The organism is Elusimicrobiota bacterium, from assembly GCA_026388095.1.
GTDB lineage: Bacteria > Elusimicrobiota > Elusimicrobia > UBA1565 > UBA9628 > UBA9628.
Map to the genome: position 1 here is coordinate 1 of JAPLKL010000046.1, position 57,671 is coordinate 57,671.

Below are 57,671 nucleotides of genomic sequence, written 5' to 3' on the forward strand. Positions count from 1 at the left end.
CACCCCGCCGCAACTCGCAGGACCCATCGGGGTTGTCAACGGCCACAGCCGGTATCGCCGGCGCGGGCCAACGCCGGGATGATGTCTCGGGACAGGCTGTAAAACCGCGCAAGCCGATTCAACGAGGCCTGCTGCCGATTTTCCGTCGGACACTCCCGACCGGAGGCTGTTTCATCAGGGCTTATTGCGTCGCGCGACGGATTTTCCCCGGACAGGAGTGGTCCGGACACAGTCCTTTCGGTAGCGGGCAACAGTCCGTCCCCGAACTGGCGAGCCGAAGGCGCCATCCTTCGTGCAACCTATCGGATGGGTTCTGCCGCCCCGCTTCGCGGGTCGGTTGCGCCCGGCAGACGGCCGCCGGGCGCTCGCAGAACGGACTTTATCAGCAGCCTGCTAGCCCTTCTTGGCCGCCTTGTGTATGGCTGCGTCCACCTTCAGGCGCGCGGGGTCCGCGCCCTTGACCATGACTGCGACCTCATCGAGCAGCTGATAGGGCTTGGCCTCTTCCCCGCGCAGAGTGATCTCCACCGGCAGCTCCCGGAGCTGGATCACAGTCTCGGCATTGCGCCCCGGCCGCACCATCTTGACATAGCCCGTGAACTGCCGCCCCTTGTTCTCCGGCTTGGCCAATTCATAGACGGACATGAACTCATCCACCTCGTGGTCCATCTGCCGAGCCGCCTGCTCCCGGCCGTTGAGATGCTGCAGGTACTCCTCCAGGCTCGCGAAGCCCAGGACCTTCATGTCCGCCAGCATGGCCTCGTAGGCCGCCTTGGGATCCGAGCCTTCCAGGTAGGCCTCGAGCAGAGCCCGGTTGTACATGTCCGAGAACCGCCGGATCGGCGTCGAAGGATGGTCGTAGGCCTTGGCTTCCAGAGCCAGCCCCTCATGGCCCTCGGCGTCGTCGGCCGAGTAGAGGGCCGAGCTGCGGCTGCGCAGGGCCAGGATCTGCGCCGTCTCCTTCACCTCGGCGGAGAGGTCCTGGCGCTGGCGCAGGCCGGCCAGATACTGCCATAAAGTCTCGTTCTCCGGCCACGGGACCCCGATGGAGGAGAGTTCCTTGCGCAGGCGCTCGTTGACCCGCTCCTCCTGGGCCGGATGGATGCGGCTGATGTGCGGCACGCCGGCGTCCTTGGCGATGGCCTCCAGGCGCACGGCGATGGCCCGGTTCCCATAGACCTTGAGCTCTTCGATGAGCCGGTGCGACTCCTGCGATGAGCCGGTGCGACTCCTGCACCTGCGGATCGTGCTCGACTACGAACGTGCCCCAGCGGCCGTCGGGCCCCTTGCGATGCTCGGTCTCGGTGAAGCTCAGCTCCAGCTTGCCCCGGGCCTCGTCGGTGCGGTGCAGCTTGGCGGAGAGCTCCCGGGCCAAGGCCACCTGGTCGAAATGGATGATGCCGTGCCCCGCCTGCCCCTTCCAGAGCGCGCCCACTTGGTCGTAGGTGTAGCGGCCCTGCACGCGCACCAGGCCCAAAAACACTTCGGACTCTCCGAGCAGGAACTCGCCGGAGGCGCTGAAGCGCATCTTGGACACCATGGCCAAGGAGTCCTTGCCCGCCAGCAGGCTCGACACGGACTTGGACACCACCGGATGGTTCATGGGGAATTCCGAGACCCCGTCCTTGTCCACCGAGTAGAAGGTGTTGCCGATGCGGGCCGCGGCGCGGAAGGCCGGGGTGCCGGGCTTGACGTACTGGGCCACGTCGGCCGTGGCCAGATACCAGGTGTAGCTGCCGTCGGCCTCCTTGGTCACGTAGTAGGCGTCGTCGAGGTCGCCCGCGCCGACCGGGTCTATGGTGATGAAGGGCAGCTTGCGCAGGTCCTCGCTGCGGCCCTTGGCCGCCTGCATGCGCTTGAAATCAGCCTCCGGGTCCTGCTCCCGGCCCACTGCCTCGGCCTGCCGGATGACCGGCTCCTCGAAGTAGCCCCGCGCGCCGTGGCGCAGGGCGATCTCGCGCGCGGCGATCTCGGGGGTGAGCTGTGAGCCTAGGTCCAGGAGCGGCACGGCTTCATAGCCCGCGGCAGCGGGCTTCACGAAGACCTGCAGGATGGCGCCTTCTTTGGCGGCGCCCGATATGGGCATGGGAGCGTAGAGGGATTTTGCCGAGTCGCCGGAGAAGAGCGGGGCCAGCATCAGGTTCTCACCCACGCGGCTGACCCGGCCGATGATCACGTCGGCCGCGTAGGCCCCGACAGGCTTGATGCCGCGCACGCCCTTCTCGTCGAAAGCCACGTCCACCACCGTCTCGTTCACCACTCCCTGAGCCAGCCGGTCGGGCACGCGCACCGCCTTCTGCACCTCCATGCCTTCCGCGTTCAGGGTTGGGAGCATCACGTAGGCGCGGTCGAAGCGGCGCAGGAGCATGGCGCGGGTCTTTTGGATGTTCGCGTCTTCCGGCAGCTCGGCCGCCACGCGCTGAGCGCCCGCCTCCTCAAGGCCTGCGGGCAGGGCCTTGGCGCCTTGGGCGTAGAGATAGGCGTCGCCGCGCTCGGCCGGTTTGGGGCCGTTGGTGGTGAAGCGCTCCAGCATCTCCAAGGTGAGCTTTCCCGGGGCGGAGGGATCCGCCGCGGCCTGGGTCTTCGCGCCCGGATAAGCCGCGGCGACCACTTCGACGCCGGTGGTCTTCTTGAAGAACTCCAAGGCGGCCTTGGCGAAATCCTCGCGCGACATGCCCCGCAGGGACAAGCCCACCGCATAGGCTCCCTTCTCGTCCGGCCGGGCCGAGACCTCGGGCCGGCCCAGGCCGAGCCTGCGCGAGAGCCGTTGGGCCACGCGCGAGACCGCGTCCGCCGCCTGTGCGCTGTTGCGGGCGCGCAGGTAGAGCCAGGCGTCGACTTGGCGGAGCTGGGGGGACGGCGCGGCCTCGGCGATCTTGAGGGAGGGCTCGGCTCTGAGCAGCGCTTCGCGCAAGGACTTCTCGGCCGCGGCGGCGTCCGCGCCGGGAGCCAGCTGCAAAGTGACCTGATAGGCGTTGGTCCCTTCCGCGCGCTGCCAGGAGACCGCGGTCTTGTCCACGCGCAGGCCTTTGGCCGTCAGGCGCTTGACCGCCTCCGCGACCAGGCTGCGGGCCTTCCATTGGCGCAGGGCGGTCGTGAAGCGCAGGCTGACAGCCGGAGCCGAAGGCGCGTCTATGACGGCCAGGACCGCTTCCTGGGGCTTGGTGAAGACGGGGGCCGCGGGCTTCTCTTTCTTGAGCGCTTCGAGGGCGATGGGCTTTCCTTCCGCCTTGGCCTCGGTGTAGACCTTGGCCGCGTAAGCCAGGCGGTTCCAGGAGCCCTCGCTCATCAGGTCCAGGAAGTTCTTCGGCTCCATGAAAGGGTTGTCCACGGTCCAATGCTGGCGCGCCTTCTTGAGACCGCGGGGCTGGCCGCTGGGCTCAGTGCCGGCATCCAGGACGCGGGCCATGAGCTTGTCGAAGCCGCCTGTCTGCATGACCATCTGCTCGACGCCGACTCCGCTGGGGCCGCCCTTCCAGGGCTTGTAAGAGCCGATGGCGGTGGTGAAGAGCCGCTTGGCCAGGCGGATGTCGCGCAGGACCTGCTCAGCGGCCGCGGGCCCGCCCGAGCGGCGCACCGCGGCGAGCTGGGCGTCGAAATAGCCGGGATAGTCGTTGGCGTACTCGGAGCGGCGCGTGAAGCTCACGTCCGCGTCTATGAGCAGGCCCGCGGGGCCGCTGACGTGCACCGGGATCATGTAAACGCCCTCGGCGTGCTTGCCGTCGGCCGGGTCGTTGAGCGCCACCGGGCCTTCCACCTTCACCGTGGTCTCCACGCCCGGGAACAGGAAAGCGGTCTCGCGCTTGACGCTCTCGGCCAAGGCGGCCTTGAGGGCGGGCAGGTTCGACTTGACCGCCGCGTCAGCCTGCTCGTCGCTCCAGTCCCGCGGCAGGCGGGCCATGAGGTCGTAGTCCGGATTGTCCTCGCTGTGGGTCAGGCGCGCGGAAGAGCCCCGCGAGCGGACATCGATCAGCGCGCCTTTGAAGACCGAGCCCGCGGCCATGGCCACGGCTTTTTCGAGCGCGGAGCTGGTGGCGCTGACGCGGGCGAGCTCGGCGGGTGTGAAATCGATGCCTGAGACCTGGAGTATGCCTTGGTCCGAGGTTCCAGCGGCCTTCTCTCCGGTGAGCTGCTGGAACTGCTTCTCGGCGCTGTCGCGGCCGCCGTCAGCTCCGGGCTTGGCCAGGGCCTTGCCGATTTCGGCGACGTTGTCCGTGAGAGCCTGGACCTTCTGGCTGAAGACCGGCTGTTCCGGAGCGGCCATGGGGATCGGGGCGGCGAGCAGGCTCGGGGGCAATGCCGCAGGAGCGGCGAGCACTTTTGGGACCAGGGAGAGCTTGGGAGAGGCCTGCAGAGAGGGGGCCCGCAGCGAGAGGGAGGGCAAGGAGAGCGCCTGCGGCGGGCCGGACTGGACGAGCACCGCGGGTCCGGTCTGGACCGGGGCCGCGACCACGACGGAGCGGGTCTGCGCGGCGAAAGCGGGAGAGAGGGGGCTGGAAGCGAGCAGGACGGCCAGGAATGTACGCAACGCGCGCATGCGATAGTGTAGATGCCGCATACGTTTCCTTAAAGGGTCATATGGGCCCCTCGGGTTGGGCCTTTTGGCCGGCCTTCAGCCGGTCAGCCATTGAAAGGCGGGGGGGAAATTGATAAACCATCTATGGGCCGTACCAGATCGGGGAATGGAGACACCATGAAAACACTGAATCTTCTGTTGCTGGGCTCGCTCTTGGCGCTGGCGGGCTGCGCGGCTCACAATATCCGGGAAGGCGGCGACTGCAAAGCCGACGGCGACTGCGTCAAGCCGCTGGCTTGCGCCGGCGGGACCTGCGTGCGCGAGCATTTCTCCGCCGGCCACAAGTGCGAGATCGACGCGGACTGCATGGGCACCAACCGCTGCATAGACCGCAAGTGCCAGTAGGCTGATCCCCTTCGAAGTCAAAGCCTGACGCCGGCTCTCGGCGGCAATGTCCAATGTCAAGACCTGACCCCCGAGGGTCAGGCCGCTTCTTCCATCTGCGGCGGGACCGGCAGCGGCTCCTGCAGGGCGGGCGGCAAGGGCACCACGACCTTGGATCTCCAGCGGCCCGTGGCATAATACCCGGCGGAGAGGGCCAATCCCACCGCCCAGGCGATGGGCACGCCCCACCAGATCCCATCGGTCCCGATGCGGCCCGCGAGCCAGGTCGAGATCGGGATGCGGATCAGCCACAAGGACAGGATGGTGATGAACATCGGTATCAGCGTGTCTCCGGCTCCGCGCAGGACTCCCGTGAGCACGAACATGCTCGAGAAGACCACGTAGAAGCCGCCCACGATCAAGAGGTAGCGGGCCCCGATGGCCACCACGTTCGGGTCCGCGTTGAAGAGGGCGATCAAGGGCTTGCCGAACAAGATCACCAGTACCGTGGTGGCCGCCGAGAACGCCCCCGAGATGAGCAGGGCCGCCCTCAAGCCGTGCTTGACCCGGCCCAGCTTGCCCGCCCCCAGGTTCTGGCCCGTGAACGTGGACACCGCCGCGGACAGGTTCATGGCCGGCAGCACCGCGAAAGCGTCGAGGCGGCCCGCGGCCGTGTAAGCCGCGATCGCGTCCGTGCCGAAGGCGTTGACGATGCGCGCCAGCGCCATCATCCCCGTGGCCACCAGGACCTGCTGCACACCCGTGGGCAGGCCGATGGCCAGGCCCTTCTTGAAGATGTCCCAGTCGAAGGCCAGCCCCTTCCACCTCGGCCTGACCACCGTGTGGGAGCGGTTCAAGTGCGCCACGCCCAGCACGCAGGCCACCGCCTGCGCGAGCACCGTGGCCCAGGCCGAGCCCGCGACGCCCCAGTGGCAGACCAGGACGAAGAGCATGACCAGGATGATGTTGAGCACCGTGGAGACGATCATGAAATAGAGCGGGGTCTTGGAGTCGCCCAGGCCGCGCAGGATGCCGCTGATGGTGGCGAAGCCGAAGAGGAAGAGCATGCCCGCGAACAGGATCTGCAGGTACACCGTGGCCTGATCCAGCAGTTCGACGGGAGTCCTGAGCATCATGAGCGCGGGCCGGGAGAGCCGGATGCCGACGGCCGCTATGACCAGCGAAGCGAAGAACACGAACACCAAGGACGTGTCCACGGCGCGCTGGACCTTCTGCATCTGCTTGGCGCCGTAGTACTGGGAGATGAGGATGGAGAAGCCCATGGTCACCCCGATGCTCAGAGCGATGAGCAGGAACAGGATGGGGAAGCTCGCGCCCACGGCCGCCAGGGCGGACTTGCCGATGGCCTGGCCCACGATCACGCTGTCGACGACGCTGTAGGACTGCTGGAACACGTTGCCGATGAGCATGGGCACCGCGAAGTTCAGGATGAGCCTGCCTTCGGGTCCGGTGGTGAGGTCCTTCATGGGGAGTCTTACAGGTTATCAAATTGTAGAATCTCCCCGTGCCCACCATGGACCAGGCGGACCGCGACGCCGCGCGCAGCCGCCTCGACTGCAACGTCGTGGTCGTGGCCGGCGCGGGCACCGGCAAGACCACCTTGCTGACCGACCGGATCCTCTTCAACCTCCTGGGCCGGCAGCTCCCTCTGCCCATCACCGCGCTGGTGGCTCTGACCTTCACCGAGAAAGCCGCGGGCGAGATCCGGCTGCGTTTGGCCGAGAGGCTCCTTGAGCTGGTGACGCTGCTCGGCCGGGGGTCCCTGGGCGAGCAGGCCCGCGCCCGCGCCGAGGCCGTCCTCAAGGAACTGCGCTCCCGGTTCGGCAGGAAGGACGAAGAGGTCCTGAAGCGCGCGCGCGCGGCCCTGGAGGACCTCGACAAGGCCCAGATCGGGACCATCCACGCCTTCGCCGCGCATCTGCTGCGGCTCTATCCCCTGCAGGCCGGGGTGGACCCCGGCTTCCGGGTCGACGAAGGCCCGGGCTTCGAGGAGCTCTTCGAGACCCGCTGGTCCCAGTGGCTCGACGCTGAGCTGGGCGAGCAAGCCCGCGGCCCGAGGAAGCAGGAATGGCTCGCGGTGCTGCGCTGGGCGCCCCTGGAGGACCTCGAGGAGCTCGCGCGCGGGCTGGCCGGCGCGCCCGTGGACCTCGCGCAGATCGGCCGGCCGGACCCCGAGGCGCCGGCCCGCTTGGCGGAGCTGGAGCGCCTGCTGCGCCAGGCGCCGCAGGGCCAGCCTCCGGCGCGCGGCAAGATCCTGGAGGCGCTCTCCGGCTTGGCCGAGCACCTCGACGCTCTGGCCGCGGCCGCGTCCAGCGCGGAGCCGCCTTTGGCCCGGCTGCGGGCGGCGAAGCCGCCGCAAGCCAAGTGGCCCGCCGGCTGGGATGAGGCCTGCGCGCCGGCCTATGAGAGCGCTCAGCGCATCGCGGCCGCGGCCTCGGCGGAGAGCGAGGCCCTGGCGCGCCGCGCCGCCCGTCTGCTCATCCCCTTCGCCGATGCCTTCCGCCAAGCCTACGCGCGCGCGGGCCTGGTCTCCTTCGACGGCCTCCTGCTCAAGGCCCGGGACCTGGTCCGCGACGACCTCGTCGTGCGCGAGGAGCTCAAGGCCAAGTACCAGGCCTTCTTGGTCGACGAGTTCCAGGACACGGACCCTCTGCAGGGAGAACTGCTGCTGTTCTTGGCGGAGGAGCTCGGCGGCCGGGCCCGACGCTGGGGCCGGGTGCGGCCCGGAGCGGGACGCCTCTTCATCGTCGGAGACCCCAAGCAGTCCATCTACCGCTTCCGGGGCGCGGACATCGCGGCCTATCAGGGCATCACGGAGCACCTGCTCCAGGGCGGCGGGGCGCTGCTCTGCGAGCTGCGGACCAATTTTCGCAGCACGGCCGGAGTCCTGGCCCCGGTCAACGCGGTCTTCCCCAAGCTCATGCGGCGCAAGGAAGGCTCCCAGCCCGACTACATCCCCGTGGCGCCCCTGGCCGAGGCTTCGGATCCTTTGCCTGCTGTCGAGATCGTGGCGGTGGGGCCTGCGGGCGAAGGGGGCGAGGAGCCCGACGCTTTGACCGGGCAGAAGACGCAGGCCGCCTGGATCGCGGGCTGGATAGCGGCGGAATGCGCCGGCGGCGGGAAGCGCCGGTTCAAGGACGTGGCCGTGCTCATGCGCACCTCGAGCGCCTTGGCCCCGCTCCTGGAGGCCTTCAAGGCCGCGGACATCCCTTATGTCGTCGAGATGGAGAAGCTCTTCTACAACAGCCAGGAGGTCATCGACCTGTCGAACCTCCTGCGCGTCCTGGACGACCCCGAGGACCGGCTGGCCTTCGCGGGCCTGCTGCGCTCGCCGCTCATGGGCCTGGCCGATGAGGACCTCCGTCTCTGGGCCGCGGCCGGCCAGCCGGGCTACCTGGAGAAGCCGCCGGCGTCCTGGCCCGCCTCCGAGAAGCGGCGTCTGGCCGGGCTCTTCGCCATCCTGCGCGGCCTGCGCGGCCGGGTGGGCCGCGTCCCCCTGGGAGAGTTCGTCTGCGCCGTGCTCGACGAGACGCCCCTGCTCGCGGCCGCGGCCCGGGCCTACCACGGCCAGCAGAGCGTCTCCAACCTGCTCAAGTTCTCCCGCCTGGCGGCCGCGGCCGCCGACGAGCGGGGCCTGACCCTGAAGGAGTTCATCGCCGTGGTGGCCCGGGCCATGGACGAGTCCCGGGCCGAGGGGGAGAGCCCCTTGGCCGACGAGCACCTCGACGCGGTGCGCGTGCTCTCCATCCACAAGGCCAAGGGCCTGGAGTTCCCGGCGGTGCTGGTCTACAACCTGTCCGGCGGCAGCGCCCGCGGGGGCGGCGGCCAAGCCGTGCTGACCGACTGGAGCACGGGCCGCGCCGGGCTGAGCCTGGCGCGCTGCGGGGCTGGCGACGCGGTCCGGGCGCTGCTGGAGGACCGGGAGCGCCAGCGCCGGGAAGACGAGACCGTGCGCCTGCTCTACGTGGCGCTCACGCGCGCCAAGGACAAGCTCATCCTGCTGGGCCACCGGAAAGCGGACCAAGGCACCTTGGCCCGGCTCTTGCGCGATGCCGGGGCTTGGCCGGCATCGGAAGCCGAGACGGTTTTGTCCCTGCCGGTGCATGTCCTGAGGGCCGGCGCGGGCGCGATGCGTTCCGGCCAGGCGCGCCTCTCGGGGCTGCGCTGCGCGCATCGCCTGCCCGAGCCCAAGGCCTTGGCGCGGCTGCGGGCCGAGAGGCTGCGGCGGCGCGATGCGGCCGCGGCGCGCGGCTGGACCCGGACTGCGACCGAGTACTTGAAAGAGGGCGGCCCGGACCTCGGCCGCCAAGCCCGCCCCGCCGGCCCCGGCTTGGGCCCCTTGGTGGGGCAGCTCTGCCACAAGGTCCTGGCCCTCTGGGATTTCCGCAGGCCGGCCGACCTCGGAGCGGCCCTGGCCACGGCGTGCCGCGCCCTGGCTGGAGCTCAGCCCGAGGCCGATTGGGCCGCCGCGCGCGGCGAGGCCGAGGCGGTCCTGCGGATATTCCTGGGCTCCCGGGCCGCCCGGGAGCTGGCCGAAGCCGAGATCCTGGGGCGGGAACTGCCCTTCGTCTACGGCGAGGCGGGTGCCGTGGTGCGGGGGACCATCGACCTGGTCTACCGCCAGGGCGGGCGCGTGGTGGTGGCTGATTTCAAGAGCGAGGCGGCGGCCCCGCGGAGCCTGGGCGCCCTGCGCGAGAGGTACCGGCGCCAGGGCGAGGACTATCGCGCGGCGGTGGAGCGGGCCTGGGGGCTGGCGGACGTCGAGTTCCGCCTCATCTTCTTGAGGAGCCCGGATCTGGCCTGAAGTCCGTCTTCAGCCCTGCTTCGAGAGCCGCCAGCGCAGGTACAGGGCGGCCAGCGCGATGGGGATGAGCGCCAACGAGAAGTAGTAGAACGGAGTCAGCCCGAGCGGGAAGGCCTTGAAGAGGTACTTCAGCGCCAGGATGCCCACCGTGGTGACCGCCAGCGAGGCGGAGCCGAGGAAGCCCATGGCGTCGGCCATGTCCTGCTTGGGCACCCGCGCCTGGAAGTAGCTCTGCAGCTTGAACTGGGCCACGACCTGCGCGATGCCGAACGGGATGAGGGCCAGGGCCGGCAAGGTCACGTTCTTGGCCCACATGAGGAACGAGGGCAAAGACACCAGCGAGCCGAGGACCGGCAGGGGCACGGCGAGGCTCGCGATGAAGGCCAGCGAGCCGGCGGCGATGACGATCCAGCGGAGCATGGACTGGCGCAGGATGACGCGCTCGCCCGCGTCGTCGATCTGGCCGGACTCCTTGGCTTGGTCGAGCTTGCGGCTCTGCAAGGTCATGATGATGCCGCCCACCAGGCCGCCGGCGCTGTAGAGGCCGGTCAGCCAGCCGCTGATGGCCGGCGCGAGCTCGGGGGCCGCCGTGCCGATGAGCCGCAGGGCGTAGCCTGGAGCGAGCATCTGGTACAGGAAGGGGTTGAGCATGAGGAACAGCGTGAAGGCGATGAAGCTGAGCCTCAGGGCCGGGTTGCTCCAGACCACCTTGGCGCCGCGGCCGATCTTCTTGAAGAAATCCTTGAATATCTGGATCACGCCGGCGGGCTTCTGGGACGGGTCCTGGGCCCTCTTGAGCTCCGCCTCGGCCGGCAGCTTCAGGGTCGTCCAGAGGATGAGCGCCGCGGCCAAGGTCATGACCGGGAAGGCGACCAAGGCGGGGATGAAGCCGAAGTGGGCGATCACCAGGCCGGTCACGATGGGCCCCAGGACGCCGAAGATCTCGGAGAGGGTGTGCTGGACGCCCCAGAAGCGGTTGAGCGGCGCGTCCTGCTGTCCGACGAGCAGGGGCGGCACGCTGTTCATGGCCGTGAAGGTCGTGCCCATGATGAAGGCATTGGCCGAATAGAAGAGGAACATGAGCGGCAAGGTCATGTGCCCGGTGGCCAGCAGGGCCACCAAGGCGGTGATGGAGGCCACGCGGATCATGTAGGAGCCGACGTAGGCCTTCTTCAGCCCGACCTTCTCGATGATGACCGGGGCGATCTGGCGGCCGATGATGCCGAAGATGGAGGAGACGACCGCGACCTGCGCGTAGATGGTGAAGTCCCCGAAGGCCTTCTGGATGAGGGCCGGCATGGATGAGCCCAGGGCCTCGACACCCACCTGCTGGGCGAGCAGCGAGCCGATGAACCACCAGGTGGTCCCGTTCATCCCGAAGCCCCAGCCCTTCTTGGGCTTCTCGGGCTTGGCGGGTTCGTCTACGGCCGGCTTGTCCTTCGCGGCCGTCTCGGCGGAGAGCGCGGGCGAGAGCCCCTGGGCCGTCTGTCCCGGCGCGCCGAGCACGTCGGCGGGCTGGCGGGGCTCGCCGAAGAGCTTGCGCAGTTGGCGGAAGCGGACGCCGAGCTGGTTGGACTGCCCCCGGACGGTCTGCAAGGACTCCGCCTCCGCTGCGGCCGCGACGGCGTCCTTCTGCTCCTGCGGGAGCGCGGCCGGAGCCGCCAGCGTCGGCGCAACGACCGCCTCTGACTGTGTGATCGGGACGACGGCAGGGTTGACGGAGAGCACCGTTGCGGTCTGCTGAGCGGAGGCAGGGGCGGCGAAAGCCGGCCCCTGGATGGGAGGCAGGACGCCCTGGATGCCCGCCAGGGCCGGGGTGAGGCCGAGGGACAGTCCGGGGGTCAGGACTGAGAGGGCGCCTTGGCCGGTGCGGTTCTGGAGGCCCGCGCCGACCACTCCGGCGTTGGCGCCGCCGACCGGGACCGCGACGCTGACCTGGTTTACGACCGCTGCCGCGGCCTGGAACGCGCCGAGGCCCGGGGCCGTGACCAGCGTGACGATCGCGATGAAGATGCAGAGCCAGCGCTTCATACCTTGATTATAGACGAAGGAGGGGCTCCGCGCGCGGGTCTATGAGGGAAATCCCGCGCGGCCTTAGGGCCTACGCCGGATAGGCCCCTTAGTCGTAGGGGTTGGAGAACGACTTCTGCATCTGGACCCGAGTGTCGACCTTGCTGAAGGCCGGGGCCTGCCCGTTGGCGGAGCGGGTCTGCTGGCCGATGGTGAAGAGCAGCTGCACGCCGGCGACGTCGTCGGCCCTCCGGAAATAGAAGTCCAGGGCGGGGTCGTTAGGATAGATGTCCTGGGCCACGACGTCGTAGCTCCCGGAGCCGCAGGCGGGAGCCGGGTCGATGGGACAGCTCGTCCCCGTGTAGTGGAGGAGCCAGGGGGTCTTGGTGGGGGTGCTGGCCGCGTCCCAGACGGAGTAGTAGGACGACTTCACGCTCAACGCATTGCCGTCCAGGGGGCCGCCCGCAGGCCCCAGCCCGGCGCCGGGGTTGGGCGTGTAGTCGCTGCAGCCGCTCAGGACGGTCGAGGTCTTTCCCGGGCAGCCGCGGTGGGAGCCGTCCGTGAAAGGGCAGTACAGGACGGTGCCGTTGGAAAGCTCCTTCTGCATCGAGTCCAGGCCCATCAGGGCCCAGGCGGAGTTCGTGGCTTTGGCCGAGCTCTCCATGTGCCCGCGCATCATCTGGGAGACGGCGCCGAAGATGCCCATGATCACGAAGCTGCTCAGGACCAAGGCGATGATCATCTCGAGCAGCGTGAACCCGGCCCGGCGCCGGGGGGCCGTGGTCATTTGCCTTGGTCCAGGTTGAGGATGAGCCCCTGGCTCTGGGGCACCACCATGACCTTGAAGTCCTTCTTCTCCAGCATCTCGATGGTGCGCAGCTGCAGGTAGCTCTTGGCCGAGGCCAAAGCGTCGTTCTTGATCTTGATGGCCATGGCTTCCTGCCGGGCCTGCGCGACCTCGAACTCCTTGCGCTGGATGGCCTGCTGGGCCGCGACCTTCTCCTCGATGGAGTGCTGGTAGGAGGGCGTCAGGTGCACGTCGCGCAGGAAGACCCCGTCGCCGTCGAGCACGAAGAAGGCGTCGTCGTTGAAGGACTTGGCGATGAGCTCCTTGATCCGGTCCTGCACCTCGGTGCGCTTGGGGCCGTAGAGTTCGGGCGCGGTGTACTTGGCCACGGTGAGGCGCACGGCGTTGCGGATGATGGGGCGGATGACCTGCTCCTCGCACCAATCCTGGTCGCCGAGCTTGACGTAGACCTTGCCGGCTAAGTCCAGGGGGATGCGGTACCAGACCGTGATGTCGATGCCCACCATGTTGCCGTCGGCGGTCGGCGACCAGTTGGTGTTGGCTCCCTCCTGGCCGGCGTCGGCGGAGGTCATGGACATGGTGTAGGCCTTGCGGCGGCAGTCGTAGACGATGACGCTGTTGATGATGGGCACGCGCAGCTGCCAGCCTTGCTTCAGAGTCGTCGGGTTGATCTTGCCGGTGAGCTTGTTGAAGAGCACGCCTTCGTGCCCGGCCGGGATGAAGACCACGGCGGACCAGAGCAGCAAGAGGCCCGCCGCCACCACCATGGCGCTGATCACGGTCCGCAAGTGCCGGGCGACCATCTCCTGCGGGTCCACGTCGCCTTCCTGCCAATGAGCCATAGCGCCTCCTGGAAAATAGTCCTGCTGGCGGTATGGTACCAAAGAGGAGGGGGGGAAGGAAGGGCTCTGAATTCGGGGACACAATACTTAATTCCCCGGTCGGCGGCTGAGATAAGTATTGTGTCCCCGAATTAGGCCCCGAATTAGGAGGCTGAACCGCCGCCGCCTTTGCGGTAGCGCGCCTCAAGTTCGCGCAGGCGGACCTCGTACTGCTTCTGCAGGTTGACGCGGTCCTCGGCCAGCTTGCGCAGCTTCTCGTCGTGCGCCGCGGCGTACTCGATCTTGGCCAGGTTGAGCTCGTTGCGCAGCTCGTGCTCGAGCTTCTGGAAGTGCTTGGCCAGCTCCTCCTCCTTCTCCAGCAGGAGCTCGTTGACGCGGCTCTTGTCGGCTTCGAGCTGCTGGAACTTCTCCCGGAAGGTCCCGTCGAGCTCCTGGCTGCGCTTGTCGAAGGCGGCGCGCATGCCGTCGCGCTCAGCCGCCGTGGCGGCGTCGAGCGCCGTCTTGCGGCGGTCGAAGTCCTGCTCCAGTTCGCCCTTGCGCTCGGCCGTGGCGCGCTCCGCCTCCTGGATGCGCAGCTCGAGGGCCGCCTGCTTCTCGGCGAAGTCGGCGCGCAGGGCCGCCACCTCGCGCTCCACCAGGTCGCGCTTCTGCGCCGCGAAGGCGGTCTCCTTGCCCACGGACTCGGCCGTCATCTTCTTCTCGAACTCCATGTACTTGAGCTCCAGGGCCTCCTCGCGGGCGCGGTAGGAGGCGTCGAACTCGGTGCGGGCCTTGTAGATCTGGTCGTCGTAGGCGAGGATGAGGTTCTTCTCCTTCTGCATGAGGAGGTCCTCCATCTCCTTCTGGCGCGCGCGGATGGCCTCCTCGAGCATCTTCTCGCGCTGAGCGACCCCCAGCTCCATCTCGCGGCGGCGTTGGGCGATCTCGCGGTCGCGGGACTCCTCCCATTCCTTGCGCTCGCGGGCCAGGGCCTCGCGCTGGGCGGCCATCCATAGGTTCTCGCGCTCGCTCAGGGTCTCCTGCAGCGCCGCCTCGCGCTTGATCCAGGCCTCCTGGAAGCCGCTCTCGCCCGCGGCCAGCTCGGAGAGCCGCTCGTCGATGGTCTTCTTGAGCGCCGCCTCCTTCTGGCGGAACTTCTCCTGCAGCTCGGCCTCGCGGGTGCGGGACTCGATCATGAGCTGCAGGCGCAGGGCCTCGAGCTCCTCCTGCTGGCGGTGCCAGGCGTCCTCGACCTCCTTGGCCTTGCGGGCGGAGGCGGCCTCCACCTCCTTGACCCGGGAGGCGTATTTCTCCTCCAGCTCCTGGCGCATGGCCGTGAAGGCCGCCTCCTTCTGCCGGAAGCTCTGCTCCAGGCGCTCGCGGTCGGCGTTGAGCAGGCTCTCGCGCTGGCCGATCCACTCGCGCTCGCGCAGGTCCCAGGCGTCCTGCAGGGCCTTCTGCTCCCGGGCGAAGCGGTCGCGCAGCGAGGTCTCCTGGGCGGAGACGCGCTCCTCCAAGGCCGCTTTCTGCGCCGCGAGCTCGGCCTCATAGGCGGCCCGGTGCTGGCCCTCCTTGGCCGCGCCCTCGATCTTGAGCGCCGTCTCCTTGGCGAAATACTCGTCGCGCAGGGCCTTGGCCTGCATCGCGGCCGCCGACTCCGCCTCGGCCTTGAGGGCCGCGGACTGCGCCTGCAGAGCGGCACGCTCCTCGTCGAGAGCGGCGCGCTTGGCGGCGAGCTCGCGCTGCGCCTGCGCCGCCGCCTCCTCGCGCTCGCGGCGGCTCTCCTCCTCCCACTGGACCTGCAGGGCGCGCTGGCGGCCCTCGCAGGATTTCTCCAGCGCCGCGTACCGCGCCTCGAGCTGCCGGCGCTCCTCGGCCAGGCGCCGGCGCATCGCGTCGTCGAGCTCCTGGAGCCTCAGGTCGTACTGGGCCTGCAGGGCCGCGGACTCGGTCAGCGATTTCTCGGCCAGCTCCTTGCGCAGGCCGTCGTAGGCGTCGTCGTGGGCCTTGATGGCCTGGGACTGCTCCGAGGAAAGCGCTTGGCGCAGGGCCGCCTCGCGCGCCGCGGCGGACTGGGCCAGCTCCTTCTGCTCGCGCAGATACAGCTCCTGCAGGCGGCGGCGCTCGGCGTCGATCTCCGCCGAGAACTCCCCGCGGGCCCGGGCCAGGTCCGCGTGGTGCTCGGCCAGCAGGGCTTTCTCGCGCTCGGACCATTCGCCGCGCAGACGGGCCTCCAGGCCGGCCTCCCGGGCGGCCAGGGCCTCATCCTTGCGCCGATAGGAGGCTTCCAGGTCCGCCCGCTCGGCCTCGATGGACTTGCGGCTGGCCGCCAGGCTGTCGGCGAGCCGGCCTTGGTGGGAGGCCCATTGCGCCTTCTCCTTCTCGCTCCAGGCCGTCTGCATGTCCTCGAAGCGCTTGGCCAGCTCCTGCTGCTTGGCCCGGTAGGCGTCCTGGAGCTCGACCTGCTGGCGGAAGATCTCCTCCTCCTTCTTCTGGCAGGCCGCCTGCTGCGCCTCCAGCTTGGCCAGGAGCGCCGCCTCGCGCTCGGAGGTGGCGCGCTGGAGACCGTCGCGCTCCAGCTCGAGTTGCGCCCTCCCCTTGGAGAGGACCGACTCCAGCTCCTTCTGGCGCTGCGCGATGAGCTCCTTCTCCCGGAGCTGCAGGGCCTCCTGCTGGGCCTGGTACTTGGCGGCGAGCTCCTGGGCGCGGCCCTCGTAGTGCCTGAGCACGTCCCGGTGGCGCTCGGCGGTCTCGGCCTCCAGGCGGGTCTCCTTGACGCGGAAGTTCTCCTCTTGGAAGCGGCGCTCGGCCTCGAGCTTCTCCTGCAGGCGCCCCCATTCGGCCTCGTGCTTGCGGCTGTAGGACTGCTCCAGCTCCTCCAGGCGGCGGGAATGCTCGGCCGCGAGCTTGCCCCGCTGCGCCTCGAGCGCGTCCTCCTGGCTCTTGAGGCGGGCCTCGTGGTCGGCGAGCTTGGCCTGGAGCTTGCCTTCCAGGGCCGCCTCCTCGCGGGCCATGACCTCGCGGTCGTGCTTGAGCAGGTCCTCCTCGTATTTCTCGTAGCGGCGCCGGAACTCCATCTCCTTGGCCTTGATCTGCTCGTCGAGGAGCCGCTGCTGGCCCTCCAGGTCGCGCTCCCGGGAGCGGACGAGGTCGGCCTGGATGTTGAGGCGCTCCAGGAGCGACTGCTTGGTCTCCTCCAGCGCCTTCTCCTGGTGCCGCAGGACGGACTGCATCTCGCGCTCGCCGTCGGCGCGGGCGGTCTTGACCGCGTCGATGACCTCGCGGCGCAGCGTCCCGAGCTGGGCCTCCTTGTCGGCCAGCTCGCGCTTGAGGGCGTCGATCTGGAGCTGGAGCTGGTCGCGCTCGTCCTTGACCCGCGCGTCCTCCTCGCGGCGCACCTCCAGGCGCAGCTCCTCGCGCAGCTGGAGCTCCATCTTGCCGTGGTCCTGGACCGCGGCTTCCCAGACATGGATGGTCTCTTTCCAGCGCTTGACCGCCTCCTCCTTCCGGGAGACCTCCTCGGAGAGCTTCCGGACATCCTGGGCGGCCTGCGCTTTGTCGGCGCGCAGCGTGGAGAGCTCCGCCTCCATCTTGCGGATGCGCTCCAGGGCCCAGCGCAGGGCCAGGCGGGCGGTCTCCAGGTCGTTGACCGCGGCGGTATCGAAGAATTCCTTGTCCTGGTCCATGGCGGCTTCAGGATAATGACAGGAGGATGTTACATTTTCAAGAACGGTGCGCGGATGCGGTCGGTTGCCTGCTCAGTTCCTTTTATGGAAGAATGTAGTATCACCGTGACGGCATAAGCCTCCAATTCCGGTCTTCGGCCTGCGACATGGACAACGACACCCAGCAGCGCGACGCGGCGGGAGCCGGTCTCCTGGCCAGCGTCGCCTCCGCCGCCCATACCTTGCTCACCTCGGCCAACTTCGACCAGGCCGTCATGCGCGCGGTCGACTCCGTGGGGCGCGCCCTGGACGTGGACCGCATCTGCGTCTTCGAGATGCATCCGCATCCTCAGACCGAGGAAGCCTTGGTCAGCCGGAGCCATGAGTGGCGCCGGGACCCGGCCCTGTCCGAGCCCACCCCCATCCAGGATATCTCGCTGCAGGGCAACCTCCCGCGCTGGCACGCGGCCCTCTCCGCCGGGAACTCCCTCGAGGGCATGGTGCGGGAGATGCCGCCGGCCGAGCGGGCTTTCCTCGAGCCCTTGGGCAGCAAGTCCATCCTGGTCGTGCCCATCATCATCCAGGAGCGCTGGGCGGGCTTCCTCTGCTTCCACGACTGCCGCCGCGAGCGGGGCTGGAGCGGCGACGAGAAGTCCATCCTGCGCACCATGGCGGCGTGCGTGGGCGGCACCTTGGCGCGCCGCCAGGCCGACCAGGCCACCCGGGCCTCGGTGCGCAAGTACCGCAGCCTCTTCGAGACCAGCCGCGACGGCATCGTCATAGCCGACATGGAGGGCCGCATCGAGGACGCCAACCGGGCCTTCCTGGAGATGACGGGCTACGGCTTCGATGAGCTCTCGGGCCGGACCTACCAGCAGCTGACCCCGGTGCGCTGGGCCAAGCTCGACGGCGACGTGCTCGGCGAGCAGGTGCTCAAGCGGGGCTACTGCGACGAGTACGAGAAGGAGTACATCCGGCGCGACGGGGCGGTCATCCCGGTCACGGTGCGCATCTGGCTGGTGCGCGACGAGCAGGGCCGGCCCTCGCGCATGTGGCGCATCACGCGCGACATCTCCGAGCGCCGCCGGATGGAGGAGTCCCTGCGCGCCAGCGAGCGCCAGCTGCGCACCATGGTCGACAAGCTGCCCGTCGGCGTGTGGCTGACCGACGCCCAGGGCAAGATCGTCCTGTGCAACCAGGCCGGGGAAGGCATCTGGGGCGGGGTCCGCTTCTCCGGCATCGAGCAGTACGGCCAGTACCCGTCCTGGTGGCACGGCACCGGGCGGCGCATGCAGCCGCACGAATGGGCGCCGGTGCGGGCCCTCTCGCGCGGCGAGACCTACGTCAACGAGATCATCGACATCGAGACCTCGGACGGCCGGCGCAAGACCATCTCCCACTCCGCCATCCCGGTGCGCGACGACGCCAACCAGATCACCGGCATCGTGGTCATCAACGAGGACATCACCGAGCGCAAGCGCGCCGAGTCGCGCCTGCGCGACAGCGAGGAGCGCCACCGCCGCATCACCCAGGCGCTCTCCGACTACGTCTACACCGTCCATGTCGAGGACGGCCGGGCCGTGTCCACCGAGCACGGCGCGGCCTGCGAGGCGGTCACCGGCTACACCCGCGACGACTTCGCCTCCAACCCCTACCTCTGGCTGCGCATGGTGGTGGAGGCGGACAAGGCCGCGGTGCTGGAGCAGGGCCGGCGCCTGCTGGCCGGGGAGAAGCCGGGGCCCTTCGAGCACCGCATCGTGCGCAAGGACGGCCAGACCCGCTGGGTGCGCAACACCTCGGTGCCCCACTTCGACCCTCAGGGCAAGCTGCTCTACTACGACGGGGTCATCCAGGACATCACGGACCGCAAGGAGGCCGACGACGCCCTGCGTCTGACCCAGTTCGCCATGGACCACTGCGCCATCCCCGTGTTCTGGATCGGGCCTTCGGGCCGCTTCCTCTACGCCAACGAGGCCGCGGCGCTGTCCTTGGGCTATCCCCGCGAGCAGCTCCTCTATCTGGGCATGCCGGACATCAACCCCGACTTCCCGCTGGACCGCTGGTCCGCGCACTGGGCGGAGCTCAAGCGCGCGAAGGTCCTGCGCTGGGAGGGGCGCGCCTGCAGGCAGGACGGCCGGGTCTTCCCGGTCGAGATCACGGCCAACTACCTGGAGTTCAACGGGCGCGAGTACGACTTCACCTTCGTGCGCGACATCGGCGAGCAGCGGCAGGCCCAGGACTCGGTGCGGGAATCCCGGGAGATGCTCCGCCTGGTCCTCGACCACATCCCCCAGCGGGTGTTCTGGAAGGGGCGCGATTTCCGCTATCTCGGCTGCAACCGGCCCTTCCTCCAGGACGCCGGTCTCAAGGACGCCGGTGATATCCTGGGCAAGGAGGACACGGAGCTGTCGTGGAAGGAGAAGGCGGCGGCCTACCGCGTCGACGACCAGGCCGTGATGGACCAGGACCGGCCCAGGCTCGACTGCGAGGAGTCCCAGCCGGCCGCGGGCCGCGAGCCCCGCTGGATCAAGCTCAGCAAGCTGCCTCTGCACGACAAGGACGGCAAGGTCATCGCCGTGCTGGGCACCTATGAGGACGTGACCGAGCGCCGGCGGGCCGAGGGCGCCCTGCGGGAGTCGGAGACCAAGTACCGCATCGTGGCGGACAACACCCGCGATTGGGAGTTCTGGTTCGCGCCCTCGGGGGAGTTCCTCTACGTCTCGCCTTCCTGTCAGCAAGTCACCGGCCGCGCGCCGCAGGAGTTCCTGTCGGACCCCGGCCTGCTGCTCAGCATCATCCACCCCGAGGATCGGCCGGGGTTCCAGAGCCACCGCAATGAGGCGGTGGAGCACCGGACACCGGGCGAGCTCGAGTTCCGCATCGTCCTGCCCGACGGCACCCAGCGCTGGATCGGCCATGTCTGCCAGCCCGTGTTCGACGCGGAGGGTCGTTTCCTAGGCACGCGCGGCAGCAACCGCGACATCACCGAGCGCAAGACGGACGAGGAATCGCTGCGCTTCAGCCAGTTCGCGGTGGACAACTGCTCCATCCCGGCCCATTGGGTGGATCCCCAGGGGCGCTTCCAGTACGTCAACGACGCGGCCTGCCGGGCCTTGGGCTACACCCGCGCGGAGCTCCTGGCTTTGTCGGTCTGGGACGTGGACGCGGGCATGAAGGCCGAGGCCTGGGACGGTTTCTGGAAGAAGCTGCGCGAGCAGCGCAGCCTGATGCTGGAGACGCGCGAACGCGCCAAGGACGGCCGCGTCTACCCGGTGGAGGTCGCCTGCAGCTATCTGGAGCATGGCGGTCGGGAGCGCTGCTTCGCCTTCGTGCAGGATATCACCGAGCGCAAGCGCTCGGAAGAGAGCCAGGGCAGCTAGGTCCCGGGGGGGGCCTTCGCGGCCGTGACCCGGAGGACGGCTTCCCGGAGCTGCCTCGGGTCGAAAGGCTTCTCGAAGAAGCCCGCCACCGAAGGCACGGACTCGAACGGCAGGCGCATGTCGTCCTTGGCCGTGACCACGAGGATGGGCAAGGACGCCGTGCGCGGGCAGTTCTTGATGGCGATGGCCGCGGTGTAGCCGTCCATGATGGGCATCATCACATCCAGGATCACGACGTCGGGCAGGGCCGCGGCCTCGTCAACGGGGTCCACGCCCAGTGCGCGCAGGGCTTCCTGGCCGTTCTTGGCCGCGGAGACCGCATGCCCGGATTTCTCCAGGATGAACGTCAGCAGGGCCACGATGGGGTCTTCGTCGTCGACGACGAGTATCTTGGCCACGGCGCATAATTTATATCATATTCGCCGGAGCCTATGGACACCAACGCGGCGACAGGCCTAGTGCGGGAGGTGCGCGGCTTCCTGGCCGGTCTGCGCCTGGAACTGCCTGAAGTGTTCCGGAAGCCTCCTGCGGCCCCGGTCCCTCCCCAGGTCCGGCAGCGCCTTGCCGGGCCGGCGGATCCGGTGCGCGAGCTTTTTGAGTCGCGGGTGAGGCACTGGAGCGCGGCGATGTCGGTCGCGCCCAAGCGCGTCTTCCTCAAGAACCAGAGGACGCTCTGGGGCAGTTGCTCCACGCGCGGCAACCTCAACTTCAATCGGGTGCTGGCGCACGCCCCGGCCGAGATCGTGGACTACGTGGTCATCCACGAGCTGGCGCACCTCAAGGAGATGAACCACTCCCGCCGCTTCTGGGCCGTGGTCGAAGCGTGGTGCCCGGAGCAGAAGCAGCGCCGCCGCTGGCTGCGCCGGAACGTCTCATTGCTGAAGCGCCCGGCGTTCCGCTGAGACCCGCAGCGGCGCGCCCTCTCCGCGGGCGGGCCTTGACAGCCAGACAGTCCGAAGTTAACATTTGGGAAGTCCACATTTGTTGATCACTCGCCATGCGCTATGCCCGACTGTTGAGCGCGCTGGACAGGGCAGGCCTCTCCCCGGAGAGAGCCGCGCGAGAGCTCGGGGTGTCAGGCATGACGCTGCGGCGGTGGCGCGACAAGCCTAGAAACGAGCAGCTCCCTGAGATATACCGTTTGGCGATCGCGCCGCTCTTGCGCCGGCTCGTCGGCGAAGGCATCCTGCATCCCGAAGACCCCGATGTGGTCGCGGCTTTTGTCTCCGCGGAAGACCCTTTCCAGAAAACCCTCCGGGATTTCGGGATCACGAACGAGGCCCTGCGGTCCCCCGGCGAGAGCCGGGACGTCGTCGCCAAGGGCTTGGCACGGATCGGCGAGAACGAACACCGTCAGGACCAAGTCCGGAACTCCGGCCGGATGCTCGCGCATTTCAAGGCCATGGGAGAGGAATGGCGCGGCCGCATCGACGATCTCATGCTGGCCCTACGTTCTCACGAAATCGCTATCCTTGATAAGTTCGTCGCTTTCGGCGCCCTATTCTACCTCATCACTCCCTTCGACCAGATCCCGGACTACATCCCCGTCATCGGCCTCAGCGACGATTTCATTGTGCTGGGCATCGCCGTCCTTTATTACCATCGGCGTTTTCCGCATCTTTTTCGTGGTCGAGCGCGGAAACAAGACAAAGGCGATGGCCTAAGCCAATCAAAAAGGATTTGAAGCTTCTATTCCTTCTGTCCATGCTGGCCGCGCCGCCCGCCAGGGCATCCACACCTCCCATCGCTCCCCAGCCGGAGCGGTCTACCCAGGCGGACGAGTTGCCCGCTATGGTCAAATTGGTCATGCGGCCGACCAAGGGCGGCATGTTCCTCTATTTGCCTTCAATAGACACCGATCCCAACAGCGGCGTGACGGCCGGCATCATGCCGGTCTGGGTGGTGATGGCCGCATCGGATACGGTGCGGCGCATCTATGTGACCAATCTGACCTACAATCCTCACTTCGGCGTCACCGCAGGCTGCGAGGTGTTCTCTTTCCTCTCGTCGCGGAGCAATCTCCATACCGACTTATCGTTTTCGCAGTACTGGAACCGCGAAGTGAGCGCCGCTTACAGCACGGTGATCCCCTTCAAAAGGGAGGTGGACTTCCACGGACACGTCGAGTACTCGCGGGACGGGTCCAAGCGCTTCTTCGGATTCGGCCCCAACAGCGCCAAAAGCGGGGAATCCAACTATACTCTCGACACGATCAATTACCGCGTGTCGGGGTCGGTCCCCTTGAGGGAAGGATCCCCGTTCAACGCCGGAGTCATGCATGCATTCATGGCGAACAAGGTGGGCGGGTCGTTCCCGGGAATCCCGGACACCATAGCGCTCTATCCCACGGTGGTTCAGGATGTCGCCCAGCGCCACCACAACGTCTCTTTCCGCGGTTTTCTCAACTATGATACGCGCGACAGCCCCGTCACGACCTCCCGCGGCACCTATGCCGAGACCTTCATCGGCATGGGCGACAAGAGCCTTTTCAGCCAGTACGATTACTATCGCTACGGCATGGAGCTCAAGCACTTCCGGCCCACGATCGGCGAGGACGAGCGGGAGCCCAGATTCATATCGGCCAGCCGCGTCCGTTTCGAGAACTTGGTGGGCACGGTGCCTTTCTGGCTGATGCCGAATCTGGGCGGGAAATACAGCCATCGCGGCTATGGCGAGGGCCGGTATATCGACCAAGGGATGTTCATGATCGAAGGCGAACAGCGCTGCCGGCTCCATGCCATGAGGATATCCGGGGTCATGACCTCCTTCTGGCTGGACCCTTTCTTGGGCGTCGGCACGGTGTTCCCGGAACTCGACCTCATGCAGGCCAAGTACTTCCATCCGGTCGTGGGCGCGGCCCTGCGGGTCGTGGGCCGCCCGCAGATCGTCGGCTCGGCTGATTTCGGCTACGGGCAGGAAGGGCTCAAGGTGTTCTTGGACATTGATTACTCCTTCTAGCTCTCGCGGCCTTCAATTGACAGACAGAAAGGAGGAAAACGATGGGTGACCAGCTTCAAGAGCAAAGGGGTATCAGCGATAAGCACCACGAAAAGGTCGAGGCCGCCAAAGCCTCTCCCCACGTGCACGTCCCGCGGCTGATCACCAGCCAACATGGCCATGCGCACGTGCACGGCACGGGAACCGTCGGGCGATTCAACAACAGGCTCGCCGTGCTGATCACGCAGAGCGTGGGCACCATGTGGGCAGCGTACCTCTTTTTCCTCATCGCTTTGGTGTCGATGCCGCAGGCGTGGGCCGCCTTCATCAAGGGCGACACGGTCACCGGCGTGTCGTGGCTGAGCCAGTCCTTCCTCCAGTTGGTGCTTCTGCCCATCATCATCGTCGGACAGAACGTCATCTCGGCCAGCCAGGACGCCCGCGCGGAGGCCGATCACCTGACCCTGACCGCGCTGCATGCGATCAATATCCGCCAGCTGGCGATTCTGGAGCAGCAGCAGAAGATCCTGGACTTGCTGCACCAAAAGAAGGCCTAGGGAGGATACCGGCGATTGAGCCGCTTTTGATATCATCAGCGGGCATGGGTGAGACGGAGAATGGATATCGCCGGATAGGCCGCCTCGTGGTCCGCATCATCTTGGCGGCCGGCTTCCTCCTTCCCGGCCGGGCCTTCGGGCAGATGATCGCGAAAGCGGCGCCGGTCCCGGAAGCGCCGACCGCTGTCCTGCCTGAGACGGCCTCGCGCTACAGCATCCATTTCCAGACCACGCTCATCGACCAGGGCCACGCCCGTTTCACGGCTCCCTACACCGGCAAGAATAGCCTCCGGCCCGAACCGGAGAGCGCCAACTCGGTCACCGCCACGCTGTTCCTGGGCCTGCGCCTGCTGCCGGGCACGGAACTCTACCTCGATCCGGAGATGTCGGGCGGCCGCGGCATGAGCGGGGCGCGCGGCGTGGCCGGCTCCGGCAACGGGGAGACCTACCGCATCGGCGACGCCCAGCCGGTCATCTCCACCGCCCGCCTCTACCTGCGCCAGACCTTCGGTTTCGGGGCCGAGACCGAGACGCTCGCAGACGGCCCGAACCAGGTCGCGGGACCGGCCGCCGCCCACCGCCTGATGCTGCAGGCGGGCAAGTTCAGCGTGGCCGACAACTTCGACTGCAACGCCTACGCGACCGACCCGCGCACGCAGTTCATGAACTGGTCGCTGATGAGCTCCGGGGCCTGGGACTTCCCGGCCGACACCCGCGGCTACACCTGGGGGCTGCTGGCCGAATACCACGCCCCGGATTGGGCCTTGCGCGGCGCGGCCGTGGCGGAGCCCAAGGAGGCCAACATGCTGGACATGGACCGGCGCATCGGCCGCGCGCACGGTCTGGCCATCGAGGGCCAGCATGCCCTCCGCTTCGGGGAGCGCAAGGGCACGGCGCGCCTGCTCGCCTTCTACAACCAGGCGCATATGGGCAACTACGACGAGTCGCTGGCTCAAGCCGGCACTCCCGACGTGACCCTGACGCGCGCCTACGGCCGCAGCAAGTGGGGGCTGGCCTCCAGCGACGACCTGGAGTTGACCGGCCATCTGGGCGCTTTCATGCGCCTGAGCTGGAACGACGGCCGCAACGAGACCTGGGCCTTCACGGAGATCGACGCCTCTCAGGCGCTCGGCATCGAATTCAAGCCCGCGGATTGGGGACGGCCGCGCGATCGCTGGGGCCTGGGAGCGGTGGTCAACGAGCTTTCGGGACCGCACCGGCGCTACCTGGCCGCGGGCGGCTTGGGCGCCATCATCGGTGATGGGGGGCTTCACTACGGCCCGGAGATGATCCTGGAGACTTATTACAGCTGGCAGGTCCTCAAGGCCCTGGCGGTGAGCCCGGACGCCCAGTTCATGGTCAACCCCGGCTACAACCGCTCCCGCGGCCCGGTGCCGGTCTGGGGATTGCGCGTCCACGCCGAGTTCTAGAAGGGGGCCGGCCGGGAAAATCCGCAGGGCTTCATAATTTTGTAGAACAGTTGGGCCATGTCGGGCTACCCCAGCAACTTCACCTACCTCTCCTACATCATCGGCATCCCGGTGATCGACGCCGCCAGCGGCCGCCAGGTGGGGCGCGTGGTCGACATGGCCGCGGGCCTGCGCGAGATGTTCCCCCGCATCTCCGGCGCCATGATCTCGCGGGGGGGCTGGAACGGAGCGCGGGCCTACCTGCCCTGGAAGAACGTCAAGTCCTTGGAGCTGCGCAAGGCCTTGGTCGCCGAGGGCGCGGCCGAGGCCTTCGCCCAGGAGCCCAAGCTGGGCGAAAACGAGATCCTCATCAAGGAGACCTTCTGGGACAAGCAGATCGTGGACATCCACGGCTGCAAGGTCGTGCGGGTCAACGACCTGCATCTGCTGCGCGAGGACCAGAACCTCTGGGTCGTGCACATGGACGTGGGCATCCCGGGGCTGCTGCGCCGGCTGGGCTGCTTCGGGCCGTGCGACTGGCTCTTCAAGCTGGTCTTCTCGGTCCCGATGCGGGAGAAGTTCATCTCCTGGAAGTTCGTCCAGCCCATCACTTCCACCATCGGCAGCGACGCGTTGGCCCTGAAGGTCCACCACTCCAAGCTCTCCGAGCTGCATCCCGCGGACCTGGCCGAGATCTTCATCGACCTGGGCACCGACGAGCGCCTGCTCATCCTGCAGTCTCTCGACGACGCCACGGCCGCGCAGGCCTTCCAGGAGATGCCGCTGTCGGCGCGCGTGCAGATGGCCGAGACCATCCCGGAGGGGCGCCTGGCCGGACTGGTCGACGGCATGGCCATGGACGAGGTCGTGGACCTCGTGGCCCAACTGCCCAAGAAGAAGAAGGACGCCCTGCTGCGCCGCTTGCCCGCGGAGAAGGTCGCGCAGGTGAAGGGCCTCTTGGAGGTGTCCCGCCGCGTGGCCGGCAGCATCATGAACACCGCATTCCTCTCCGTTCGGCGCGACGCCACCGCGGCCCAGGTCCTGGAGCAGGTCAAGGCTGAGGCCAAGCGCGTGGAGTCGATCTACCACACCTACGTGCTCGACGAGAACGACGAGCTGGTGGGCGTGGTCACCTTGCGCCAGCTCCTGACCGCGCCTGCCGACGCGCCGGTGGCCGGGTTCATGCGCAAGCGCGTGGTGCGGGTCGCGCTGGACACCAACATCAAGGACGTGGCCGACATCTTCCTAAAGTACGACTTCACCGTGCTGCCCGTCGTGGACCGCCGCGGCCGGGTCCAGGGCACCATCACCATGAAGGACTCCGTGGAAGCCGTCTTCCAGCAGGTGCGCAGCGAGGCCGAGGTGGTGAAATGAGCGAGGCCGCGGCGCCCGGCCTGGCCAAGGGCTTCTTCGAGCGGCTCAAGGAGCGGCCGGCCCTGCGCAACCTGTTCATCTTCCTGAGCATACTCGGCCCCGGCATCATCACGGGCAGCGTGGACAACGACGCGGGCGGCATCACCACCTATTCCGTGGCCGGAGCCCTGTACGGCTACAACCTCATCTGGACCCTCATCCCTTCCTTCGTGGCCCTGTTCGTGGTTCAGGAGATGAACGCGCGCATGGGCATCGTGACGGGCAAGGGCCTGGCCGACCTCATCCGCGAGAACTTCGGCGTCAAGATCACCTTCTTCATCTTCATCGGCCTGCTGATCGCGGACATCGGCAACACCGCCACCGAGTTCGCGGGCGTGGCCGGCAGCATGTCCATCTTCGGCATCAGCAAGTACCTCTCCGTGCCCTTGGCCGCGGCGGGGGTCTGGATCATGGTGGTCAAGGGGGATTATAAGGTCGCGGAGCGCATCTTCCTGGTCTTCAGCGTGTGCCTCTTCTCCTACATCGTCTCCGCGGTCCTGGCCAAGCCGGACTGGCACGCGGTGGCGAGGAGTTCCCTCCACCCGCAGATGCATCTCGACAGCGACTACCTGAGCATGACCTTGGGCATCATCGGAACCACCATCGCGCCCTGGATGCAGTTCTACATGCAGTCCTCGGTCATCGAGAAACGGCTCAAGATCGAGGAATACCGCTACGTGATCTGGGACGTCCTGCTGGGCTGCGTGGCCACCGTGGTGGTGGCCTTCTTCATCATCGTGGCCTGCGCGGCCACTTTGCACGTCAACGGGGTCAAGATCAACGAGGCGGCGGACGCGGCCATGTCGCTCAAGCCTTTCGCCGGGCCTTTCGCCTCTGAACTCTTCGCCTTCGGCCTTTTCGTGGCATCGGTCTTCTCCGCCACCATCCTGCCTCTGGCCACGGCCTTCTATGTCTGCGAGGCCTTCGGCTTCGAGGCCGGCATCAACAAGAAGATCCACGAGGCTCCGCAGTTCTACGCCCTGTTCACCTTCATCATGGCCGTGGCCGTGGGCATCATCCTGCTGCCCCACGCGCCCTTGATCGCAATCACCATCTGGACCCAGGTCCTCAACGCCATGCTCCTGCCTGTGGTGCTCATCTCCATGATCCTCATGGTCAACAGCCCGAAGATCATGGGCGAGCATGTGAACAACCGCTTCCAGAACTGGGTGGGCTGGATCACCACCGTGATCCTCCTCGGGTTGACCGTCATGCTGCTCATCCAGCCGGCTCTGCCCATCCTCAAGAAGCTTTTCGGATAACGTCCGAGGGCTCCGGCATGATCTTCAAGCTCATACCTCTGCTGTTCGGGGCCTACTTCACCTACGCGGGCCTGGGCTCCTTGGCTTTGGCCGCGTTCGGCGCGCGCGCAGACGCCCTGGTCGACGAGACCGTGATCAAGACCGTAAAGGAAGTCCCGGCCGCGGACGGCACGGCCCCGACCTATGTGATGCGGACCAAGGTCTCCTACCACTTCGAAGTCTGCCCGAAGCATCCTCAGGCACCCGAAGGCCTCTGCGCCACGGCCGAGGGCTCGGACACCTGGATCCTGCGCACCCCTTACTCGGTCCTGGCGCACGACAAGGGCTACGCCGTGCCCGTGGTCTTCCTGAGCTTCGCTCCGGGGCTCAACGCGGTGCGCCAGCCCAAGCATCTCGTCGTCTACGGCCTGCTGGAGCTCCTGCTGGGCCTGGCCATCGTGGTCTTCGAGGTCCAGGTCCTGCGGCGGGAGCGGCGTGAACGGCTGGCCGGCGCCGGCGACGCGCCCCTCCCGTCGGCCGAGCCCCAGGACTCGTGGCGCGAGCTGGAGAAGCCCATCGTCTCGGGCGGATCAAGACCGCCGGGGCCGGACGAGGACATCCGGCCGTCTTAGGCTCGGCGGGTCAGTGCGGCGGCGGGTAGGGCCGCGGGACCGTGGGCACGGTCTGCCACTGGGAACGGTCCAGCGGCGCGCGGTGGAAGTAGTCCACGACCCCGCCGGCCGCGTCGCGGCCGAACGCGCGGCTCGACGGGATCTGCGGCAGGCGCACCCAGACCACCGCCAGCAGGTCCTCGGCCAGAGACTTCTCGAAGGGGGAAAGCTGCCGGCCGAGAAGCTCCGCGTCATAGGCGCCGGCCAGGCTCAGCACGTCGCCGCCCAGGCTGTCGAAAGCCGCGCGGGGAAAGAGGTGCGTCGGCTCTTGGCGCAGGGACTCGTAGATGGCCTTGCCCGCCTCCTTGTCCTGGAGCCCAACCACCCCGGAGAGCAGCTTCGCCACGAGCACCGGCGTCTTGCCCTGCTCGGGGAAGTTCCAGCCCGCCTGGCGCAGGGGGTCCACGATCATGGCCGTGCAGGGGTTGGTGGTGCGGTCGTACTTGATCTCGTGGGAGTAGTACTTGGCGTAGAGGCCCTTGAAGCCCTCCTGCAGCTGCAGGGGCAGGCGCTGGTCCTTCATGACCAGCACCAGCATATCGGTCGGCCGGTACCAGCTCTGGCCGCTGTTGAGGTCGGTCATGTACTTGTCCATCGGGACCATGCTCGCGATGATGCCCTTCTCGCTGACCGAATCCATGCTGTAGAAATTGTCGAACATCCAATCGGCCATGCTCCCGCCGGCGGGGAAGCGGCCCGTGAACATGCTGAAGTGGCCGGCCAGAGACTCGTCGTCGTCGCCCTGGCCGCCGTTGAGCATGAAGCCCATCACCGGCTGGCCTTCCCAGCCGCGGCCCGCCCCCGGCTTCTCCCAGAGCAGCTTGGTCTGGAACGGCTTGCGCGCGCCGCCATCGTCCGCGCCCACCAAAGCGTCGATGTCGGCCTTGTTCCTGGCGTCGGCCGAGGGCAGTCTCGCGGGGTCGATGCGGAAATCCTCGGGCCAGATGGTGCGCGCGACCAAGGAGCGCACCCCGCCGCGCTCCACGTACTCGCCGCGGATGCGTACGGTGCGCCCCTGGTAGAAAGCCAGGCTGGAGGCGTCGAAGTAGGAGCGGTTGGAGCCGATCTGGGCCGTGAGGTCGAACGGCAGCACGCTGCCGTCCTTGAGGCGCACGGTGCGGCCGTCCGCGGAGATGGCCGCGCCCTCCACCATCTCATGCGAGCCGATCCAGACCATGGCGGGCGGGCCGGCCTTGGGCGTGGCGATGACGTCGTCCAATAGATACCATTTGCCCTCGACCGGGCCGCGGCAGGTCTCGCAGCGGCCGGTGCCCAGCACGAAATCATCCTCAGGATAGAGCCCCACGTACCCGGAGCTGATGCCTCGGGCTGATTCCGGCAGCGTCGCAGCCGGGGCGGCGGAGGCCTGAGGCTGCTTTTTTGGCGCAGCCGGAGCGAGGACGGCGGCTGGACGCGCTCGATAAGGAGGAACGACCACGGCCTGAGCGGCGAAAGGAGCGAAGCGCGAGCCGTCGAAGACCGCGGCGGCCGCGGCCCTCGCGTCGAGGAGGTTGCCGAGCGCCTGTTCGAGCGCCGCGGCGGGCAGAGCCGAGCTGACGCAGAGCCAGCCGAAGAGGAGGAGTCTTTTCACGACCCTCCGATTATATCAGTCATTCTCGCAAGAGGCCTGGGCCCGGGTGCCCAGGGCGGGGCGGGACTTTAGGCCCGTCCGGCGGCTTTCGGTTGCGGACGAGCTGGCAGGCCGCTGATAAAGTCCGTTCTGCGAGCGCCCGGCGGCCGACTGCCGGGCGCAACCGACCCGCGAAGCGGGGCGGCAGAACCCAGCCGATAGGTTGCACGAAGGATGGCGCCTTCGGCGCGACTGGCGAGCCTTCGGCTCCCAGCCGATAGGTTGCACGAAGGATGGCGCCTTCGGCGCGACTGGCGAGCCTTCGGCTCGCCAGTTCGGGGACGGACTGTTGCCCGCTACCGAAAGCACTGTGTCCGGACACAGTGCTTCCCGCTGGAGGGTTTATCAGCACCCTGCTAGCGCTGGTCCGCTCGCGGAACGGACTCCATCAGCGCCCGGCTAGTCCTTCCCGGCGGCGGCAGCCGCGGGCCCTTCGGGTATGAGAGAAGGGCTGTCCTTCAGGGACCGGAGACCCTTGCCCGCGGCCGCGGTGATGCGCGAGAGCCAAAAGGCCCCGGCCAAGGTCACGGCCAGGCCCGCCACCTGAGTCGGATGGACCTGCTCGCGGCCCAGAGCCCATGAGAACAGCATGGTCAAGGCCGGGTAGGAGAGCAGGAACGCCGTGGCCTTGGCCAAGTCCATCCTCAGGATGGTCACGTACCAGAGCAGCAGGGCCAGGGCGTTCATGAGCAGGCCTTGCGCGGCCAGGACGCCCAAGGCGTCCGGAGACCAGCTCCAGCGCCCGCCGTGCAGCAGGGCCCAGGCGGAGAACGGAGCCAGGATGAACAAGCCGAAGAAGTTCCGGGTCCCGGAGATGAGCACGGCATCGAGGTCCTTGGGCAGGCGCTTGGCGATCACGTGGGAGACCTGGTACATCCACGGGGTGAGCAGGATCATCAGGTCGCCCTTCCAGCGCAAAGAGCCCAGGTCGTGCGCCAGGATCAGGCCGGTGCCGGCCACGACCAGCAGGCTGGCCGCGATCTGGGCTGGGCCGATGGCCTCGCGCAGGAGCCAGGCCGACAACAGGGCGGAATAGAGCACCTCGACCTGCGCCATGACGGCCGCGTTGGCCGGCGTCGTGTAGCGCAAGGCCTGCAGATAGATGAGCGAGGCCGAGCAGCTCAGCGCCCCCATGGCCAGCAGCGGCAGGCCGACGTCTGCCGAGAGGGCCCGGCGCCAGCGGCCGCCGGCCAGGAGCCAAGGGAGCATGGCCGCCAGGCCCAGGAGCATGCCGGCGTGGAAGAAGAGCGGAGTGCTGTAGCGGCTCAGGCCGCTCTGCCCGATGATGGGCCAGAAGGCGTTGAGCAGCCAGCAGCCGACCAGCGCGGCGAAGGGGGGCACGACGGGATTATAGCAACTCGGGCCGTCGCTAAAGCTTGACGGGGAGCAGGACCAGGTCGTATTGGGCTTCGTCCTGGTCCTCGGGAGGCAGGAGCGGGACGTGCAGGACCTCCGTCTGCAGGAGCAGAGCGGCGGCCTCCTGGCGCCGTTGCCGGCTCATCTCCCGGTAGGGTCTGGCGTCCTCTTCCAGGTAGTCGCTGCGATAATCCCTATGGCGGACCGCTACGTCGAAGCCGCTGCCGTCCTCGCGCGGGACGCGCAGCGAATAGCGGCCGGCGGAATCGGTCTGCGCGCGCAGGCTCTGTCCGGAGGAGCGGGAGGTGAAGGTCACTTGCGCGCCTGCGACCGGCTTGAGGCTGAAGAGGTCGTAGACCAGGCCGTGCACCTTCCAGTGCTCAGACCGGGCCGGCTTGCCCGCGGCGACAGGGACGCCGGCGCTGACGGCGGGGCCGGCCGGAGCCCGAGCCGCGGTCTTGACGGCTGCCAGCGGGACGACGGCGCTTTCGACGGGGGCGGCAGGGGCGGGCGGCGCGGCCGGCGCGGGGGCGCTGCTGGGCTTCTTGCTGTCCGCCGGGTCCGGGATCTCGTGATCCTCCGACATCCAGCGGGCGGCGGCCGTCACCGGGCCTGCGTACTTCGCCAGGGTCTTGGGGTTCTGGTAGGCCCAGTACCCGGCACTGAGGACTGCGGCCACCAGCAGGATTCGCAGCAGGAGCTTCAGCCGCGATCGGGTGGGCGTTTCCCGGACCAGTATGATGTCGTGCATGATCTCGGAGCGCGAACGGGGCCTCATGCACACCGGGCAGGCGCTTTCCGTGGCCGCGATCTCGGAATTGCAGCCCAAGCACTTGACGCGATTCTGCATTGGCGCTGACATTATACCAGAGCGGCGCTAGGTGTTCGTCAGGACTTCATCGACCGTCGTGATCCCGCGCAGGACTTTGAGCCAGCCGCTGGTGCGCAGATTCCACATCCCCTTCCGCAACGCGACTTCCTGGAGCTTCAGCACATCCGCCTTCCCTTGCGCGATGATCTCCTTCATCTCGGGCACGAGGCGATACACCTCATAGATCCCGATGCGCCCCTGGAAGCCCGTATTGCAGCAACGGTCGCAGCCTTTCGCCTTATAGAACGTCAAGCCGCTGGGCAGGTCCGAGGCGGGGATCCGGGACTCCTTGAGCACCTGGCCCATGAGCGCCTCGTCCGGGACGTAAGGCTCGCGGCAGGACCGGCAAAGGACCCGGATCAGGCGCTGCGCGGCGACCAGCTCCAGGCAGCTGGAAAGGAGGAAGGGCTCCACGCCCAGGTCGAGGAGGCGCGGCGTGCAGGCGAGGGCATCGTTGGTGTGCAGCGTCGAGAGGACGAGATGTCCCGTCAACGAGGCGCGGACGCAGATCTCGGCGGTCTCTTCGTCCCGGACTTCGCCGACCAGGAGGATGTCCGGGTCCTGGCGCAAGAACGAGCGCAGCGCCGACGCGAAGGTCAGGCCTATGCTGGGTTTGACTTCGACCTGGGTCAGACCCTTCATCTTGATCTCCACGGGATCTTCGATGGTGAGGAAGTTCAGGCTCGGGGTCTTGATGGTATTGAGCAGGGCGTAGAGCGTGGAGGTCTTCCCCGAACCGGTGGGGCCGGTGAGGAAGATCATCCCATGGGGGAGGCTGGCCGCCTCCAGGAAATCCTTTTTCTGCCTGGCCTCGAGCCCGATCTTGTCCAGATCGAACTCGACGGCCTGCTTGTCGAGCAGGCGCAGCACGACTTTCTCGCCGAAGGCCGCCGGGCATGTGGACATCCGGATGTCGATGGGGCGGTCCTGGAGCTTGATGGAGAAGGCGCCGTCCTGAGGCAGGCGGCGCTCCGCGATATCGAGACGCGCCACGATCTTGAGACGGGACACCAAGGCCAGGAAGAGGTCCCGCGGCGGGGGGGTGCGCTCATAGAGCATGCCGTCGATGCGGAACCGCAATATGGGCTGGTCGTCGAATATCTCCAGATGGATGTCGGAAGCGCGTTCAGCGGCGGCCTGCTTGAGGATGGCGTTGACCAGTTGGATGGCCATGGGCGCGGCGGAATCGGAGGTCCCCTGGTCCAGGTTGAGCGCGCCGACCCCCAGGTCCACCGCCGCCCCCGGCTTGTCGGATGGCCTGGGGGCGTCCAGCGTCTGATTGATGAAGCCGCCCCGCGAGCCGTAGAGCGTGTCGATCTCGCGCAGGATCTGCGAGCGCGGCGCGATGAAGGGCTCGATCTGGAGCTTGGTCATCATCTGCAGGACTTCGACGACTCCGGAGTTCTCCGGGTCGGCGAACGCGATGGCGAGGATCTTCCCCTCGCGGAACAGCGGCACGGTCAGATTCTGGCGGGCGAAGTCCTCCGGCACGAGCTTGTCGAGGTTCTGGTCGGTTTCGACGCGCAGGAGCTTGTTCGATTGAGAGGCGAAGGGTATGGCGAACTGCTCGGCGACCGCGGCCGCGATGACTTCTTCGCTGGCCAAGCCCTCCTTGATCAGGGCTTCCGCGAAGGTCCACTTGTTGCGGTGCGCAGCCTGGTCGATCCTGACCCTCTGGGTGTCGGTGATGACGCCTTGCTGGATGAGGATGTCGGGGAGCTCGCGATTCTTGGCCATGGGCTACATATATAGCATATCGTGGCGGCCCTGCCAGGGCCAAGCCGCCGGACGCCTTGGGACGCCGTATTGACGGGCCGTCGGGCCGCCGCTATACTCTCTTTGTGCTGGAACTCGTAGCGAGCGGCTCGTGCTCCTTCGTCAGCCAGGGAGAGCGCTGGCGGCTCAAGGCCGGCGACCAGGGCCAGCGGAGCCTGCCGCTGCGCAAAGCCCCGTTCGCGGTGGGCCGCGCCCCGGACTGTCAGCTCGTCTTGCCCGACTCGGAGGCCCTCTGCCGCACCACCAGCCGCTGGCACTGCCACTTCCTCCAAAGCGAAGGCGGCTGGGTCGTGGCCGACGGCAGCCTCAAGCCCCTGCCCGGGACCGGCCAGCCCAGACCCAGCGTCTCCGGGACCTTCCTCAACGGCAGCCGGCTCTGGCGGCCCGCTCCCCTCAAGCCCGGAGATGTCCTTGCCGTGGGCCCCTGGGAACTGCGCGTCATCGACTCCCAGAGCCGGGGCGTGGACATCGACCGCGTCCTGCAGCGCATCGGCGAGGCGCCCGCCTTGGCGCTCGACGCCGCGGACGGCTCCAGCCGACTCGGCTTCAGCGGCCTCCAGGAGCTCTTCACCAAGCTCTATCGCATCCAGGACAGCGAGGAGAGCCTCTCCACCGTCCTCCAGTTCTCCCTGGATAAGATCCCCGCGGCCCAGGTCGCGGCCATCCTCACCTTCGCCCCGGACGGGACTCCCTCCGCCCGCGTCGCCTTGCAGAGAGCCGTGGGCCGCCTCTGCGACTTCCGCTTCAGCTCCGGGCTGCTCCAGTCCCTGCCCGCCGACCGAGCCTTCCTCCTCAAGTCCCGCATCCAGGACGCGACCCGCAGCCAGATGGAGGAGAACATCAGCTCCGGCCTGCTGGCGCCACTGCGCGGCCGCGACGAGCGCCTGGGCGTGCTCTACATGGACAACCGCAACTATGGCGGCTCCTTCCAGGAGGCGGACCTCCACTTGGCCAACGCCCTGGCCAGCGTCGCGGCCCTGCAGCTGGCCCTGGAGCGCCAGTCCTACCTGCTGCGCGTGGAGCAGAACATGAGCCAGTACTTCGGACCGGACCTGGTGCGCATGATCGTGGACTCCTCCCGGCAAGGCAAGCCGGTCAGCCTGGGCGTCAAGGAATGCGAGGCCACGGTCTTCTTCGTGGACATCAAGAGTTTCAGCGCCTTCTGCCGGGGCCGCAGCCCGCTGGAGGTCAGCGAGCTCCTCAATCCCTATTTCGAGATGGCGGCGCAGGCCATCCAGGGCCATGGGGGCCACGTCGACAAGTTCCTCGGCGACGGCGTGATGGGGGTCTTCGGCGGCGCGCCGATCGACGACCCGCGCCTGACCCGGGTCAACCACGCCGCCGCGGCGGTGGCGGCGGGACGTCAGATGATCGAACGCTGGCGGAACTGGAGCGCCTTGCGCTGGGGCGCGGCCATCCCGCTGCGCATCGGCATCAACACGGGCCGGCTGGTCCTGGGCAACATCGGCTTCCCGGGCCGCATGGAATACAGCGCCCTGGGCGACACGGTGAACCTCGCCTCCCGGCTGGAAGCCCTGGCCCGCCCGGACAGCATCATGGTCTCCGAGAGCACCTACCGCATGTTGGGCGGGGAGTGTCCCTGCGTCTCGGAGGGCGAGGCGGACGTGAAGGGCTTCGGCCTGGTCCCGGTCTGGCGCGTGGCCTAGCGCCGGGCTCCGCGCTAGTCCGTCTCGGCGGCTCCGGCCAGGGCCGGGGCGGTCTGCGAGTCGGACCACAGAGGCTCGGACTCCGAGCCGTGGCTCCGCTGGGCGGACGCCACCGCCGGCTTGGCGGCCGCCTTCCTCTTCGGCGGGGAGGCCTTCCAGCCTTGCAGCCAGAGGCGCTCGTAGTAGGCCACGTAGCCGGCCAGGTCGGTCGGGTCGTCGGTGAAATTGGCGTTCTCGAAGCTGTTGTTCTCGGCGTTGGGCGAGTAGTTGAAGGAGCCCGTTTCCAGGAGCTTGTGGTCCACGATGATGAGCTTGTTGTGCATCTTCTGGAACATGGGGTCGCCTTCGTCGCCGGCCGGGCCGGAGAGCAGGCGCACCTCGAAGCCGTGGCTCACGAACCAGTCGTCGAGCTCGGCGAGCTTGGACTGGCTGTAGTCCAGGATGATGCGGATCTTGAGCTCCGGGTGGGCCTTCTTCATCTCCAGCAGGGCGTCGGCGATGGCCTGCGAATAGAAGCTGAACATCGCGATATCGATGGAGACCTTGGCCGCCTTGACCGCCTGGACCAAAGCCGCCTCGATGTGGCCCTGGGGGGAGAAGAGCTGGCGGGGGAAGTCCACGCCGTTGAACTTGATGGGCTTCTCGGGGTCCTCGGGCGGGGGCGGAATCTGGTGTCCGCGCCCCGTGGTCTCGGCCGCCGCCTCGGGAGCGGGCTCCTCGGAGTCGTCGGAGCCCGCCTTGGCGGCCTCGGACATGTTCTCGATGGTGCGGTTGAGGATCTCGTCGAGCTTGTCCTGGTCGACTTCCTGGGCCAGGCCCTGCATGTAGTCGAAATAGCGGCCGTAGTTGGCCACGCGCTTGGCGTCGTCGGAGAACATGAGGTTCTCGAAGTGGTGCTTCTCCGCCACGTCGGTGAGGTTGTAGGAGCCGAAGGAGACCAGGGCGTCGTCCATGACCAGGAACTTGTTGTGCATCACGCCGCTGCTCTTGCCCTTGAGGGTCTTGAGGTGGAACTCCTTGGCCAGGGCCACGACCTCGGGCTTGGGCTTGCGGGGCTCGCCGGTATGCCCGATCCCGGTGGTGTAGAGGTGGTTGCGGTCGAGGATTATGTCGATCTTGACGCCCCGGGCCTTGGCCCGGCGCAGGGCCTCGAGGATGGGCTGCGAGGTGAACTCGTAGATGGCGATCTGGAGGGACTTCTTGGCCGCGTCGATGGCCTTGACGTAGAGCGGCTCGATGGGCTGGTAGGGCAGCAGGGCGAAGGAGGGCAAAGTCGTCCCGTTGAAGGGGATGGCGCGCGCGGCCGGCAGCGGGGGCAACTCGGGGGCCGGGGGCGCGTCCGGTCGTGCGGGCGGGTTCTCGATGTCCTTGACCAGGTCCGCGTCCGTGGGCAGAGCCGGCACCTGGCCGGGCTTGGGGTAGGGCCGGGCCACGGAGAACATGTGCCCGAAGGCGAAGGCGAAGGCGGCGGCGTCGGTCGGGTCGGCCAGGAAATGGGCGTTCTCGTAGTTGTCCATGGAGGCGCGCTTGGTCCAGTTGGCCGAGCCGGTCTCCACGAACTTGCCGTCGAGGACCATGAACTTGTTGTGCATCTTCTCGGCCATGGGGTAGGCGCTGTCCGGGTCGGGGCCGGACAAGGTGCGCACCTCCACGCCCTGGCTGGCCAGCCAGGCGGCGTAGGGGCCGAAGTACTCGGATTCAGACTGGCTCTCGTCGAAGATGACGCGCACGTTCAAGCCCCGCGCGCGGGCCCGGGCCAGGGCCTCGGCGATGCGGGTGGAGCGGATGGCGAACTGGGCCACGTCCACGGAGTCCTTGGCCGCGCCGATGGCCTTGACCACCGCGTCTTCGAAGGCCGAGCCGTTGGGCATGAATATAAAGGAGGGGAGCTTGACCCCGTTGAAGCTCACGCCGGGGCCGCTGTCGAGCGGCGGCGCGGGCACGGTCTTGGGCCAATCGTGGTTCCTGGCCTGGGCGAAGGGCACGCTGATGGACTTGAGGTAGTCGTAATAGGTGGAGAAGGCCTGGATGCGGTCCGGCTCCACGCTGAAATCGGCGTTCTCGTAATGGGCGTGCTCGGCGGTGAACGACCAGTTGAAGGAGCCGAACTCGAGCATCTTCCCGTCGAAGACCGCGAACTTGTTGTGGTTGATTCCGTATTGGGTCACGCCGCGCAGGACGTTGACCTCGAAGCCCTCGCGCAGCAGCCCCCAGATCTCGGGGGAGCGCCGGGGATGGTAGTCGGAGTCCGGCTCGCTGGTGGGGAAGACGTTGGAGTAGTCCAGGATGATCTCGATCTTGACGCCGCGCTTCTTGGCGTCCTGCAGGGCCGCGAGGACCCCGCGCAGCTTGAATTCGTAGAGGGCCAGCTTGATGGAGGTCTTGGAGGCGTTGATGGCCTCCACGATCTTCTCCTCGACCGGGACGTTGGGCCGGAAGGCGGGTGTGGCGAAGCTGTGGCCGTTGAACTTCACCTCCCGGGTGGGGTACTTGGCGCCCCCTCCGTCGTCCACGTTCGGGTTGGGCTCTTCCTTGCCCTTGCGCTTGCGGTGCCCGATGCTGCCCGAGCCGGCCTGCTCGACTTCCGCCTCGCCGGCGGCCTCGGCGGAGACCTCGGCGGCGGCCTCGACGCTCGGCCCGCCGAGCTTGTACTCGAAGCTGCGGTCCGCGAAGGACTTGGCGCCCTGGACGTCGCCGGCGGCGGGCTGCTGCTCGTGCAGGTCTTGGCCCAGGCGCTCCAGAGCGGTGCGGCCCGGGTTCTCGGCGGGAGAGTCCGGAGCGGCAGCCTGGGGCGCGGCGGCTTGGGGGGCGACGCTGAGCGACGGGACCGCGGGCGCGGGCAGGATGGGGAGAGCGGGAAGGACGGAGGGCGCGAGCTGGGCGCGGACCACGGGGGCGGCCCCCGGATCATGCAGGGTCCCGGTCAAGCCGGCCTGCGGGGTCAGGGCGTTGAGCTGGAGGTTCGCGGCGGGGGCGGCGAGGGTCGGGATGACCGCGTTGATCCCGGTCGGGGCCCCGACTTGGACGGTCTGGACGTTGGCAGCCCAGCCCGTATTAAGGAGGGTCATGCACAGGGCCATCAGGCCTGTCGTCATGCCCATAGCATACTACCACCCCTGCCGGGTGGTCAGCGGCAGAAGGCCCAGGACCCCGCTGTCAGTCGGCCTAGGGTTTTTTGGGCTCTAGGACCTATAGGTTCCGGGAGCTCCTGTATTCCGATGATACAGGATGATAAAAGGCGCTACTCAGCGGTCCCTATCGGCTTTATCTCCGCCTTGCGGCGCAGGTCGTCGATGTAGCCGGGCAGGAGGGACTTGATCTTGCTCTCTAGGAGCAGGTCGCGCAGGTCCTCCTTGACCGCGTCGAACTTCGCGGGCTGGGCGGGCCGCTTCTCCAGGACCTGGATGATGTTGAAGCTGTTGGGCATCGGGATCATCTGCAGCTCCCCCGCCTTCATGGCGAAGGCGACCTTCTCGGTGGTCTCCGGCAGCATCCCCTTGGTCACGAACCCGTAGTCGCCGCCCGTCAGCTTGCCGGTGGAGGCCATGGAGCGGGCCCGGGCCAGGGCCGCGAAGTCGGCCCCGTCCTTGAGCTTGGCCAGGACCTCGTCAGCCTCGGCCTTGGTCTTGACCGCGATGAGGCGCAGATGCACGGAGGGAGGGGTGGCCAGCTTCTCGCGCCGCTCCTGGAAGACCTTCTGGAGCTCGGCGTCCTTGACGGAGACCTTGAGGGCGCTCATCAGGAGCTTGCGGATGAGGAGCTGGTCGAGGAGCTGGGCCTTCAGCTTCTCCAGGGAGCTGCCGGACTTCTGCAGCTGCTCCTCGATCATCGCCGGGTCGCTGAACTGCTTCTTGAAGCGGTCGACCTGCTTGTCCACCTCCGGGGCCTCGACCTTCAGGCCCTGCGCCTGGGCCGCTTGGCGCAGCAGCACCTCGTTGACCATCTCCTCGAGGGTCTCCGGGCCGTAGCGCTTCCAGAGCCGCTCCATGACCTCGGACTGCCGGATCACCGTCCCGTTGACGGAGACGATGTCCCGGTCGGCGGCCGCCCGGGCCGGGGCGGCCAGCAGGCCGGCCGCGACGCAGAGCAAAGAGAAGATGTTCATGAGACCTCCTAATCTGAGAGCAAATGATATAATAAGCCGGACTTCGGAAGGAAGCCCGACCGCGGTCCTATCTATGGAAGGACGCTGGAAGACGATCATCGAGCCGTTCCGCATCAAGACCGTGGAGCCGCTGGGCTTCACGACCGAGGCCGAGCGGGAGGCCGTCCTGCGCGACGCCTCCTACAACGTCTTTGCCATCCCGGCCGACAAGGTGCTCATCGATTTCCTGACGGACTCGGGGACGGGGGCCATGTCCGCGGAGCAGTGGGGGGCGATCATGCGCGGCGACGAGTCCTACGCCGGGGCCCGCAGCTTCTTCGTCTTCGAGAAGGCCGTGCGCGACCTGACCGGCTACCGCTACGTCCTGCCCGTGCACCAGGGCCGCGCCGCGGAACGCATCCTGATGGGCGTGACCTGCGGGCCGGGCAAGACCGTCCTATCCAACTCCCATTTCGACACCACCCGGGCCAACGTCGAGGCGTCCGGCGCCGTGGCCTTGGACCTGCCCGCCCCCGGAGCCCTGGATTTCGACGTCCCCGGCCCCTTCAAGGGCGACATGGACGTGCGCGCCCTGGAGGCCAAGGTCCGCGAGCTCGGCGCCGAGCGCATCCCCATGGTCATCATGACCTTGACCAACAACTCTTTAGGGGGCCAGCCGGCGTCCATGCGCAATCTGCGCGAGGTCTCCGAGGTCTGCCGGCATTACCGCATCCCGCTCATCTTGGACGTGGCGCGCTTCGCGGAGAACGCCTTCTTCATCAAACTGCGCGAGCCCGGCTACGCGAGCCGCCCGGTCGCCGAGATCGCCCGGGAGATCTTCTCTCACGCCCAGGGCTGCATGATGAGCGCCAAGAAGGACGCCCTGGTCAATATCGGGGGCTTCCTGGCCTTGAACGACTCCGAGTGGGTGGCCCGCTGCCGCGAGGCCCTCATCCTCACCGAGGGCTTCCCGACCTACGGCGGCCTGGCGGGGCGGGACCTTGAGGCTATGGCCCAGGGCCTGACCGAGGTCCTCGACGAGCAGTATCTCACCTATCGCATCCGCTCCGTGGAATACCTGGGCAACGGCCTGCGCCGCGTGGGGGTGCCCATCGTGGAGCCTCCCGGCGGGCACGCGGTCTACGTCAACGCCAAGAAGTTCCTGCCGCACATCCCCGCCGACCGGTATCCCGGGCAGGCCCTGGTCTGCGAGCTCTACCGGACCGCCGGCATCCGGTCCGTGGAGATCGGTTCGCTCATGTTCGGCCGCAACGAAGGCGGAGCCTTCGTCGCGGCGCCGATGGAGCTGGTCCGTCTGGCCATCCCCCGCCGGGTCTACACCCAGAGCCACATCGATTTCGTCATCGAAGTGTTCTCCGACATCGCCCGGCACGCCGCTTCCCTGCGCGGCCTGCGCCTGGTCTCCAGCCCTCCGCGCCTGGCCCACTTCACGGCGAAGCTCGCCCCGGAGCCCGCCTGATGCCCGAGAGCCAGGGACTCATCCTGCTGGTCACCACGGACGAGGCTCTCTACCAGGACCTGGCGCCCGCGGCCGCGAGCAAGGGGCTCAAGCTCGCGGCGGTGGCCGCTCCGGCCGAGGCCGCGGCGCAGCTGACTGCCGCCGCCGGGGCCGCCGCGACTTTGGTCGTGGACTTCGGCCGGGTGCCGGTCTCCGCGCGCGAGGGCCTGCTGGCCTTGCGCGCCCAGGCTCCCCAGGTCCTGTTCGTCTTCCTGGAGACCAACGCCAGCATCTCTCCGGACACGCCGGCCCCGCTGAGGCGGCTGCCCTGGCCCCTGCCCGTGGGCTTCGCAGACCAGGTCCGGGCCACGGACCGGCCCGTGGTCATGCTCGCCGACAAGACCCTCTTCTCCACCGCCGCCTTGACCTTGGCCCTGCAGCAGGCCGGGGTCCAGCTCGTGTCTTTGGAATCGACCACGGGCCTCGTGGAGTTCCTCCACGAGCAGCAGCAGGCGCGCACGCCCAAGCCCAAGCCGAGCGGCATCAAGAGCTTCTGGGGGCGCCTGAGCGGCGAGGAATCGGACGTCAAGGAGATGCCGGTGCTGGGGCGCGTCGTGGTGGCGATGTTCTCAGGCTCCGTGGCGGACGCCGAAGGGCTGGACCGGCGCATCCGCGAGGTGGTCCCGGAGGCGGTCTGCTACCATATCTCCAGCTTGGATGCGGGACGCGCCGCCGTCGCCGCCATCAAGGACAAGCAGATCGTCTCGCTGTCGCGCGACCTGGCGGGGCGCCTTCCGGAATTGCTGGCCGCCAGCGGCGAGAGCGAGCAGGCCCCGTCCAAGGAGGGCGGGCGCATCCTGCTGGTGGACAACAACAAGCCTTACGTCATGGCCATGGGCCAGGCGCTCATAGGCGCGGGCTACGAGGTCGTCACCGCCACCGACAGCGAGGAATCCCTGCAGCTGTTCCGGACGCAGGAGAAAGGATATTTCCACGTCGCCATCATCGGCACGGCCATCGCCTACGGGCAGCATTCCGGCGCGGAGTTCGTGCAGCAGCTGCGCGAACTCGACAAGCGGGAGGGCGCCGAGGACCAATCGCACCTGCGCATCATCTTCATGGTGGACCAGTTCCCGGCCGAGACCGTGACCAGGAGACTGGGCGAGGTCGTCAAGCTCGGATTGGACGACGCTCTCGTCAAGCCCGTCGAGCCCGTGCAGCTCCTGGCCTCCGTGCAGCGGGCGCTGGACCGGCGCTACCTGCTTCTGGAGAACGCGCGGCAGAAGAAGGAGATCGAGGAGAACAACCGCCAGTTGGCCCAGCTCAACGATTTCCAGAAGAAGTTCTTCGCCATGGTGGCTCACGACGTCAAGAACCCCCTGACCGCCATCATGGGCTACTCCGAGGTGCTGGGCATGCGCCTGAAGTCCAACCCCGGCGAGCTCAAATACGCCTCTCATATCCATTCCGCGGCCAAGACCCTCAACACCTTGATCTCCGACCTCGTGGACCTGGCCGCCATCGAGTCCGGCAAGCTGCGCGTGGAGATCGGGGCCCTCGACCTGCTGGGCGTCCTCGGCGAGGTCCGCTCGCGCATCGAGATCGTGGCCGGGCAGCGCAAGATCGAGTTCGGGGTGGAGGCGCCGGCCGCCCTGCCGCTCCTGGCCGGGGACCCGGCCCGGCTGGGGCAGGTCATCCAGAACCTCTGCACCAACGCCATCCAGTACACCAAGGAAGGCGGCAAAGTCACCGTGCGCGTCGAGGCCCAGCCCGAGAAGGTCGTGGTCAGCGTCATCGATACCGGCATCGGCATCGCGGCGGAGGACCTGCCGCGCATCTGGGAGCGCTTCTTCCAGACCGAGGAAGCCAAGAAGATGCGCAAGGCCGGCTTCGGCCTGGGACTCAAGATCGCGCGCGAGGTCGTGCAGATGCACGGCGGCGAGATGGGCATCGAGTCCCAGTTGGGCGTCGGCTCTCGGTTCTTCTTCTTCCTGCCGGTGCGGACGGCGCCCGCGGCCGCGGCCCCCGCGGCCAGGCCCGATCCGTTGCCGTCGCTGACGAACCCGCCCGGCTCCATGCCCGCGCCGGCGCAGCCGCCCGAGACGCCCGCGCCGGCGCCGCGGCCCGCGCAGCCCACGCCGCCGCCGACGCCCGCGCCGCGGTCCGAGCCGCCGCCTAAGACGGACCCGCCGCGCTCCGCCCCGCCGTCCGGAGGCACGGGCGTGCTCCCGCCGCTGACGGACCCCCCGAAAAGGGAGATGTAGGCCTCTCGGCCGCCGGGCCCCTGCGGCGGCGCCCTCCGCGACATGACGAAGCAAGACATCGCAGCTTTAAGAGACGCTCTGCCGCCCGGGGCGCTGCTGACCGGAGAGGCCCAGCTCGCCGCCTACTCCTACGACGGGGCGTCCGCGCGCGGCCGGCCCGAGGCCGTGGCCCTGCCGCGCAGCGCCGAGGACGCGCGCCGGACCGTGGCGCTCTGCTGCTCCAGGCGCATCCCCTACGTCGCGCGGGGGGCGGGGACCAACCTCTCGGGCGGCAGCGTGGCTCTGCGCGGGGGCGTGGTCCTCTCCTTGGCGCGCCTCGACCGCATCCTGGAGGTCGACACCGCCGCGCTCTGCGCGGTCGTCGAGCCGGGGGTGGTCAACCTCAAGCTCCAGGATGAGCTGGAGCGCACCGGCCATTACTACGCCCCGGACCCGTCGAGCTTCCGGGTCTCCACGCTCGGAGGCAACATCGCGGAGAACGCGGGCGGGCCGCGCTGCCTCAAGTACGGCGTCACCACCGACCACGTGCTGGCCCTGGAGGCGGTGATGCCGGACGGGACGCTGGCTCGATTCTCCGCCTCGGACGCGGGCCCGGGGGTGCTGAGCCTGCTGGTGGGCTCCGAGGGCACGCTGGGCGTGGTCACCAAGGCCTGGCTGCGCATCCTGCCGCAGCCCGCGGCCGTGCGCACGGTCTTGGCGGGTTTCCCCTCGGTGGAGGCCGCGGTGCGCTGCGTCTCGGCCATCATCGCGGCCGGGGTGGTGCCCCGCGCCCTGGAGGCCCTGGACCGGGCCACGGTGGAGACGGTGGAGGCCTACCGGAAGGCGGGCTATCCGGCCACCGAGGCGGTCCTCCTCATCGAGATGGACGGCACGCCCGGATCGGCGGCCCGCGAGGCGGCGGAGGTGGAGCGCCTGCTGCGGGAGCACGGAGCTTCGGAGGTGCGCTCGGCGGAGCAGGCCGTGGACCGCGAGCGGCTCTGGGAGGGCCGCCGCGGCGCCTACGCGGCCTGCGCGCGCCTGGCGCCCAACGTGCTGGTCGAAGACGGCGTGGTGCCGCGCGACCGCCTGCCCGAGGCGGTGCGCCGCATCCGGGAGATCTCGGCGCGCCGCGGCATCAAGCCCGCCCTGCTCTTCCACGCGGGCGACGGCAACATCCATCCCAACATCTCCTACGATGAGCGCGACGTCGAGCAGACCGCGCGGGTCAAGGCCGCCGGCCAGGAGATGCTGCGCGCCTGCGTGGAGCTGGGCGGGTCGCTCTCCGGCGAGCACGGCATCGGCACCGAGAAGCGCGAGGCCATGCGCTGGCTGCACTCGCCTCGGGTCCTGCGGCTCTTCCGGGACCTCAAGAACGCTTTCGACCCGGCCGGCCTGGCCAACCCGGACAAGATGTTCCCGGAGGAGACCGGGGGGACGGGGGACGGTCCCGTGCGCCTCGAGCGGCCTTTGAGCGCGCAGGCCCGGCTCCTGGCCGATAAGGTCAAGGCCTGCGCCGGCCAGGGCCGGCCCATGGCGGTGCGGGGCAGCGGCTCCCGCTGGAAGGGGGTGCCGCCGGACTGCGCGGAGCTGCCGACCGCGGGCCTGGGCGCCGTCCTGGACTGGGATCGCGGCAACTACACCATCACGGTCGAGTCCGGGGTCCGCGCGGAGTCCTTGCGCGCCGAACTGGCCGCCGCGGGCTTCCATCTGCGCTGGCCTGACCTAAGTGGGACCTTGGGCGGGATTTTGGCGAGCCGGGCCTGGCCGGGCCTGCGCCATGATGTCCTGGGCCTGAGGCTCATCCTGCCCGACGGAGAGGTCGCCGACCTCGGCGGCAAGGTGGTCAAGAACGTGGCGGGCTACGATGTGCCGCGCTTGGTGCTGGGCTCCTGGGGCACTTTGGGCGTCATCGTGGACGTGACCCTCAGGCTCCATTCCTCGGCCCAGGCCATCCCTGGGCCGGGCGAGCCGAAGCCTTTCGCGGCCGGCCCCTGGCAGAGACGGGTCAAAGCGGCTTTCGACCCCAAGAATCTCCTCAATCCCTGGTTCCATCAATGAACCATTGACAACCTTAGTTAACCCTGGTAAACTATAGTTATGAATAGAACAGAAGTGTTCGCCACCAAGCTGCCCAAGGGCCTCAAAGAGCAGATCGACCAGGTCTGCGGGCTTTTGGGCATGCGCAAGAATTTCTTGGTCGAGGAGGCCATCCGGGAGAAGCTCGAGGACCTCCTGGACGCCTACGACCTCCGGCAGGCCATGAAAGAGGCGACGGGGTTCCATTCCTGGGAGTCCGTAAAGAAAGAGCTGAAATAGCGTGTCCTATCAGATCGAATTCGAGACCAGGGCGCGCAAGGAACTGCTGGACCTTCCGAAGGATGTCGCCCGCCGGTTCATCCCGGTTTTCGACGATCTGGCGCGCCAGCCTCGGCCTCCCGGCGCGAAGAAGCTCTTCGGCGTGAACGGCTACCGCGTCCGCAAGGGTGACTACCGGATCCTTTACACGGTGGACGACCATAAGCGCGTGGTCCGCGTCTACCGGATCGGCCATAGGCGAGATGTGTATCGGCGATGAGGGAGGCATGTCATGGTCAGGAAGACGGTCTATCTTGACGATGGGATGGACATTGGCATCAAGCGCATCGCGCGGTGCGAGAATAGGAGTGTTTCGGAGGTGATTCGCGAGGCGATCAAGAGGTTCCTACGCGGGAAAGAGCATCGCTGTTTCTTGCGCTATGACAAGCGCGTGGCCAGGTACCTGCGCAATCCGTCCACGGCCGTTCCCTTCCGGGACGGTAACGGTCGACCTGGGGCTGCCTAAAGGGATGTATCAATGAGTTCGCAACTGGCACGGTTGCTCACCGACCTGGGCGAGAGGTCGAGCTATGACGCGGCCAGCCAGTGCTGCCGCTGCGGCTATTGCGAGCAGGCCTGCCCCACCTACGTGGTGACGGGCGACGAGACCCGCTCCGCGCGCGGCCGCAACCAACTGGTGCGGCTGCTCATAGAAAAGAAGCTTTCGGACCCGGCCAGCGCGCAGGACGGCCTCGACACCTGCCTGCTCTGCGGGGCCTGCACCGCGGCCTGCTACGCGCGGGTGGCCACCGCCGACATCGTCTTGGAGGGGCGGCGGATGCTCAGCGCCAAGCCTCACTGGCTGACCCGGCTTCTAAGCCGGCTCATGGCCGAGCATCGCGGCCTCCTCGCTCTCATGCTCAAGGCCGCGAACCTGGCCAAGCGCCTGGGCCTTACCGCTTTGGGCCGGCCTCTGCTGCGTCTTGTCGGGCTGCCGGGCTTGGCCTTGGCCGAGGAGCACGTGCAAGAGGCTCCCTTGACCTTCCTTTACGAGATCCTGCGCCAGCGGCCCGCGGCCATCGACCCGCAGTGGCTCTACTTCGCTCCCTGCGGCCCGAATTACCTGTATCCGCGCGTGGGCTTGGCCACGGTGGCCGTGCTCGAGTCTCTCCACGGCGAAGGGAACTTCATCGACAACGACTGCTGCGGCCTGCTGGCCTACAACTACGGCGACGTGGATGATGCGCGGGCCTTGGCGCGGCGCAACATCGCGCGTTTCGAGGCCGCGGGGGGGAAGGGCCCGGTGGTGGGGGACTGCTCCTCCTGCGTGGCCTTCCTCAAGTCCTACCCCCAGCTCTTCCTCTCCGATCCGGACTGGAAGGAGCGCGCGGAGCGCTTCGCCGCGGCGGTGCGGGACATGCCCGAGGTCCTGGCCGACGCGGCCTTGCCGGAGGCTCGCCTGCCGGCCGTCACCTATCACGACTCCTGCCGGGCCTGCCACGGCCAGGGCCTCAAGGACGGCGCCCACGCGGCCATCAGGCGCCTGGCCGGCGCCTCCTACCGGGAATTGCCCGAGTCGGACATGTGCTGCGGCGGGGCCGGGGCCTACGCCTTCCGCAATCCGGGGCTCTCGGACGACCTCATCAGGCGCAAGGTCGGGCGCATCGCCGCCACCGGGGCCCGGCTGGTGGCGACCAGCGGGACCTCGTGCCTCATCCAGCTTGCCCAGGGCCTGAAGAAATACTATCCTGAATGCGAAGTCCTTCACCTCTCCGAATTAGCCGCCCGGGCCGTCGCACAAGGAGCCACTGATGGGACGCAGGCAGGAGCTTGAGAAGCGGCAGACCCTGCTCTCCCGTTTCGGCCGCCTCATCGCCACCGAGAGCCGGCTCGACTCGCTGCTGACCATCATCGCGGAGGAGGTCCGCAACATCCTCGACGCGGACCGCTGCTCGGTCTTCCTGGTGGACGCCTACAAGGGCGAGCTGTGGACCAAGATCGCGCTGGGCATGGAGGAGAAGATCCTGCGCATGCCCCTGGGCCAGGGCATCGCGGGCTTCGTGGCCAGGACCGGCAGCGCCGTCAACATCCGCGACGCCTACCGCGACACGCGCTTTACGCAGGACCTCGACCGCATCACCGGCTACCAGACCCGCACGGTGCTGGCCGTGCCGCTCAAGGGCCGCGACGGGCAGGTCCTGGGCGTCTTCGAGGTCCTCAACAAGAGCAAGGGCGCCTTCACGGAAGAAGACGAGGGACTGCTGCGCATATTGGCCACCATGGCCGCCTCGTTCCTCGAGAACGCCAGCCTCTACGACGACCTGCGCCGCTCTCACCTGGAGACCATCTACCGCATGGCCTTGGTCGCCGAGTTCCGCGACCAGAAGGACACCGGCAAGCATCTGCGCCGCATGAGCCGCTTCTCCGGGATCCTGGCCTCCGCCATGGGCATGAGCTACCAGGAATCCGAGGACATCCGCTATGCCAGCCCCCTGCACGACATCGGCAAGGTGGCCATCCCGGACATCATCCTGCGCAAGCCGGACAAGCTCAGCGCCGTGGAATACGAGGAGATGAAGCGGCACACCATCTACGGCAGCCAGATGCTCATCAACGCGGAGAGCCGCCTCCTGCGCCTGGCCGCGCTCATCGCCATCGCCCATCACGAGAGCTACGACGGCACGGGCTATCCCTACGGGCTCAAGGGCGAGGCCATCCCCATCGAGGCGCGCATCGTCTCGGTGGCCGACGTCTTCGACGCCCTGATCTCCAAGCGGGTCTACAAGGGGGCCTGGACCGTCGACGACGCCCTGGCCCACATCAAGGCCTTGAGCGGCAAGCAGTTCGACGGGGCCGTGGTGGAGCGGCTGGAGCGGTGCTTCGACGACGTGGTCGCGGCCATGGAGGAGGAGGACCGCCGCTCCGCCGCCGAGGAGGCCGTCCTGCCTTCCCAGCCGACCGGGCAGGCCGTGGACCGGCCCGCGCAGGCCTGATCGGCGTCCTCCGGATTCCGGCCAAAATGGGCGCCCAAGGGTAAATTTCCGGCTAAATTCAGCCCTCCCCATTGACCGGCGGGCGCAAGGCGGCTAACGTAGAAGGGCCATGGCTGATGAAGTGGCGCAGGAACGGGTCATTGTCTTCGAAGCGACCAACGATACCCTCAGGGAATACTATGTGTGCGTTTCCACCTTGCCCCTGACCGCCGATGAGATCGCCGACCATCACAAAGAGAAGCCGCCCGCGGCCATCGTCCATTGGCGGAAAGACCATAAGATCTGGTACCGCTGCCTGGAAGCCGGCCTCACGGCCGCGGATAGCCATGCCTTTGTGCTCACCTATGTCGAGAAATTGGCCCAGCCAGGCTGGAAGGTGCTCGTGGATTGAGAGGGGGCTCCTCCGCTCGGATTCCGCAGAGCCGCCAGCCACACAGATCGCAAGACAGCGATTCTCGCCCTTGCATGCGGGGAATGACGAAAAGTATAATAGGTGCCTGATTTTCGCGGGCGTGGTTCAGTGGTAGAACGCTACCTTGCCAAGGTAGAGATGTGGGTTCGATTCCCATCGCCCGCTCCACTTTCCCCGACATGCTGCATATCTCCAAACGCATCCTGATCAGCGCGCCCAGAGAATTGGTGCGCCGCTACCTGCAGGACCTGGAGAATATCCCGCGCTACGAGAGCAAGGCGCGGCTCCTCACCGTCACGGAGACCGATCAGGCCGGCGCCCGCCTGGCGGCCTCGGGCCGGTTCCTGGGCCTGCCCTGGCGCGGGGAGTTCCAAGTGGAGTTCACGCCGGACGGGGGCTACCGGGCGAGCATGACCGTCGGGCCGCTCAAGTCCATGACCTCGTCGTTCAACCTGCGGGCGGTGTCCGGCGGGACCGTGCTGACCCACGAGGAGCACTACGGCTTCCGGCTTCCGCTGCGGCCGCTGATGCGGCTGTTCCGGCCCACCTTGGGCCACGTCATGGACCGGGAGCTCCGCGTCATCAAGGAAGGGGCGGAGCTGGTCCACCGGCGCTGCCAGCTCGACGCGGTCCGCTCCCTCTAGCAGCCGCGCTACGCCTTAGCCGCGCAGCACTTCTTGTACTTCTTCCCCGAGCCGCAGGGGCAGGGGTCGTTGCGGCCGACGTCGGGGCCGGTCTTCACGAAGGTCTGAGGCTTGGGGCCGTCCTGGGGAAGCTCGTTGAACTTGCCGGCCTCGATGCCGTCCTTGTTCTTCTCCAGCCAGGCCTTGACCGCCGACGCGTCCTTGATGTCCACGCCCTCCTTGGCCATATAGGCGCTCAAGGTGCGCAACTGCTTGAGGAAGGCGGGGTTCTTCCACATGCGGTAGAACTTCCCCATCATCCCCTTGGCCAAAGGCGAGTCGGCGATCTCCTTGGGCAGAGCGGGCTCGGCGGGCTGCTCCTCCTTCTGGGGCGGCGCAGGCGCAGCGATGGTCTTCGTCGCCCCGGCCGACTTGTGGTCGGGGGCTTCGGGCTGAGGCAGGTGCTCTGTCTTCTTGAACGGGTTCCACCAGGCCATAGGATGTCTCCAAAGCTACGGAAGGGGGGGGATTCGAACCCCCGAGGGGCTTGCGCCCCTGGCAGTTTTCGAGACTGCTCGTTTCAACCGCTCACGCACCCTTCCAAGGGGTTGATGAATGATTATAGCAGAAGCGGGGCCGCCATCCAGGCCAGGCGGCCCCGCGAGCGGCCGTCGGGCTCAAAGCTATAGCTCTTGTCCGCCCGTCTCTGCTTTGGGCTCCGCCTTCCCGGGCTTGCTCGCTCCCTTGGCCCTCTGGGGCAAGGCGGCCTTGCAGGCCTCGGACAGCTCGGCTTTGTGCTCCTTGAGGCACTTGATCTTGCCGCCCTTGCCGGCCTCCACGTCCTTGCAGAGCTTCTCGGAGTCGTCCTTGCAGGCCTCGATCATGTCCTTCATGATCTTGCGCTTTTGGACCTGGATGTCGATCCGGTCGTAGGCGATCTTGCAGCGAGGAGCCAGATCGTCCACGCGGCCTTTAAGGCAGGCGGCGATGCGTCCCTCGCCTTCCTTGACGTCCTTGCAGTACTTGTCGATGTCGCTCTGGCAGGCTTCCTTGGCTCTGTTGAGCATCTTGTGCGCACGTTGCTTCATCTTTTGCCCGGCGGGCGCCGTTGGGGCCTTGGGCCCCGGCTGCGCCGAGGCGGGCGAGACGAACAGCCAGGCGGCGGCCAAGGCCGCGAGCCCGAAGAGGATGCGTTTGCCATTCTTCATCTGGAAAGACCTCCTTGCGAGACTATGAAACGGAGGATAACAAGTCCATCCCGGGGTGTCAATCTTTGAATAGGCCTGCGAGGAAGGACCGCATCTCGTCCCAGGATCGGGCGTCGGCCTTGGCGTCGTAAAGGGCCCCGGCGACCTTCCCGTCGGAGGCGGGATTGGTGAAGCTGTGCCGGGCGCCGCCGTAGACCACGACCTGGTAGTCCGCCTGGGCGGCCTCCATCTCGGCTTTGAAAGCTTCCACCTGGGCGAAGGGCACGAACGGGTCCGCCCCGCCGTGCAGGACCAGGACCCGGCCCTTGATGTTGGCCGCGTCCTTCGCGTCCGGGGTGTCCAGGTTGCCGTGGAAGCTCACCACGCCCTTGAGGCCCGCTCCGCTGCGGGCCAGTTCCAGGACCGCGCCGCCGCCGAAGCAGTAGCCGATGGCCGCGGTCTTGGCCGGGTCCACCCCCGGAGACCGCTTGAGCTCATCGAGGCCGGCCCGGGCCCGGGCCCGCATGAGCTTGCGGTCGGCCCGGTACTTGCCCGCTTCGGCCGAGGCCTCGGCGACCGACCGGGGCCGCACCCCCTTGCCGTAGATGTCCGCGGCCAAGGCCACGTAGCCGAGCCCGGCCAGCTGCTCGGTCCGGCGCTTGACGTAGTCTCCCACGCCCGTCCACTCATGGACCACGAGCACGCCGGGGCGCGGGCCTTTGAAGGAATCGTCCCAGGCCCGGTAGCCCTCGAGCGTCGTCTCGCCCTGCTGGTACTCCACGGTCTCGGTCTTCAAAGCGGCTTGGGCCGGGGCCAGTCCCAGGATGACGAGCAGCGAAGGGAGCAGAGCCCTCATGAGGATAGCATGCGCCGCTGGAGTCAAGACAACGTCAAGCCGGGCTCAGATACCGATGCGGGCCAGCATGGTGCAGATCTCGTTGACGATGTCGACCAGCTTGGGATGCGAGGCCTCGAAGCCCTCGGAGGACAAGGCCAGGCCTTCGACCGAGTGCTTCATCAAGGCCGGGGATTTGTCCTGGCGCGTGGCCTCGTGGGCCGCCATTTCGGCCAAGCTGGCGATGCTGTGGGCGTGCTCCTCATGGGTCTCGGACAGGCGCCCGACTTCGGCTTTCAGGGCGGAAAGCAAGGACAGGAGCTCGGTCTTGTCCTGGCCCTTCAGGGAATCGATCTTGCGGATGGCGTCTTCCATCTTCGTGACCGTGTCTTTCAGCATGGGCATCTCCTGTTCATATCCGCTTGGCGTAGAGTCCGGCCTCGCCCAAGACCGGGGCGAAGCCTAGTTTCTTGACGTAAGACTCGAACTGGGGGGAACCGGCCGTGACCCGGAACTCCTTGAAGCCCTGCTCCTTGAAGAGCCCGGCCTGTGTGGAATAGAGGTACCGGGCGTTGCGCAGGTCGCGGTACTCCGGGATCACGTAGTCGAGGTGTATGCGCAGGGTCTCGGCGCCCTGGCCCTCGCAGACGAAGAGCCCGACCGGCATGAGGTTGCGCAAAGTGAAGACGCAGCGCGGCTCCGGGATGCCGCGCAAAGAGAAGCCCGGGAAGAAGCGCAGGATGTCCTCGGCGTAGTAGTCGACGAAGCTCTTGAGCAGGCTCTCATCAGCATGGGCCGCCGGCATGAGGCTGAAGTAGTCCTTCTTGCCGGCCAGCAGGCCCAGGTAGTAGGCGTCCACGGCCACGATGAGGGCGTTGACCAGAGCCACGGGATAGGCGCGCACGGCCACGCCGTAGAGCACGAAGAAGACGGCGCCGACGAGGTTGATCCAGCGCAGGCGCCAGATGTTGCTCATCATCAAGGAGAGGGCGACCAGGACGGAGCCGGCGTAGCCGACGAACTCGATCATGGGCGGTCGCTATTGCTCCGGGGTCTCCGCCGGCTGGGCGCTCTGCGCTTCCCGCTGGACGGCCGCATTGGCCTTGTCCCGGGCCGACTCCGCCTTCTTGACGTCGTTCTGCAGGGTGGCCGTGTAGTGGACCAGGGGGTCCTGCTGGATCTTCTCCGGCGTGGACTGCTTCTTGAGCCAGCCCCAGAGGAGCCAGCACCCCCCGGCCAGTATCAAGAAGAAGATGATGGCCTTCATGGCTTGTCCAATATACCAAGTTTGCCGATTCGGATATAGCCGCCATGGCCGAAGGCCGCGGTCTCGTGCGACAGCGCCTTGAGCAGCGCCTCATCCGGGACCCAGTAGGGCTCGTACCAATGCCGGTCCACGTCGAAGACTAGGACCCTCTTGCGGGCCGCGTCGTAGGCGCCGATGGGCGAGATGTGCGGATAGGGCCCTCCCTTGGCCAAAGTCAGGTCGTCCTGCACGAAGTGGACTATGATCAGATCCTCCGGGTTCTTCTCATTCTCAGCCAAAGCCCGGCGGAAATCCTTGAGCTCCCGGTCCCCGCGCGCCGCCGCCTCATGCCTTTCCACCAGGAACTCGGCCTTGCTGTAGGCCGCCAAGCCAGCCTTCAGGAAGGCCTCGAGCTGGGCCAAGCTCAGGCCATGCCTGCCGCCGAGCCCCGGCTCAGAGAGCAAGGCCTGCCAGTCTCCCTTGACCTGGTCCAGCAGTTCCTCTTGCGTGATGTTCTGGTCCTGGTCGCCTCGCGGCCGCCCGGCATTGAGCAGCGCGTTGAGCGCCATGGATGCCGCGGCCGCGCCGCAGGAGTAGCCGTTGATCTGGGGCACGTAGAAAGAGTTCAAGCGCCAGAAGTCGGGCGCTGGGTGGCCCGGGGCGCGGAAGTAGGCGTGGTCCTGGGACAGAGGCACGGCGAGAGGGCTCTCCGGCGGCCCGTACTTGGGGTCGGCGGCCCAGGCCGGAGCCCGGCACAAGAGAGCCAGGATGAGCCAAGCTCTCACAGCGGAGGCTTCTCCTGGCCGAGCCGCTGGCTCAGCCGTTCGACTTCCTGGCGCAGGCCGTGGATCTCCTCGGTCTCCTCCTTTTCTTCCGGCTCGATGAAGAGGCTGGCGGCATAGCCCGTGAAGACCGCGAAGAGCACCATGCCCGAGACCACGAGCAAAAACCGGATGAGCTTGCCCTCGAAGCTCACCGGGTAATGCCCCTGGTAGTCGATGTTGGCCAAGGTGTAGAGGGACCACCACAACCCGTCGCCGGCGGTCTGGATGTTCGCGTCCGCCCGGTTCTCGAAGGTCATGACGGCCAGCGAGGAGAACAGCGCGACCAGGACCGAGGCGCAGGCCGCCGTGGCGCAAACCGCCCGGCCCCGGCTGCGGTAGAGGTGCACCAGCAGGAGCTTGACCGACCGGAAAGCCCGCAGCACCCTCAGCAGGCGGTAGATCCGCAGGACGCGGCCCCAGCGCAGAGCCGGCAGGGCCGGTATGCTGGAGACCAGGTCGATGAGCCCCCAGGGCAGCAAGAATCGCGTCTTGTCGCCGGCCTTGCGGAAGCGGTACAGGACATCGACGAGGAAGACCAGGCAGATCCCCGTGTCGAGCTTGAGCAGGAGCTCCGTCACCTCGGGCCGCAGCGTGAGGAACGTCTCCGCCGCCATCGCGCCGAGGATGAAGACGGACAAGACCAGGACCAGCAACTGAAAAAGAGAGGGGCTTTCGCCGTGTTCCATGCCGTGCCTCCAGGCCTAGCCTGATGATACCAGTTTCGAGATGATTCCTAAAAACTTCCGGGAACCTCCGGCGGACGAAAGGTGTCGGATTTTTGTGTTATGATATTAGCGATGTCCGGGCGCAGACGACTGCCGGCGGCGCTGCTCCTCGCGGGGTTCCTGCTCGCGCAGGGCAGCGCGTCTTGGGCGCAGAAGGTCACGCTCGCGCAATTGCGCCAACGGGCCGACCAGAACGACAGCGAGGCCCAATACTGGCTCTGCTATCGCTACTGGAAGGGGGGCGACGGCGCGGAGCCAGACTACAAGGCCGCGCTCGGCTACTGCCAGAAGTCCAGCCAAGCCGGCCATCCCAAGGCCACGACGGTCCTCGGCTGCATGTACCGCCGCGGCCAGGGCGTCGCCAAGGACTACCGGCAGGCCCTGCGGCTGCTGAGCTCGGGGGCCAACGCCGGCATGGCCCGGGCCGACTACGAGTTGGGCCTGATGTACAAGAAGGGCGAGGCGGTGCTGCCCGACGCCGCGCAGGCCGACATGCACTTCTGCCACGCCGTCAGGCTCGGCGAGTGCCTGGCGCGGCAGGAATGCTCCGAGACCCGGTCCAAGATGGGCGGGTTCCAGATGGGCGGGTTCACTCAAGGGCTCTCCTCCTCGGGAGGCTTCGCCGGGCTCAAGAACCGCAACATGCAGGGCGGCGACTCCTGCGCGGAAGACATGCTCAGGCCGGAGCTGGGCGGGGTGGTCATGCCGCCCGGCGGGATCGGCGCGGACCAGGCACCCCCCGGGCTGCCGCCCATAAACCAGGACCAGGTGCGCCAGACCGTCCAGAACTTCGTCCTGCAGATGACCCCCGTGCCGGGGGATCCCAAGGCCGCAGCGGCCCGTCCCCCGCCGGCCGCCAACGAGCCGGATGTCAGCCTCAACAAGGCCGTCAGCCTGCAGGGCAATCCGCCGCCGCAGAGCCCCGGCCCCGCCGCGAAGGCGCCGGAGCCTTCGGCCGTGCCGATCCCCGTCGCCGCGCCCGCCGCGCCGAACGCCGAGCCGCGGCCGCCGCAGAAGCCGTCGCAGCTGCCGGTCATCGTCCTCATCGCCGCCGGCTTGGTCTTCTCCCTGGTGGGGATCATCGCCTACTTCGCCTACAAGGCCTCTCTTTTGTCCTCGCGCCAGCGCGCCCCGGTGCGGATCCGCGAGCTGCTGGGCGCCGAGGCGCCGCCGCAGCAGGAGATCGCGGACCTCTACCATACCTACTGCAAGCAGGGCGGCCAAGCGGAGGCCTTCACCAGCGGCGAGCTGCAGGCCATCGTGGCCTGCCTCGACTCGGTGGGGCGGGATTTCCCGACGCCGGGCCTCAGCTGCGCCAAGGCCCTGGAGTTGGCGGGCAAGCTCGCCGCCGCGGGCAAGACGGCCCGGATGCAGGACGTCCTCTCCGAGCCGATGCTCGTGCAGGCGGCGACCGCCGGCCGGGCTGACGAGGTCCTGGTCCTGCTGGCCAAGTCCAAGAGCGTCGACGACTTCGCCAACCACTTCAGCGCGCCCGGCCGGCCCTCCGATTTCTACGGCGCCTATGCCTCAGGCCTGGCGCGCCTGGGCCGCACCGAGCAGGCCCTCAAGATGCTCACGGTCAAGCCCATGGAGCGGTTCAGCCCGGAGGACCAGACGCTCCTGCTGGAGCTGCACGTCAAGCTTGGCCACTTCGACCAGGCCGGGCTCCTGCTCGACCAGGTCACCCAGCACAAGCCTCCGGCGGAGGCCAAGGACTACTACGAGGAGCTGGCCAAGCAGGCCACCATGCACGGCGGAGAACGGCTGGCCGACGACTTGCGCACCATCGCCGCCGGCAAGCCCCTCCAGGGCGCTCCGGCCCGGCCGCCGGCCACGGCGGGGAAGGTCCTGGCCGGCAAATACGAGCTGCGCTCGCTCATCAGCTCCGGCGGCATGGGCGAGGTCTATGACGGCTACGACCGCAGCCTGGACCGGCACGTCGCGATCAAGCGGCTCCTGCCCGGGCTCTTGGTGGACCCTTTGATGCGGGAGCAGTTCCTGAGGGAGGCCAAGACCGCGGCGCACTTGACCCATCCCTACATCGTGCCCATCTACGAGAGCTTGGTCAGCGGCGACGACCTCTATCTGGTCTTCGAGTTCGTAAAGGGCGAGACCCTGCACAGCGTCTTGTCCCGCCGCTCGCGCCTGTCCCTCAAGGAGTGCCAAGGCCTCTTCCATTACGTCTGCCACGCCCTGGACTACGCGCACCGCAAGCATGTCCTGCACCGGGACCTCAAGCCGGCCAACATCATGCTCGATGAGAACGGCATCGCCCGGGTCATGGACTTCGGAATCGCCGTGGAGGCGACCGGGACCTTGTCGGCCACTTTCGTCGACAAAGGGGGCGTGACCGGGACCCTGCGCTACATGCCGCCGGAGCAGCATTACGGCAAGGCCACGCGGGCGTCGGACATCTACGCCCTGGGAATCTGCCTTTACGAGATGGCCACCGGCTACCTGCCTTTCAACGCTCCCAGCGTGCAGGAGTTGGTGGAGCAGAAGCACAAGGGCGAGTTCCACCCGCCGAGCTTCCACGTCCACGAACTGCCCAAGGAATTCGACGCCCTCATCCGCCAGGCCCTGGCTCCGGACCCCAAGTCCCGGATGCAGAACGTCCTCGAGCTCTACGAACAGCTGGCCAAGATTCCGACCTGACGGCGGGGGTCAGGTCTTGACATTGGACATTCTCCACGACGACGCCTAGGTCGCTTTCTATGGCGGCAATCAGGAGTGCAAGGCGCTGATCCCGGAGCATCCGGGACTTGAACCTGGCGACCTGCTTGTTGACACCGGACAAGCTCAGTTCGA

Annotated in this window: 44 protein-coding genes, 2 tRNA genes and 1 pseudogene (1 of these 47 running past the window's edge); 23 read left to right on the forward strand and 24 right to left on the reverse strand. The window is 67.7% G+C overall.

Annotated elements, in window-relative coordinates; genetic code table 11:
• Window positions 1-393: 393 nt before the first annotated feature.
• Window positions 394-1,161, reverse strand: a complete 768-nt coding sequence (locus NTY77_12080) for an RNB domain-containing ribonuclease (protein ID MCX5796226.1) — start codon at window positions 1,159-1,161, stop codon at window positions 394-396.
• 145 nt (window positions 1,162-1,306) lie between these two features.
• Window positions 1,307-1,852 (reverse strand): annotated as a pseudogene (locus tag NTY77_12085) (RNB domain-containing ribonuclease).
• A 2,841-nt stretch (window positions 1,853-4,693) separates the two neighbouring features.
• Between NTY77_12085 and NTY77_12090 the strand changes: the two are divergent.
• On the forward strand, window positions 4,694-4,921 hold the full coding sequence (locus tag NTY77_12090; protein MCX5796227.1) for a hypothetical protein: 228 nt from the start codon (window positions 4,694-4,696) through the stop codon (window positions 4,919-4,921).
• A 77-nt stretch (window positions 4,922-4,998) separates the two neighbouring features.
• Here the strand turns inward: NTY77_12090 and NTY77_12095 are convergent, their stop codons facing one another.
• Entirely contained in the window at window positions 4,999-6,387 is a 1,389-nt protein-coding gene (locus NTY77_12095; GenBank protein ID MCX5796228.1) for an MATE family efflux transporter, read from the reverse strand.
• Window positions 6,388-6,434: 47 nt separating this feature from the next.
• Between NTY77_12095 and NTY77_12100 the strand changes: the two genes are divergently transcribed.
• Window positions 6,435-9,725 carry a UvrD-helicase domain-containing protein gene (locus NTY77_12100; protein ID MCX5796229.1) on the forward strand — a complete coding sequence of 1,097 codons (3,291 nt, stop codon included), beginning with the start codon at window positions 6,435-6,437 and terminating at the stop codon, window positions 9,723-9,725.
• 9 nt (window positions 9,726-9,734) lie between these two features.
• Here the strand turns inward: NTY77_12100 and NTY77_12105 are convergent, their stop codons facing one another.
• From NTY77_12105 to NTY77_12120, 4 genes are all read right to left on the reverse strand, one after another.
• Complete coding sequence (locus NTY77_12105) at window positions 9,735-11,756, reverse strand: MFS transporter (protein ID MCX5796230.1); 2,022 nt, start codon at window positions 11,754-11,756, stop codon at window positions 9,735-9,737.
• 88 nt (window positions 11,757-11,844) lie between these two features.
• On the reverse strand, window positions 11,845-12,522 hold the full coding sequence (locus NTY77_12110; GenBank protein ID MCX5796231.1) for a prepilin-type N-terminal cleavage/methylation domain-containing protein: 678 nt from the start codon (window positions 12,520-12,522) through the stop codon (window positions 11,845-11,847).
• On the reverse strand, window positions 12,519-13,385 hold the full coding sequence (locus NTY77_12115; protein MCX5796232.1) for a prohibitin family protein: 867 nt from the start codon (window positions 13,383-13,385) through the stop codon (window positions 12,519-12,521). The genes NTY77_12110 and NTY77_12115 overlap by 4 nt, the downstream gene beginning before the upstream one ends.
• A gap of 143 nt (window positions 13,386-13,528) precedes the next feature.
• A complete protein-coding gene (locus NTY77_12120) occupies window positions 13,529-17,050 on the reverse strand; it encodes a hypothetical protein (protein ID MCX5796233.1) in 3,522 nt (1,173 codons plus the stop codon).
• Window positions 17,051-17,196: 146 nt separating this feature from the next.
• On the opposite strand from NTY77_12120, the gene NTY77_12125 reads away from it, so the two are divergent.
• A complete protein-coding gene (locus tag NTY77_12125) occupies window positions 17,197-20,409 on the forward strand; it encodes a PAS domain S-box protein (GenBank protein ID MCX5796234.1) in 3,213 nt (1,070 codons plus the stop codon).
• Here the strand turns inward: NTY77_12125 and NTY77_12130 are convergent.
• Window positions 20,406-20,807, reverse strand: a complete 402-nt coding sequence (locus NTY77_12130) for a response regulator (protein ID MCX5796235.1) — start codon at window positions 20,805-20,807, stop codon at window positions 20,406-20,408. The two genes, NTY77_12125 and NTY77_12130, sit on opposite strands and share 4 nt — an antisense overlap.
• Window positions 20,808-20,840: 33 nt before the next feature.
• On the opposite strand from NTY77_12130, the gene NTY77_12135 reads away from it, so the two are divergent.
• The 8 genes from NTY77_12135 to NTY77_12170 all read left to right on the forward strand — a co-directional run bounded on the left by NTY77_12135 (window position 20,841) and on the right by NTY77_12170 (window position 28,598).
• A complete protein-coding gene (locus NTY77_12135; GenBank protein ID MCX5796236.1) occupies window positions 20,841-21,311 on the forward strand; it encodes a M48 family metallopeptidase in 471 nt (156 codons plus the stop codon).
• A 95-nt stretch (window positions 21,312-21,406) separates the two neighbouring features.
• Window positions 21,407-22,093: a YkvA family protein gene (locus NTY77_12140; protein ID MCX5796237.1), complete on the forward strand. Its 687-nt coding sequence runs from the start codon at window positions 21,407-21,409 to the stop codon at window positions 22,091-22,093.
• Entirely contained in the window at window positions 22,090-23,367 is a 1,278-nt protein-coding gene (locus NTY77_12145; GenBank protein ID MCX5796238.1) for a BamA/TamA family outer membrane protein, read from the forward strand. Before NTY77_12140 ends, NTY77_12145 begins: the two co-directional genes overlap by 4 nt.
• Before the next feature lie 41 nt (window positions 23,368-23,408).
• The gene (locus NTY77_12150; protein MCX5796239.1) at window positions 23,409-23,903 is read left to right on the forward strand and encodes a hypothetical protein; all 495 of its coding nucleotides are present in this window, start codon (window positions 23,409-23,411) and stop codon (window positions 23,901-23,903) included.
• Window positions 23,904-23,947: 44 nt separating this feature from the next.
• A complete protein-coding gene (locus NTY77_12155) occupies window positions 23,948-25,333 on the forward strand; it encodes a carbohydrate porin (GenBank protein ID MCX5796240.1) in 1,386 nt (461 codons plus the stop codon).
• A 57-nt stretch (window positions 25,334-25,390) separates the two neighbouring features.
• Entirely contained in the window at window positions 25,391-26,686 is a 1,296-nt protein-coding gene (locus NTY77_12160) for a CBS domain-containing protein (GenBank protein ID MCX5796241.1), read from the forward strand.
• Window positions 26,683-27,987: an Nramp family divalent metal transporter gene (locus NTY77_12165; protein MCX5796242.1), complete on the forward strand. Its 1,305-nt coding sequence runs from the start codon at window positions 26,683-26,685 to the stop codon at window positions 27,985-27,987. The genes NTY77_12160 and NTY77_12165 overlap by 4 nt, the downstream gene beginning before the upstream one ends.
• A 17-nt stretch (window positions 27,988-28,004) precedes the next feature.
• Window positions 28,005-28,598, forward strand: coding sequence for a hypothetical protein (locus tag NTY77_12170; protein ID MCX5796243.1), 594 nt, complete (start codon window positions 28,005-28,007; stop codon window positions 28,596-28,598).
• A 10-nt stretch (window positions 28,599-28,608) separates the two neighbouring features.
• On the opposite strand, the gene NTY77_12175 is transcribed toward NTY77_12170, so the two are convergent.
• The 4 genes from NTY77_12175 to NTY77_12190 form a co-directional block, all read right to left on the reverse strand.
• Window positions 28,609-30,228: a hypothetical protein gene (locus tag NTY77_12175; GenBank protein ID MCX5796244.1), complete on the reverse strand. Its 1,620-nt coding sequence runs from the start codon at window positions 30,226-30,228 to the stop codon at window positions 28,609-28,611.
• Window positions 30,229-30,666: 438 nt separating this feature from the next.
• Window positions 30,667-31,608, reverse strand: coding sequence for a DMT family transporter (locus tag NTY77_12180; protein MCX5796245.1), 942 nt, complete (start codon window positions 31,606-31,608; stop codon window positions 30,667-30,669).
• A gap of 28 nt (window positions 31,609-31,636) precedes the next feature.
• A complete protein-coding gene (locus NTY77_12185; protein MCX5796246.1) occupies window positions 31,637-32,473 on the reverse strand; it encodes a carboxypeptidase-like regulatory domain-containing protein in 837 nt (278 codons plus the stop codon).
• A 27-nt stretch (window positions 32,474-32,500) separates the two neighbouring features.
• Window positions 32,501-34,231, reverse strand: a complete 1,731-nt coding sequence (locus NTY77_12190) for an ATPase, T2SS/T4P/T4SS family (GenBank protein ID MCX5796247.1) — start codon at window positions 34,229-34,231, stop codon at window positions 32,501-32,503.
• Window positions 34,232-34,335: 104 nt separating this feature from the next.
• Here NTY77_12190 and NTY77_12195 point away from each other — a divergent pair, with 104 nt between their 5' ends.
• Complete coding sequence (locus NTY77_12195; protein MCX5796248.1) at window positions 34,336-35,937, forward strand: FHA domain-containing protein; 1,602 nt, start codon at window positions 34,336-34,338, stop codon at window positions 35,935-35,937.
• A gap of 14 nt (window positions 35,938-35,951) precedes the next feature.
• Here NTY77_12195 and NTY77_12200 read toward each other — a convergent pair whose 3' ends face one another.
• Together NTY77_12200 and NTY77_12205 are read right to left on the reverse strand one after the other, a co-directional pair.
• Window positions 35,952-39,032, reverse strand: a complete 3,081-nt coding sequence (locus NTY77_12200; protein ID MCX5796249.1) for a phospholipase D-like domain-containing protein — start codon at window positions 39,030-39,032, stop codon at window positions 35,952-35,954.
• A 146-nt stretch (window positions 39,033-39,178) separates the two neighbouring features.
• Window positions 39,179-40,042, reverse strand: coding sequence for a peptidyl-prolyl cis-trans isomerase (locus NTY77_12205; GenBank protein MCX5796250.1), 864 nt, complete (start codon window positions 40,040-40,042; stop codon window positions 39,179-39,181).
• A 73-nt stretch (window positions 40,043-40,115) separates the two neighbouring features.
• On the opposite strand from NTY77_12205, the gene NTY77_12210 reads away from it, so the two are divergent.
• From NTY77_12210 to NTY77_12255, 10 genes are all read left to right on the forward strand, one after another.
• A complete protein-coding gene (locus NTY77_12210; protein MCX5796251.1) occupies window positions 40,116-41,501 on the forward strand; it encodes a tryptophanase in 1,386 nt (461 codons plus the stop codon).
• A complete protein-coding gene (locus NTY77_12215; protein MCX5796252.1) occupies window positions 41,501-43,744 on the forward strand; it encodes an ATP-binding protein in 2,244 nt (747 codons plus the stop codon). The genes NTY77_12210 and NTY77_12215 overlap by 1 nt, the downstream gene beginning before the upstream one ends.
• Before the next feature lie 42 nt (window positions 43,745-43,786).
• Window positions 43,787-45,781 (forward strand): FAD-binding protein, encoded by a 1,995-nt coding sequence (locus NTY77_12220; protein MCX5796253.1) that lies wholly within the window; start codon window positions 43,787-43,789, stop codon window positions 45,779-45,781.
• 39 nt (window positions 45,782-45,820) lie between these two features.
• Entirely contained in the window at window positions 45,821-46,039 is a 219-nt protein-coding gene (locus NTY77_12225) for a hypothetical protein (protein ID MCX5796254.1), read from the forward strand.
• Between the two features lies 1 nt (window position 46,040).
• A complete protein-coding gene (locus NTY77_12230; protein ID MCX5796255.1) occupies window positions 46,041-46,298 on the forward strand; it encodes a type II toxin-antitoxin system RelE/ParE family toxin in 258 nt (85 codons plus the stop codon).
• Window positions 46,299-46,556: 258 nt separating this feature from the next.
• A complete protein-coding gene (locus tag NTY77_12235) occupies window positions 46,557-47,852 on the forward strand; it encodes a (Fe-S)-binding protein (GenBank protein MCX5796256.1) in 1,296 nt (431 codons plus the stop codon).
• Window positions 47,830-49,011 (forward strand): GAF domain-containing protein, encoded by a 1,182-nt coding sequence (locus tag NTY77_12240; protein ID MCX5796257.1) that lies wholly within the window; start codon window positions 47,830-47,832, stop codon window positions 49,009-49,011. Before NTY77_12235 ends, NTY77_12240 begins: the two co-directional genes overlap by 23 nt.
• A 109-nt stretch (window positions 49,012-49,120) precedes the next feature.
• Window positions 49,121-49,402: a hypothetical protein gene (locus NTY77_12245; protein MCX5796258.1), complete on the forward strand. Its 282-nt coding sequence runs from the start codon at window positions 49,121-49,123 to the stop codon at window positions 49,400-49,402.
• Window positions 49,403-49,517: 115 nt separating this feature from the next.
• Window positions 49,518-49,591: transfer RNA gene (locus NTY77_12250), tRNA-Gly, on the forward strand.
• Window positions 49,564-50,067 (forward strand): SRPBCC family protein, encoded by a 504-nt coding sequence (locus NTY77_12255; protein ID MCX5796259.1) that lies wholly within the window; start codon window positions 49,564-49,566, stop codon window positions 50,065-50,067. The genes NTY77_12250 and NTY77_12255 overlap by 28 nt, the downstream gene beginning before the upstream one ends.
• Before the next feature lie 8 nt (window positions 50,068-50,075).
• On the opposite strand, the gene NTY77_12260 is transcribed toward NTY77_12255, so the two are convergent.
• The 9 genes from NTY77_12260 to NTY77_12300 form a co-directional block, all read right to left on the reverse strand.
• On the reverse strand, window positions 50,076-50,543 hold the full coding sequence (locus NTY77_12260; GenBank protein MCX5796260.1) for an SEC-C metal-binding domain-containing protein: 468 nt from the start codon (window positions 50,541-50,543) through the stop codon (window positions 50,076-50,078).
• An 18-nt stretch (window positions 50,544-50,561) separates the two neighbouring features.
• Window positions 50,562-50,648 (reverse strand) — tRNA-Ser (locus NTY77_12265).
• An 81-nt stretch (window positions 50,649-50,729) separates the two neighbouring features.
• Window positions 50,730-51,254, reverse strand: coding sequence for a cysteine rich repeat-containing protein (locus NTY77_12270; GenBank protein ID MCX5796261.1), 525 nt, complete (start codon window positions 51,252-51,254; stop codon window positions 50,730-50,732).
• A gap of 58 nt (window positions 51,255-51,312) precedes the next feature.
• Window positions 51,313-52,089 (reverse strand): dienelactone hydrolase family protein, encoded by a 777-nt coding sequence (locus NTY77_12275; GenBank protein ID MCX5796262.1) that lies wholly within the window; start codon window positions 52,087-52,089, stop codon window positions 51,313-51,315.
• 45 nt (window positions 52,090-52,134) lie between these two features.
• Entirely contained in the window at window positions 52,135-52,467 is a 333-nt protein-coding gene (locus NTY77_12280; GenBank protein ID MCX5796263.1) for a DUF4404 family protein, read from the reverse strand.
• 13 nt (window positions 52,468-52,480) lie between these two features.
• The gene (locus NTY77_12285) at window positions 52,481-53,098 is read right to left on the reverse strand and encodes a hypothetical protein (GenBank protein ID MCX5796264.1); all 618 of its coding nucleotides are present in this window, start codon (window positions 53,096-53,098) and stop codon (window positions 52,481-52,483) included.
• Window positions 53,099-53,107: 9 nt separating this feature from the next.
• Window positions 53,108-53,335, reverse strand: coding sequence for a hypothetical protein (locus tag NTY77_12290; protein MCX5796265.1), 228 nt, complete (start codon window positions 53,333-53,335; stop codon window positions 53,108-53,110).
• Window positions 53,332-54,099: a hypothetical protein gene (locus NTY77_12295; protein ID MCX5796266.1), complete on the reverse strand. Its 768-nt coding sequence runs from the start codon at window positions 54,097-54,099 to the stop codon at window positions 53,332-53,334. The genes NTY77_12290 and NTY77_12295 overlap by 4 nt, the downstream gene beginning before the upstream one ends.
• A complete protein-coding gene (locus NTY77_12300) occupies window positions 54,096-54,824 on the reverse strand; it encodes an ion transporter (GenBank protein MCX5796267.1) in 729 nt (242 codons plus the stop codon). The genes NTY77_12295 and NTY77_12300 overlap by 4 nt, the downstream gene beginning before the upstream one ends.
• A gap of 111 nt (window positions 54,825-54,935) precedes the next feature.
• On the opposite strand from NTY77_12300, the gene NTY77_12305 reads away from it, so the two are divergent.
• Window positions 54,936-57,518 (forward strand): protein kinase, encoded by a 2,583-nt coding sequence (locus NTY77_12305; protein ID MCX5796268.1) that lies wholly within the window; start codon window positions 54,936-54,938, stop codon window positions 57,516-57,518.
• On the opposite strand, the gene NTY77_12310 is transcribed toward NTY77_12305, so the two are convergent.
• Window positions 57,430-57,671, reverse strand: partial view of a transposase gene (locus NTY77_12310; protein ID MCX5796269.1) — the end only. It continues 835 nt past the right edge of the window; 242 of the gene's 1,077 nt are visible here — the last part of the coding sequence; its start codon lies beyond the right edge, outside the window; it ends in the stop codon at window positions 57,430-57,432. The two genes, NTY77_12305 and NTY77_12310, sit on opposite strands and share 89 nt — an antisense overlap.

Bases quoted from the DNA above. Each gene is read 5' to 3' on its own strand.
- NTY77_12090 (MCX5796227.1), top strand. From the start codon at position 4,694: ATGAAAACACTGAATCTTCTGTTGCTGGGCTCGCTCTTGGCGCTGGCG.
- NTY77_12095 (MCX5796228.1), bottom strand. From the start codon at position 6,387: ATGAAGGACCTCACCACCGGACCCGAAGGCAGGCTCATCCTGAACTTC.
- NTY77_12100 (MCX5796229.1), top strand. From the start codon at position 6,435: ATGGACCAGGCGGACCGCGACGCCGCGCGCAGCCGCCTCGACTGCAAC.
- NTY77_12105 (MCX5796230.1), bottom strand. From the start codon at position 11,756: ATGAAGCGCTGGCTCTGCATCTTCATCGCGATCGTCACGCTGGTCACG.
- NTY77_12110 (MCX5796231.1), bottom strand. From the start codon at position 12,522: ATGACCACGGCCCCCCGGCGCCGGGCCGGGTTCACGCTGCTCGAGATG.
- NTY77_12115 (MCX5796232.1), bottom strand. From the start codon at position 13,385: ATGGCTCATTGGCAGGAAGGCGACGTGGACCCGCAGGAGATGGTCGCC.
- NTY77_12120 (MCX5796233.1), bottom strand. From the start codon at position 17,050: ATGGACCAGGACAAGGAATTCTTCGATACCGCCGCGGTCAACGACCTG.
- NTY77_12125 (MCX5796234.1), top strand. From the start codon at position 17,197: ATGGACAACGACACCCAGCAGCGCGACGCGGCGGGAGCCGGTCTCCTG.
- NTY77_12135 (MCX5796236.1), top strand. From the start codon at position 20,841: ATGGACACCAACGCGGCGACAGGCCTAGTGCGGGAGGTGCGCGGCTTC.
- NTY77_12140 (MCX5796237.1), top strand. From the start codon at position 21,407: ATGCGCTATGCCCGACTGTTGAGCGCGCTGGACAGGGCAGGCCTCTCC.
- NTY77_12150 (MCX5796239.1), top strand. From the start codon at position 23,409: ATGGGTGACCAGCTTCAAGAGCAAAGGGGTATCAGCGATAAGCACCAC.
- NTY77_12155 (MCX5796240.1), top strand. From the start codon at position 23,948: ATGGGTGAGACGGAGAATGGATATCGCCGGATAGGCCGCCTCGTGGTC.
- NTY77_12160 (MCX5796241.1), top strand. From the start codon at position 25,391: ATGTCGGGCTACCCCAGCAACTTCACCTACCTCTCCTACATCATCGGC.
- NTY77_12165 (MCX5796242.1), top strand. From the start codon at position 26,683: ATGAGCGAGGCCGCGGCGCCCGGCCTGGCCAAGGGCTTCTTCGAGCGG.
- NTY77_12170 (MCX5796243.1), top strand. From the start codon at position 28,005: ATGATCTTCAAGCTCATACCTCTGCTGTTCGGGGCCTACTTCACCTAC.
- NTY77_12185 (MCX5796246.1), bottom strand. From the start codon at position 32,473: ATGCAGAATCGCGTCAAGTGCTTGGGCTGCAATTCCGAGATCGCGGCC.
- NTY77_12190 (MCX5796247.1), bottom strand. From the start codon at position 34,231: ATGGCCAAGAATCGCGAGCTCCCCGACATCCTCATCCAGCAAGGCGTC.
- NTY77_12200 (MCX5796249.1), bottom strand. From the start codon at position 39,032: ATGACGACAGGCCTGATGGCCCTGTGCATGACCCTCCTTAATACGGGC.
- NTY77_12205 (MCX5796250.1), bottom strand. From the start codon at position 40,042: ATGAACATCTTCTCTTTGCTCTGCGTCGCGGCCGGCCTGCTGGCCGCC.
- NTY77_12210 (MCX5796251.1), top strand. From the start codon at position 40,116: ATGGAAGGACGCTGGAAGACGATCATCGAGCCGTTCCGCATCAAGACC.
- NTY77_12215 (MCX5796252.1), top strand. From the start codon at position 41,501: ATGCCCGAGAGCCAGGGACTCATCCTGCTGGTCACCACGGACGAGGCT.
- NTY77_12220 (MCX5796253.1), top strand. From the start codon at position 43,787: ATGACGAAGCAAGACATCGCAGCTTTAAGAGACGCTCTGCCGCCCGGG.
- NTY77_12225 (MCX5796254.1), top strand. From the start codon at position 45,821: ATGAATAGAACAGAAGTGTTCGCCACCAAGCTGCCCAAGGGCCTCAAA.
- NTY77_12235 (MCX5796256.1), top strand. From the start codon at position 46,557: ATGAGTTCGCAACTGGCACGGTTGCTCACCGACCTGGGCGAGAGGTCG.
- NTY77_12240 (MCX5796257.1), top strand. From the start codon at position 47,830: ATGGGACGCAGGCAGGAGCTTGAGAAGCGGCAGACCCTGCTCTCCCGT.
- NTY77_12245 (MCX5796258.1), top strand. From the start codon at position 49,121: ATGGCTGATGAAGTGGCGCAGGAACGGGTCATTGTCTTCGAAGCGACC.
- NTY77_12260 (MCX5796260.1), bottom strand. From the start codon at position 50,543: ATGGCCTGGTGGAACCCGTTCAAGAAGACAGAGCACCTGCCTCAGCCC.
- NTY77_12270 (MCX5796261.1), bottom strand. From the start codon at position 51,254: ATGAAGAATGGCAAACGCATCCTCTTCGGGCTCGCGGCCTTGGCCGCC.
- NTY77_12275 (MCX5796262.1), bottom strand. From the start codon at position 52,089: ATGAGGGCTCTGCTCCCTTCGCTGCTCGTCATCCTGGGACTGGCCCCG.
- NTY77_12280 (MCX5796263.1), bottom strand. From the start codon at position 52,467: ATGCTGAAAGACACGGTCACGAAGATGGAAGACGCCATCCGCAAGATC.
- NTY77_12285 (MCX5796264.1), bottom strand. From the start codon at position 53,098: ATGATCGAGTTCGTCGGCTACGCCGGCTCCGTCCTGGTCGCCCTCTCC.
- NTY77_12290 (MCX5796265.1), bottom strand. From the start codon at position 53,335: ATGAAGGCCATCATCTTCTTCTTGATACTGGCCGGGGGGTGCTGGCTC.
- NTY77_12300 (MCX5796267.1), bottom strand. From the start codon at position 54,824: ATGGAACACGGCGAAAGCCCCTCTCTTTTTCAGTTGCTGGTCCTGGTC.
- NTY77_12305 (MCX5796268.1), top strand. From the start codon at position 54,936: ATGTCCGGGCGCAGACGACTGCCGGCGGCGCTGCTCCTCGCGGGGTTC.